The organism is Bacteroidota bacterium, from assembly GCA_016699695.1.
In the GTDB taxonomy this organism is placed as follows: domain Bacteria; phylum Bacteroidota; class Bacteroidia; order Bacteroidales; family UBA10428; genus UBA10428.
Genome location: CP065006.1, coordinates 3,402,612 through 3,460,282, shown reverse-complemented (window position 1 = coordinate 3,460,282; position 57,671 = coordinate 3,402,612). Strand labels below are relative to the sequence as shown.

Here is a 57,671-nt window from a genome sequence, read left to right as displayed (position 1 = left end):
GCGCCTGCACTTGGGAAATAGCAGCTATGCCGAGAGGAAAGAACTTGTCGGGCGTGTTTTATCCGATTTAAGGCTCACAGCTATTCAACACCTGGTAGTGGGAAGTATTGAGGAGAAAATACTTCAACCCGGACAGCGAAGGCTGGTGAATATCGCCCTTGAACTCATCAGACAACCCGAAATTCTGATTGTAGATAACGCCCGTTCCGGTCTGAGTATAAGCGATGCGACACTAGTCGTAGAGTGCTTGTCTTCACTCACTTTCCGCGGAATGCTAATAATAACCTCCATCACCCAAACATCACCGGAAGTATTTGTCAATTTCGACAGCCTCTTCGTTCTCGGAGATCAGGGATACCCTTTGTTTTATGGCCCACGGCATAAAACACTTGCTCATTTTGTAAAATACATTCCCAAAGGCATTCGTCCACGCTACAACCAAAAGTACCATTTTATCTCCAACGACATTCTGGAAGTAATTGAGCTGAGACAGCAAAAACTGAGGTCGGAATTAAACCTGGAGTTACCTGCAGAAAAAGTCATGTACGATGATTTTAAGAAAAATGAGCCCAAGGATATTTCTTTTCGAAAGCAAAAAAATATTTTACCTGCAATAAAATTTCCTACTGCAAGGCTCGAACAACAATACCGGTCTTATTCGTTGAGAATCTTCAAAATAAAACTTGCCCGTCGCAAGGAACTTGTATTTACCATACTTGCCGCGCCAATTCTTGCATTTTTCTATTCCATTCTTCTCCGCCAGGATTTTACCAGTGCCTATCAGTTTTCAGAAAACAAAAATATACCAGGCTATTTTTATCTGAGTATTCTTACTTGCCTCTTTCTTGGATTAATACAAACCGCCCTCGAGATTATTCAGGAACGAAAAATACTGATTAAAGAAGACCATTTAAATTTGAGCATGTTTTCTTACATCAATGCAAAATTGACTTATCACCTTCTGCTTATCTTGCTTCAGACTTTTCTTTTCACGGCATTGGGCAACAGCATTTTACAAATCAAAGGCATGCTTTTTTATCACTGGATGGTGTATTTCGGTGTGGCGGCATCGGGGGTGTTTGCAGGTTTATTTATTTCTGCCACGCATACTTCGACACGCTTTGTATTTTACAAGACAATACCCTTGTTTATCTTATTCTGCCTTTTACTTGGAGGGGGTTGGCTTCCCCTTGATAAAATTAAGCGGCAACAAAAGAAATATCCTCCTTTGGTTGCAGAACTTTCAGTTAGCAAATGGGCATATGAGGCAATTATGGTTCAACAGTTCGCAGCCAATCCATACGAGAAGCATTTTTTTAAAGCCGATAAAAACATACGAAACGGTGCCTTCCAGGCGCAACAAGTTTTACCTTATCTCGAAAGTAAGCTAAACTATGTGGGGCGTTACCCAAAACTAAAAACCGATACTATCCGACATATGCTTTTTGCAATACAAAATCAATTTGAATTTTACGAACAAACCGAAGATATTTTTCCGTTTGAATACACCCGCGAGTTAAACATGCAACCCACAAGCATGGTAATTCTGAGCGAAACCGCCGAATACCTCGACTACCTGGTATATCATTTTGCACGAACGTTTCAGAATGGAATCTTTCAAAAGCAAACAATTGCCGACAGTCTTCAAAACCTATTTGGAACCCAATATATTGAGCAACTTGAAAAAAAACATCAAAACAATAAAGTGAAAGAATCTGTTTTGAATAGCCATGCAGAAATTGCTTTCGAGGTGCAAAAGGGAATGCTTTACCAATATTCCGACCCGGTTTTTCAGAATCCCGGAAATAATTTCGGTAGAGCACAAATGTTTCAGGCCGAAAAAATGTTCAATGGACAGGTCATCTCTACCTTCGAATTTAACCTTTCGGTAATTTGGAGCCTGAACCTGTTTATTTACCTGCTGCTCATCACAAAAATTCCTACCCGGTTGGCGTGGAGCATGCAGTAATTTTAAAAACGGAAAGGCAACTTGTTTTTATATGGTTGAAAAATATATAATTTCAAACTGCGTTAATAGTAATGCAATAAAAATGTTACCCGAAAGAAAAATAACAAAGCTACCCGCGCTAAATTACAAGTTTTTGGAATAAGCCTATTTGAACATAACTTGATTTAGATTAGACCAGGCACTTTATATTACAATTAATTTACTATATTGATGTATAAATATTTATATTTGCACAGTTCAAATAAATCCCTAAAGTGGTATTTCACCTGCCGTATGAACCAAACATACAAATGGTTGGTGAATTTTTAATTTGAAGTAAATGAGTATCTCAGAAATAGCAATACGCCGACGAATTCTTATACTCCTGCACCGGGTGCGCAAAATCGCCTCCGAAAAAAACAGTCCCCGTTGGATAATTTTTTCGGCCGATGCTATTATCAGCCTGCTGGGTGTATTACTGGGGTATTTTATACGTTTTGGTTTCAGAATGCATGAAATAAACTACGAGAACGTCCTGTTTGCTGCCATTCTCATTGTATTTGTAAGGCTAGTCTTTTCAGTAGTTTTTAAGATTTATGCCCACATTATTCGATATACCAGCCTGCACGATATCAAACGGGTTTTTACAACCGTTTCAAGCGGCACACTCACCATTCTTGCAGCTGTATTTATCATGCGCCACTTTTCGTGGGGGTTTACAATACCACTTTCGGTAATAGTGATGGAATTTTTCTTTACCATGTTCCTCATGATTAACCTTCGGCTTTTCATACGGTACATCTATATACTCCTCACCAATATGGACCTCGACAGTAAATCGGTTATTATCATTGGCAGCAAAGAGCTGGCCCTGATGCTAAAAGAAACCATCGAGCTACACCCACGCGAGAAGTATAAAATTATTGCTTTTGCCGATTCCTTGGTGCCATCGAGAAAAAAACGGCTGGCTGGGTTAAATATTTACAACCTGGAAGAACTGAAATACCTGATTGAAAAATACGATGTATCGCATTTTGTCATTGCCAAACGTGAAATAAGCCGTGGCGAAAAAGAACTTGTGGGAAGCATTGCCAAGAAATACGGTATTACTATGCTCACAGCCCCCGATTTGTGGCACCTCGAAAATACCGGCAGTCTGCGCATCGAAGAAATTAAGATGGAAGAACTGCTGGAGCGCGAACCTATTCAGCTCGAAAAAGACCACATACGCAATTACCTCAACGGGAAAAATGTGTTGATAACCGGTGCTGCAGGTTCTATCGGAAGCGAGCTGGTCAGACAAATTGCAACCTACAATCCCAAAAACCTTATCCTGATCGACCAGGCAGAATCGCCCCTTTATGATATCGAGTTGGAAATACTCGAAAGCTTGGGTTTTAAAAACATTTCAGTCATACTAGCTGATATTCTTAATAAAAGTCGCATCGAAAAGGTATTCAGGACTTTTAAACCCGATGTGGTTTACCATGCAGCGGCCTATAAGCATGTGCCTATGATGGAAAACAACCCCATCGAAGCCTTTGAAAACAATGTAATGGGAAGCAGGATTCTTTCCGATCTGGCCCACCAGTACAAGGTAGACAAGTTTATTATGGTTTCGACCGACAAAGCCGTGAATCCTACCGGCATTATGGGAGCTACCAAAAGGATGTCCGAAATCTATATTCAGGCCCTGAACCAGCACAGCGATACTAATTTTATCACAACCCGCTTTGGAAATGTACTCAACTCCAATGGCTCGGTAATACCCCGCTTCTTAAAACAAATCAAAGAGGGTGGCCCTGTAACCGTTACCCACCCAGATATTACCCGCTTTTTTATGACCATACCCGAGGCCTGCCAATTGGTACTTGAAGCCAGTGTAATGGGTAAGGGAGGTGAGATATTCCTTTTCGACATGGGTAAAGCAGTGAGGATACTTGATCTGGCCAAGAACCTCATTAAATCGACCGGTTTTGTGCTTGGCCGCGACATTGAAATTAGTTTTACCGGACTGCGCCCTGGCGAAAAGCTTTATGAAGAATTGCTGATGGAAACAGAAAACAACAAACCTACCCACCATCCGAAAATAAAAATAGCCGAGGTGTGCGAACAGAATTTTGAAGAAGTAATGAACCACCTTGACAAATTCAATTTCCCGGTAGAATCTCAGAATATTAATGAAGTGGTGAAGCTGATGAAAGAGATGGTGCCTACCTACAAATCGAAAAATTCGGTATTCGAAAAACTAGACCAAGCCATCTGACAAGACCGTTTGCCAGTTTCGATTTTCAAAATTTTCCATGAAATAAAAACTAGCTCCCTACTTTTTTGTATTTTTGCGCCGAACCAAAATTACCCCTTATGGCCGACACAAAGAATGATGTGAAAGAGATTGACCTGCTTGAATTGTTTGCATCGATAGGAAAAGGAATAAAAAATATGATTTTGGGCTTGCTCAAAGGCATTGTATTTCTAATCTCATTTGGAATCAAACGGGCGCATTGGCTTGCACTTTTTGTAATTGCAGGAGCCCTCGTAGGTTTATTGGTTTACTCTACCACATCGCGCTATTATTCCTCTCACCTTATTGCCCAGCCCAATGGCATAAAGGCATATGACATGGTGGAATACATCAACGACTTGAACCGCTTCACCACACGCAAGAATATTCCAGCCCTGACCAATTCCCTTAATCTGGACGAAGCAACCGCCCAGAAGGTGAAAAACATCGAAGCCTTCTATTACCTCGATGTAAACAAAGATGGCATAGGCGACCTGGTGGACCTGAACAAAAGTTATAATCCCAGAGACACCAATATTGTACTAGACGATAAGCGCATATACGTGCAGGTAGAAGTGCTCGACAACCAGGTTTTTGCTGCTGTAAGCAAAGGTTTATTCGAATACATAGCAAAAAATCCTTACCTGATACAGCTTAACCAGATACGCAAAAAAGAACTAGAAGAAATGGTGTCCATGGTAAGCCTCGAAATAGCCAAACTCGACAGCCTGCAGAATGTCGATTATTTCAAATCGGACCAACGCCTGGAAAGTGGCAGGGACAGCCGCCTGATGTTTCTTTCGGAGAAAGACAAACAGATGTATTACAAAGACAAAGTAACCCTAACCAGGCAAAAGCAAAATTACCTGAAAGAACTGGAAATGGCTACCGAGCCTCTTACAGTAATTAAAGACTTTACAGCCTTGACAATGGAAGAGAACCCAAAGAGTGGGTATATTATAAAATTTGGATTTTGGTTTGGACTTATAGGTTATGTACTATTTTTACTAATGTTTTATAAAGCACATATTTCTGCTTTTCTAAGATATTAACTATTATTATGAATATAGGTTTTATCCCTTTAAGAAAAGGATCGAAAGGAATACCAGGAAAGAGCAAATGAAATAATATCTCTTAAATCATTATATATTAAAACAATATCTAAACAGCACAAAAGCGTTTTGAAGGAATGCATTAGATTTTGGTTTAACAGAGTTTTCGATAACTTATTTGTTGGATTGAAGAAAGTTACGATAAGTTGTGGTTTATAAATTATTTAATAATTAAAAAATGTAAGGTTGAAGCGTTTTAACAATCTGATTAACAAAAAAAATGTATTCTATGAAGCTGTAGATTATTTAAATCAGATATAAAAACCCTCAAACTATTGATAAGGAAATGCTTAATAATTCGAAAAAGAAAATTCAACAGCATAAAACAATAGTAAAGAATTTTTCATATCTAACATTATTAAGGTTTTTCAGCATTCTCCTACCACTAATTACCTATCCGTATTTAATAAAGGTACTTGGCACCAGCCTATATGGAAAGGTCATCTTTGTTCAGACAATAATCTCTTATTTTTCTATTATTATTCAGTTTGGATTTAATAATTCAGCAACAAAAGAAGTTGCAATAAATAGAGATGATATATCAAAACTAGATATTATTGTCTCATCTATTTTTCAAATTAAATTTATTCTGTGGGTATTAAGTCTATCTTTCTTAATATTATATATTTACATAGTACCAGGAGCAAAAAGTGATAAATGGCTATATCTATTTTCATTTGGAATTTGCTTTGATGAATTATTATTTCCTCAATGGTTTTTTCAAGGTCTTGAGAAAATGGGATATATAACTGCCATTAATCTATTTGCTAAACTTATTTTCGTTGGCTTAATTTTTTTTATTGTAAAAAACGAAAACGACTATTTATGGGTACCCATCCTGTATAGTATAGGTGCTTTGATGGGAGGCATACTATCTTTATATTTTGTTTTTAGAAAAGAGGGAATAAGGTTTATTTTCCAGCCTTATGGGAAATTAATATATTTTGTGAAGGAAAGTTTCTTGCTTTTTGTATCAAACATTTTTATCTCGGTGAAGGATAAATTCAACATAATTTTTTTGGGAATATTTCTTGGTATGGAAAGTGTAGCTATCTATGATTTAGGAATAAAAATAATGAATCTATTCTTACATCCAGTCATTTTAGTTAATGACGCTATCTTTCCAAAGGTTGCAAAAGAGAAGGATATGAGATTTGTCCTCAAAACAATAAAGCTCTTATTTATATTTACACTTATAATTACTGGCATATTCCAATTTGTGACGCCGTTAATTCTAAAATTTTTTATTGGCGAACAATATCTTAAGGCAGTTGCTATCTCGAGAATCTTACTTATTTCACCATTGCTTTTTTCGATCAGTTATTCTCTATCTAGAAATTGTTTAATCGTATTAGGTAAATATAATTATCTTTTATACAGCATTACTATTACATCCACCTTTTACCTTGCATTAATTGGGGTTGGTTATGTGTTTAATTTATTAAATAATACAATTATATTTGCGACAATTACCGTATTGGTATTTCTTTTCGAAATGACTTATAGAATTTATATTACGCTTAGATTGAAACTAATATAAAATTCAATTAGAATATTCGAATTGAATAATAATAGATCTAATGAGCCTAAGGTTACAAAATCAAATTGTAATAATAACTATAATATCTTTTGCTACAAGTCAAGTATTAAAACACTTCCTAAGTACAATAGGCTTTAATATTATTGGATTTGATTATATTATTTGGTTTTTTTATTTTGCAATTTTAGTGGTTATAGTATTGATAAATAATAAAATACTTATATCCCCTCTCTATTTTTTAGGCTTACTTTTCGTTATTTTCTTTTTAATAATTAATTACTTTACTTCTCCGTATACTTCCATTAAATCATACTTAATTGGGAGTTTTATTACATTAATTCCAATTCTAACCTTCATAATTAATTATAATATTACCCTATCAAAAGAAACCATATTCCTTTTACTCAAATATTTGCTCATCGCTATCTCAATAATTTTATTTATTTATAGTTTAGAGAATATTATTGCTGATAATAAAGGAATTAAAGTATCATCATCCATTATCTTGAAGACCGGCGGATTTGCTGGCACATTAGCAAATATTAATATATCTCTTGCTCTTTTTTTGTATCATTTAACAAGAAAAAGGAAGTATATTTTAGTGCTTATTTATTCAGTTATTGTTATTTTAATCTGTGTATTATTAAAATCAATGATATCTGCTCTTATAATATCATTAGTTTATCTTCAAATTTTTTCAAGATTTGGTCTAAAAAAAATCATAATTGTTTTAATGTTATTCCTATCAACCACAGTTATTCTAACTACAAACAAAAAAGTTAAAAATAAGATTGAATTATATAAACAATACTATTTAAATACTTCAGGAGATAATTTAACCCCAAGATTAGTGCTTTACCGAGAATCTTTAAATATTGCTAAGGACCATTTCCCATTCGGGAGCGGACAAGGTACCTTCGGTAGTTTTCCTGTTAAATTGTCGTACAATAAAGTATACTTTGATTATGAGATATATAATAAACAGGGGTTAGGACCAAAAAGCAAACCTTCCTTTATATTTGACTCACATTGGGCATCTGTAATTGGCGAAATGGGATTTATTTGTGCATTGATTTATATATTACTGTTTTTTTATCCTACTTTTCTCGCAATAAACTTTTTAAAAACTAAAAACGCAAAACCTTATTCTTTTCTTATAATTGTTAGCATTTTAGCAATTTTAATTGAAAGCTTTGCATTAGCAATTCCTTACCAAATATCATTTATTCTTATTTATGCAGGATTAAGTGGCATTCTTAGTCGGTTTTTGATAACCCTTAGAGATAGAACAGTTTTACATTAATATACTTTTTAATAAATATTTATAGTTAATGCCTAACAAATACAACCTTATGTAGATTTAATTAATTTTAGTTTCTATTCTTAAAACCTAATAAAGTAAAATATGCTATAAATAATTAATAATTTGAATGTCTTTCCTTTCAGCAAAGACAATATGCAACCTGCACCAAGCAGGAAGTACTATTCTATTTAAGTGCGAGAGATCATTAACATTACAATTTGGGTTAAAGTAATCTTGCAGCTGATTTTTGAAGAGAAAAATAAATACCTTACAAAATTTTTAATAAGATAATGAACCTTATTGAACACATAATAAATATTGCTTATAGACTGAAGTTTGGTGATAAAAGATACAAGTATTATAGACAGCTTCGAAGAAACCTCGGATTAAACAGAGAGAGTATAGTGAAATCTCAGGAACAGGCTATTAAAGAATTAATAAATCATGCATATTATAACACTGAATATTACAAGGAACTATTCGATTCATTAAAGCTTAAGCCGGAACAATTCAATAAGAAAGAAGACCTTAAACTTATTCCGATCCTCACCAAAACTATTATACAGAATAATCTTGATAAACTGAAGTCTAATGATAAATTTGGAAAAAATCTTATAAAAGTAACTTCTGGAGGTTCCACGGGAGTTCAGGCAATTGTGTATAAGTCAAAATTTACAGAGCAATTCTACAGGGCTGCATGGTTAAGAAATAATTCAATTACTGGATGGAAACCATCTGATAAAACAGCCTGGATTTGGGGATCGCCTATTGAACATTCAAAATTAATGTCGAGCATATTCTCAAGACTTGGCTATAAGATAAATCGGAGAATTATTTTTAATGCCTATAATTATTCAAAGACAGATTTTCCTAATTGGGTGAATGAGATTATTAGATTTAGGCCCAAAGTGATATATGGATATTCCAGCATAATCCTCGAATTTGCAAAATACCTAATTGAAAACAAAATAGTACTACCAACAATAGAAAGAGTTGTTTCTACTACAGAGAAATTAGTTCAAAGAGAAACCATTGAAACAGCTTTTCGATGTAAGGCATACGATCAATATGGCTGCAGGGAAATTATTGCAATTGGAGTTGAAAATGATCAAGGTGAAATGCTCCTCACTGACGATGTAGTTCTTTTAGATACAAATGATTCTAATGAATTTCTTCTAACTGCTTTATATTCTTTCGGTTTCCCTTTAATAAACTATAAGGTTGGAGATATAGGAACAGTTAAAAATGATGATTCAATTCAACAAAGAATTGGAAATATACCCTTTCCTATAATGAATCTTAAAATAGGACGCATAACAGACAATTTCATAAATAATAAAAATGAAACAATATCTACATCTGCATTATCAACTTATATGTCTACCTTAAATCTGGGTATTAAGGAACACCAAATAATTCAAAAAGATTTTAACTCTTTTAATATAAATTACGTTCCACTAAAAATTACTGATTCTGAAGTATATAAAGAAAAGATTACGAAATGTTTAGAGGAGTATTTTGGCAAAAAACTTACTATTCAAATTAATGAAGTAGATATTATTCCAAAAGAAAAGAGTGGAAAGAGGCTCATGTTTAAGCGTGATTTTATAATAGATCAAAAGGTTTGATTCGATATTATTGAATTTATGAGTTTCACTAAAGAATATAGTATTAGAGTATAAAATGAAAGTGCTCCATATAACAAATAATTACCCTACAAAAGAGTTTCCAATTTTTGGAATATTTGTGAAGGAGCAAATTGAATCGCTTTGTAATTTTGGAATAGAGAATACAGTGTTTTTTATAAACGGCAGAGAAAAAGGTAAGATAGAATACCTCAAGTCAATTTTTAGATTACGAAAACTATTAAAAAATAAACAGTTTGATGTTATTCATTGTCACCATATTTTAAGTGCGATTATTTTAATTCTAAGTAGAAGAATAAATAAAAATAAAATTGTCGTTTCTTTTCAAAACGATCCAAGTAAAGAACTTGGAAAATTGCTTTACAAGTTTGTTAATCGATATTCGTCCACCCGAATATTTAAAAATAATTCTACATTTCTTAAAACAGATAAAAACTCTTATTACCTGCCAAATGGGGTTAACCTTGATTTTTTTAAACCTATTAATAAAAAGCTAGCATGCGAAAGCCTTAATTTAAATCCACATAATACATATTTGCTATTTGTAAGTTCAAATTTTATTCGTAATCAAAAACGGTATGATCGTTTTTTGGAAGTTTTGCAAATCTTAAAAGAGAAATACCATTATAAAGACATTGTCAAGCTTGAATTGATAAATGAAACACGAAATTTGATTCCATTATATATGAATGCTGCTGATGTTCATTTACTTACTTCAGACTTTGAAGGATCACCAAATTCTGTGAAAGAATGCATGGCATGCAATACTTCCATTGTTTCAACTAATGTTGGGAATGTTCAAGAATTGTTAGAAAATGTGAATGGATGTCACGTGTCCAGCACTTTTGATAAATATGAATTAGCCGAATTAGTTGATAAATCTTTAAAAGAAAAAACCAATAATGCAAGGGATAAGTTAATTAGTATGAAACTAGATATTGAATCAGTGGCAATTAAACTTAAGAATATATATTTAAGAACTTAAAATCAACAGATGAAAAAAAGAATATACATTGCCGGATGTGGCGGAATGCTTGGTGAGGCCTTTTATGCTCAGTTTAAAGAAGAGTATGTATTAAAATGTACTGACAAGGATGTAAATGAAAACTGGCTTACTTTTCTCGACTTTAGAGATTTTGATGCCTATAAAAAAAGCGTGGAAGAGTTTAAGCCCGACTATTTATTCCATCTTGGTGCATATACCGATTTGGAGTTTTGCGAAAAGAATGCGGATGATACCTACAATACAAACACATTATCTGTTGAAAATGCGGTATACATTGCCAATGAACTAAAGATACCACTGCTTTATATTAGCACTGCAGGTATTTTCGATGGAAAAAAAGATTTATACGACGACTGGGACATTCCTAATCCATTGGGAGTTTATGCCCGATCAAAATACGTTGGAGAAAGATTTGTTGTAGAAAATGCTGAAAGATATCTGGTTTGTCGCGCCGGATGGATGATGGGAGGCGGACCCAAAAAGGATAAAAAGTTTATCCAAAAACTCATGAAGCAATTGAAGGATGGCAAAAATGAATTGTTTATAGTTGATGATAAAGATGGAACGCCTACTTATACTCATGATTTTGCTAATAACGTAAAACTGCTGATAGAAAAAGAGTTCTGGGGACTTTATAATTTAGTTTGTGGAGGAGAAACAAACCGGCTTGAAGTAGCAGAGGAACTACTCAAAGTTCTAGGATTATCCAATGCAATAAAATTAACTCCGGTAAAATCTGATTATTTCAAAGATTTTTATTTTGCTCAACGTCCACCAAACGAGAGACTAATAAACAAAAAATTGAATATTAGGAACCTAAACATAATGAGGGATTGGAAAGAAGCCTTACATATATATATTGATAAATATTATAAGGGATATTTGGACAAATAAGTTATGATAAAGAAGAAAGTAGCTATTGTAGGGACTAATGGATTACCTGCAATGTATGGTGGGTATGAGACTTTAGCAGAATATTTAACTAAATACTTAGCCGATAAATTTGATTTTACAGTTTATTGTAGTAAAACACAACCAAAACTATATGATATATACAATGGATCTAGATTGTTGTTTATTCCATTAAAAGCGAATGGTTGGCAGAGTATTATTTATGATATATGCACACTTTTTCATGCAGCTTATAATAGTGATATAATTCTGTATTTGGGGCCTGGGGCTGGCTATTTTATTCCTTTAATTAAATTATTTAGAAAGTCTATAATTGTAAATCATGGTGGACTAAATGAGTGGGAACGAGAGAAATACTCTAAATTTCAAAGGTTTATTGCTAAAATGGGGCATAAATATGCTGCAAAATATTCCACTTATAATATTGCTGATAATTTTCTTCTTAGAGATAGTATTCAAAAGGAGTTTGGTGTTGATTCACACGTTATTAGATATGGTGGTGATCATGCAATAAAAATTGATATTGATGATGACCTAGCCAGAAAATACCCTTTTCTTAATACTAATTATTATGTTAATGTTTCGAGAGCTCAAATAGATAACAACCTTCATCTGGTATTAGATGCTTTTAAAAATGCTCCGGAAAAGAAATTAGTAATGGTTTCTAATTGGTCTGTATCAAATTATGGTATTGAATTGAAAAAGCAGTTTAAAGACAATTTTTCTAATATTATTATCTTAGATGCTATTTATCAACCAAAAGAAATTAATGCCATTAGAGGAAATGCCGAAGCCTATATTCATAGCCACTCCTATTGCGGAACTTCTCCATCATTGGTTGAAGCCATGTCATTAGGACTACCAATACTTAGTTATGATGTACCAACAAACAGGGAAACTACAAAAGATAAAGCTCTTTTTTTCAAAAACAGCAAAGAATTGCTGGAAATAATACAATGTGAAACCAATAATAATTTGGTTAATATTGGAAAAGAAATGAAAAAAATTGCTGATATTGAGTACACTTGGTTTTTTATTAGTTCTCAATATGCTTCTCTTTTTCATTAATTTATATAAACTATGGATATTACTTTATGAAACAATTAGTTAGAAACGTGAAGATACTTGGAACAGGTTCTTATGTTCCAGAAACGATTTACACAAATGAGTATTTAGAAACCATTATTGATACTAATTCAAGCTGGATTTTCGAAAATCTTGGAATTAAAGAACGCCGAATAGCATCACCCAATCAATGTACAAGTGATTTAGCCTCAAAAGCAGCCCTTAAAGCAATTGAGAATGCCGGATTAACCAAAGATGATATTGATCTTATAATTGTTGCTACAGCCACACCAGATAGACTTGCTCCTTCGACAGCTGCTATAGTTCAGGATAAAATAGAAGCTTATAATTCAGTTGCCTTTGATATTTCGGCTGTTTGTAGTGGCTTTCTTTATGGAATGTCAGTAGCTTCTCAATATATTGCATCGGGCGTTTATGATAATGTATTAGTAATTGGAGCAGATACTTTTTCAAAAATAGTTGATTGGAAACGCAGGGATGCTGTGTTCTTTGGTGATGGAGCTGGTGCAGCCATATTTACACACGGAAATGTTAACGAAGGATTTTTAGCTTTCCGTCTTTATACAGATGGTCGAGGTAAATTTAATTATACGATCCCAGCTGGTGGTTCTGAAATGCCTGCCACAGAAGAAACAATAGCAAAAAGGCTACATTTCTTTCAAATGAATGGCCGTGCAGTTTATGAAACTGGAACGAAAGTATTACCGGAAGCAATTAATCAAGTTTTACAAGATACAGGACTTACTATATCAGACATTGATTACTTAATCCCACACCAACCAAGTATAAAAATACTTCAAAAAACTGCAGAAATAATTGGCCTTCCATGGAAAAAAGTGATGACAAATATGGACAAATATGCCAATACAAGTGGAGGGACAATACCTATTTTACTTGACGAAGTTAACCGCTCAAACAAATTAAAAAAAGGAAATACAATCCTATTTGCAGCCGTAGGTTCAGGGTGGACATATGGTGCATCAATTCTCCGGTGGTCATAATTAATTTCTAAAATTTCATTAGAAATCATCATTTAGTAACACAGTTTAGTATGATAATAATTACCGGTGCATCAAAAGGAATAGGTAAATACCTCTTCGATCAATTATTGTCAGAAGAAGCAAATATTATAGGTACCTATAACTCTACCACAATATCAGATCCACGATATTTTAAGATTAATACCAGTAACTTCGAAGAAGTGAATAACTGGATTGAAAAAATACAAACAGAATTGAATAGGGTAACATTGATAAATTGTGCCGGAATTACTTACAATTCTTTTGCCCACAAATCAGATCCTGTAAAATGGAAAGAGGTTATTAATGTTAATCTTATAGGCACTTATAATTGCATACGTGCACTTTTACCCATAATGCGCAAAGAAAAATTTGGAAGGATAATAAATTTCTCATCTGTTGTTGGTATTAAGGGTATTCCTGGAATTAGTGCTTATGCAGCTTCAAAATCTGCTTTATGGGGCATGACAAAATCTCTAGCTCAAGAAAATGGTTCATTAAATATTACAATTAATAATATTAATCTTGGATATTGTGAATTGGGTATGCGAGAGCAAGTTCCTGAAGCATTTATCGAAGTTATTAAAAAACAAATACCGTCCGGTAAACTTTGTAAAAATGAAGATATATTTAAAACAGTAAAGTATTTAATTGAATGTGAGTATACTAATGGAATATCAATTGATCTTAGTGGAGGGCTAATATAATGGAACTTGAGTTTAAACAATTTAATGGAGATCAAGAACTAGATAAACAAAGAGTATTATTCACTGAATGTTTTCCAGAAACAATTGGTGCTTCTATATCAACTAAAACCCATTACAATTGGAAATTTCATTCAACTTATAAAACATTTGAATACGGTGCTTACTCAGATAACGATATAATTGGTTATTATGCTGCAATACCATATAAATATAAATATTTCGATAAAAATATAACAGCTGCAATGGTCTGCGATGTAATGACAGGGGTAAAAGCTCGTGGAAAAGGAGTTTTCACTAAACTTGGTTATTATTCAAATCAAAAATTTAAAGAAGGGGGGCTTGATTTTTCTAGTGGGTTTCCAATAAGACCTGAAGTCATTCCTGGTCATTTAAAGGTTGGTTGGGAAATTTTATTTGATTTACCTTTATATACAAGGTTTATAAAATTTAATTCCTTTTTAAAAAACAAAAAAAAATCACTTTTAATTCCACTTTTCAATACAAGTGCTTTTTTCTATGGTTTCTTATTAAATATTTTTACCAAGAAAAATAAAGAAATCACTGTTCATAATTATTCTTCTATTAAAGATATTGATTTAGATGATGGTTTTTTTTCTCTTCTAAAGGAGAAACAGGATCAAATACCAATTTCTTTAATAAAAGATAAAGAGTTTATAATGTGGCGTTTAAATGCACCTAAAACTCAATACAACATTTCGGTTGTAAAGCATAATGAAAAATTGGTTGGATATGCTATTAGTAGATTTATTACTAAAGAAGGGGTACCATCAATAGGTATTCTGGATATTTCTTTACTAGACGGATTCTACCATCTTTCAAGATATTTACTTAAAGAAATTGACAGATTTGCTAAAAAGGAAAATGCCGAGTTTATTTTTATTATGATGAGCTCATATTGGTTCAAAAATTATGAACTATGGAAAAGCGGATATTTAAAATCTACATACAAGTTTAAATACATCTTCAAAAGGCTTAATTTGCCAAAAGATAATGTCAATCTAAATGATCCAATGAATTGGAATTTAATGTGGATAGATTCAGATGATTTATAATGAATATTCTAACATTCGACATAGAGGATTGGTTTCATATAAATTTTGAAAAAAGCTTTAATCGTGAAATACGATGGGATAGCTTTGAATCAAGAGTTGAAGAAAATACTGATATTATTCTTGAAATTCTTGAACAAAATGGCACAAAAGCAACTTTCTTTTGTCTTGGATGGATTGCTAGAAAACACCCCAATGTATTGAGAAAAATACTCGGTTTAGGCCACGATATTGCCAGTCATTCAGATATTCACAATTTAGCTTCAAATCTTACTGTTAGTGAATTTGAAATGGACTTAAAAAAATCAATTTATTCAATTGAAGATATTACAGGAAAAAAAATCTCAATGTATAGAGCTCCTGCCTTTTCTATTGGAAAAAATAATCTATGGGCGTTTGAGATCCTAGCACAAAATGGTATTGAAATTGATTGTTCGGTTTTTCCTGCGAAACATGACTTCGGAGGGTTTGCTGATATTGGAGAAACTACTCCTTTTCGGCTAAAATACAATCATTCGATTTTAAAGGAATTCCCTATGTCAACGGCTAATGTATTTGGTAAAAACATAGTAATTACCGGAGGTGGATTTTTTAGATTGTATCCATATTGGCTAATACGTAGACACATTTCAGATAAATCATACATAATGACCTACTTTCATCCCAGAGATATAGATAAGGAACAACCGATATTAAAAGGTCTAAGTCATATAAGAAAATTCAAATCATATTATGGCCTTAAATATTCCTTGAATAAATTTAGTCGGCTAATATCTGAATTCAATTTCTTAAGTATTTCTGAGGCAGATAAACTAATAACATGGAATGATATAAAACTAATTGATATTAACTAATTGTATGTCCCTCAGAAAAATCATTAAATAACATAGTATATTCCACTAGCGCGCGTTTAGCATTTGCATAACGTATCCTGAAAACTTCTGAAAGCTTCCCCTAATTAGTAGCATTTAAAATTAAACTTTTTAAATTAATGTTTATGTCCTGTTGAAATGTGGGAAACTTTGTTGGGCCTTGTGGGCGGTGAAGTTTTCCATATTTCAATAGGAATGATACCGGAGTGTGGTACATCAGCGAACTATGGGGTCGCTCATTATTGTAAGACCATAGCCATGCATTTGAGATTAGTTGTGCCTGTCGGATGTTTTCAAATAGGTAACTATCCAGAACTTCTTCACGATAGCTTCTGTTGAATCGCTCTACATAACCATTTCTATGCGGTTTTCCTTTGGGAATAAACTTGAGTTTTATATTCTTATCGTTTGCCCAGTCTTCCATAGCCTGGGCGATAAATTCCGGCCCATTATCAACCCTTATGTGTTCGGGTTTGCCTCTCCAGTCGATTAATCGTTCCAGTTCCCTGATTACCCGCAGACTTGTAATACTTGTACCTAAGGTGATAGTCAAAGCTTCCCGGTTAAAATCATCGATTACATTAAATGTCCTGAATTTAACTCCGTTATTAAGCACATCATGCATAAAATCCATGCTCCAGGTTAAGTTAGGTAATAGCGGCTGTAACAAGGACTCCTGCGGGCGCAATGGCAGCTTTCTTTTACATTTTCTTCTCAAGTTAAGCTTCATCTCGGTATAAACCCGATAAACTCTTTTATGGTTCCAGAAATGATTTAATTGCCGCAGGTGATAATGCATCATCCAAAATCCCCACCGGCGATGAACCTCTGCCAGTTCTGCCAGCTTGTCCTTAATTTCCTGATCATTCCCCGCAATGGGTTGATAATAATATACACTCTGGTATATATTAAATAGCACACAGGCCTGCCGAATGCTCAACGTGTGCCTTTGTTGAGCATAGGTTACCAATTCCCGTTTCTCTGCAGGCCTTAGAGCTTTTTTTCAATTACATCTTTTAAAACCGTGATATGCAACGCCTGTTCAGCTACAATCTTCTTGTATTGCGAAAGTTCTCGTTCCAGTTCCTTAAGTCTTTTCAACTGGGTTACCTCCATCCCTGAATACTTTGATTTCCACTGATAAAAAGTTGGTTGGCTTATACCATGCTCCCGGCAGATATCCGAAACACTCTTGCCTTGGTCCTGCTCTTTCAGAATCTTGATGATTTGACTCTCTGTAAATTTTGTTGTTTTCATTCTACCAAAGTTAACGATTAAACTATATTTTTAATCGCTACTGTTTTGGGGGAAGCTTTCAGTAGCTTTTTTGATCTAAGAATTCCTTATGTTTTTCATGCCAGTTGTATAAGTTGACAACCCAATTCCCCCATTGCTCTTTATTCTCAATTTTATGTAACTGGTTTATAATAGTTCTAAGTTCCATACCTGCAATACTCTTGGGGTTCATTGTAAGCCAGATACGACACATTCTTTGAACATGAATAATACACCGTTGAACGGTTACATGTTTACATACTTTACGAATCGCTTTAAGCAGTGATTTATGTCCATCGCATGTTATACTTTCTATTTGGACTCCAAGCTTTAATAGATTTTCCAGGTCTTCTTTCATTTCGTCATACCATTCCCCATCAGTTAATCGATACAACTGTGTGAATTTTATCGTGTTATCTCTGTAAAGAACCAAACAAAGATCTTTACTGAAGTAGGTTCCATCTATCAATAAATTAACCTTCTCTGATGGCTTAACTGCATATACAGGGGATTGTGAGAGATAATAAGAAAACATTCGCTTAAGCGTCCGCTCAGAGTATCCACTGGATTTGCTTATCTGTGGTATCGTTTGTCGTCCAATAACCCAATGCTGAAACCAAACTTTTTGATTTGTTTTCTTTGTAAATAGACTAGCATTAGTGAATAATATACCGCAAAATTGACATTTAAAACGTTGTTTTCCTTGCTGGGTTCCCCATTTGATTACATTCAAACTTTGACATGCCCAACAACGCTTTTTTTTGATGTTTTCATAAATATAAAAGAGTTAACTGAAACAACTTTCAATTAACTCTTTTGTATCTCAATAGTGACAAGGAATAAAAAACTTTTTACCAACTATTTTTGGCCTCTATATCTTGCTATTTTTTTGGTATTCTACGCCCAGAAGGGAAGTAGTTGCTGAAAACTACGCCCAGGTATCCCTACTACCAAGTAGGTATATAAAAATATATAGCCAGGGTATACTTTTGGGGCATGAGAAAGAACCAGAAGTATACACAGGAAGAGATGTACATGGCAATAGAGCTATGGAAAGAAAGCGGGATATCGCAGAAAAACTATTGTAATCAAAACCATCTTTCCTATAGTACCTTCAAGTACTGGTTTAATAAATACCAGAAGGATAGACATGGTAAAAAACCAGGATCAACAAAGTCATTTATACCTGTACATATACCTCAAACTATCACTACCCACCTGCCGGAATCCAATACCGGGATGATATCTATAAGCTATCCAAATGGGGTTGTTGTAAATTGCCCTACCACTACGAGCATCGAGCAATTACGGGGACTAATAAAGCTATAAGCAAATGTTTACCCTCTCATCCACCAATAAGTTCCACCTGTTCAGCCAGCCAGCCGATATGCGCAAGAGTTTTGATGGCCTGGCCGGACTGGTGCAAAACAACCTGGAAAACAACCCATGTAGTGGGGATGTTTTTATATTCATCAATAAGCAGCGAAATAAGATAAAGCTATTGCACTGGCAGGGCATTAGTTTTACACTTTATTACAAAAGGCTTGAGAAAGGCACATTCGAACTTCCAAGCTACGATGCCAACGTTGGCAGCATAACCATAGGCTATACCCAAATGGTAATGATAGTGGATGGGTTAAGTATAAAAAACATCCAACGAAGAAAGCAATACCAGCCAAGCCTGGTTTCCTGATATTTATTAACAAAGCCTTGAAACATAGTGAATAACAAAGGTGGGCAAAAACCTTTACTGCAAAGCTATTTGCATACTTTTGGGGCATGACTTTGACACCCGAAAATATAAGCTTTCAAGAGCTTGTTGAGATAAACAAAAAACAAGAATCTCAGATAAACCATTTGGAGTCACAAATCAGCCAAATGCAGTTCCAGATTGATCAGATGAACCGCTTGCTTTTCGGGGCAAAGAGAGAAAGGTTCATCCGCAACGCCGACGAAGCCCAACTTACCTTGCCCTTTGATGTGAAAGTGGAAGAAGCCCCTGAAAAAGAGCAGGAGGTTATCAGTTATGTACGGTCGAAAAATACCCACAGGGAACATCCGGGAAGGTTGCCCCTGCCATCACATTTACCAGTTGAAGAGATAGTTATAGAGCCTAAAGAAGATACAACAGGGTTAAAGTGCATTGGCAAAGAGGTAACCGACCAACTGGAACTTGTCCCGGCCAAACTGTACATCAAACGGTTTATCCGTCCAAGATACATAAAGCCAACCGATGAAACTGCTTTAAACCATGTAGGCATTATAGCCGACCTGCCAACCTTTCCTATCGAAAAAGGCATAGCAGGCCCTGGTTTACTGGCACAGATCATGGTTGATAAGTTTGTAGACCACCTGCCTATTTACAGGCAAATAGAACGGTTTAAAAGAGAAGGCATTCACATGCCATCCTCGACCCTTAATGGCTGGCAGGAATCGATATGTAATTTACTGGAACCACTTTATGATACCTTAAAACACAGGGTGCTCTCGCAAGGCTACTTACAGGTCGATGAAACCCCTATTCAGGTATTAGATAAAACGAAAAAGGGGAAAACACACCGTGGTTACCACTGGATATATTACAGCCCGCTTGAAAAGACTGTATTCTTCGACTATAACAATGGGCGCTCCCGGGAAGGACCAACAAGGCTCCTGAAAAACTTCAAAGGTTATTTGCAAACCGATGGCTATAACGTATATGACATTTTCGGGAAGAAAGAACATATTACCCTGCTAAATTGCATGGCGCATGCCCGGCGTGGGTTCGAAAAAGCATTGGATTATGATAAACCCAAGGCTGAATATGCAATGGACATGTTCCAAAAACTTTATACCATAGAACAAAAAGCCAGAGATGAAAACCTTACCCAGCAGCAAAGGCATGAACTCAGGCTTGACCAGTCGCTGCCCATACTCAACGAATTGGGCAAGTGGATAGTTGAAACATATAAAACCGAATTGCCAAAATCGGCCTTAGGCAAAGCACTGGCATATTGCATACCTCGTTGGGATAATTTATTGGCATACTTAAATGACGGTTCATTGGAAATAGACAATAACCTGGCTGAAAATGCTATTCGACCAATAGCCCTTGGCAGAAAGAATTACCTGTTTGCCGGTTCCGAAAGAGGAGCTGAAAGGGCTGCCATGTTCTATTCTTTCTTCGGCACCTGTAAAAAGAACAATATAAACCCTTTTGAATGGCTAAGAAAAGTATTGGAAGTTATACCCAACTATAAAGTAAACCAACTAACCGATTTGTTGCCGCAAAATTTTAAGCTGTAGTTACCCAAGCTAACACAAAGTAAACTTATCTGCAACATCTAACCATGACCTACTTGGTAGTAGGGATACACGCCCAGTGCAATTATTAAGCTAATTGCTATTTTTTTTGCATTCTACGCCCAGAAGGTGCCAGCAATAATAAAACGCTAGTTCGAGCTTGCAGCTCGGACTTCCTAAACTCATATTAAAATAAAAAACCAGCAGTTGTGCCAGTTTTTTAATAATATCTATGCTACACCGGCACGAGCTACAAGCTCGCGCCAGCTAGGGAATTAAAATTTTTCCATTTTCGCTCCATTCATAAAAAACTTTAACAATACCCTTAGAACTAGCACAATATAAATATAAAGGGGTATGAAAATTATTCATAATTATTAATTCATCATAACTAACTATTAAAAGCTGTATAAAGTCGTAATAAATATCATAAAAAACAGAATCTGTTGTAATCTTTCTATCAAAACACACAGCTTTGTATTGATTGTCTTTTATGATAAAGGTTGCCCATCGATTAAGAGATACCCTCTTTAAACCTTTTCTTTCAATTTCAGAATCAACTAATTTTTCCTTGTCTTTTAACGTAAGAATATGTACAAATCTCAATGATGAATCCTTTAATGAAACTTTGTTTCCTAAGCCAAAAGCGTTGTTTAACAATACATTACATTTTACTTGTCGTGAGTATTTGTTATTTATTTGTATAATTTTATTTTTGGAGACTTGAGAGTTTAAATTAATAGCATTTAAGAACAAGATTAAAATTAGCAATGTCCTCATCTATTTAAAATAATAATTTATGTTTACAAAATTAGTAGGACCATTTCTAAAAGCGCCAGCTGCAGGATCCATTACTGTTGTACTGATAATGCTAAGATCTCGAATCTGGTTTCCGAAAATTGAAATTTTATGCCCAACACTCATGTCTGTAATTACAGTCCAATGTTGATTTGAATTTGCTGCCACACCAGCAGAGCCATTGATGTAATCACCAATTGTGCAAAGATTATCAGAAATTTTAGGATAATTTCTATATTCTCTACTATTGTTAAAAAACCTTTCAGATTTCCAATTGCATTTTAAAAGTTGTGTTGGATCACCACCTTCTTCCCCATCTATGACAACTATATCATTCGGATATTCTGAGCTGTTTAAATATTTGGCTGTTGCCCTATAACAATATTTATCACCAGAAACACCAGTAGAAACAGGAGCATAACGAACTTTCGCATGAAAATCACTAACGTGAATAAATGCACGCCCTGTAATTTTATTAATCCTTATGTTATCACCATAATATTCCTCAATCATTTTAGCCTGTTTATAGCCGTTTATGGCTCCATAAGTTGCACCTGATATAGCTCCAGACTGATAACCGCTATTAAACCCTTGGGTAAAACCTGTTGAAAAGCTTTCTTTTCCAGAAATGGAGGCATTTAAGCCATTTAGAAGTCCTTGCGAAGCTCCTCCGATTAACGCTCCAGAAGCACCACCAATAAGAGCACCAGGAATTAAGCCAAGTGCTTTAGTAGCCCCTGCAATGGCACCGCCGGTTAAGGCTGATAATGCACCAGTAGCAGCACCAACAGCAAAGTAACCAAGTCCTTTCGCGTCGAATCGAGCTCCATTATGTAGCCAATTAACTGTTCCACCGATGGCTGCGCCGATAACAATTTGCCAGAACTCCCCACTTGGATCGGAATAAATGAGCGGGTTATTCAGGCAATAGGCATACCGGTTGTAATTATCCGGGTTGAAAGGATCCTGAATGTTATTATCAGGGCTTAGGAAACTGCACAAGATAGGATCGTACATGCGGCCGTTCATATTTATAAGGCCCATTTCGTCAAGATGCTCGTGCCCGGTGTATCCCCTTGTAAACCAAATATTTGTTGGCGCACCTGCATATGTGCCATTTGAAGAATTGGTTCTTCTACCCCAGGCATCGTAGGAATAGATGGTATAGGTCGTATTGATATCGTTGGTTTCGGCGTAGATAGTGCCCAGGTAATCGGTATGCATGTAGTGCATTTCGGTGCCGTTTTTCACGATTAAAAACAAGCCGCCAGGTGCAGAAAGATAGATATGGAGTTCCTCTACATTGTTTTCATTAATAATTAGTTCGCAGTTGCCCAAGGCATAATAGCGAGTCCATTTCCGAGTCGGATTCTCGGTATACTCTGTTTTTACACGTTCGAAATCTACCCCATAGTCTATTTCGAGCAGTTTCGAACCATCAAGGTAAGTTATGGAGTTTATTTTGTCGAATGCGGTATACGTGAGGTCTCTCTCCTGGCTTAAAATACCATTTACATCATCGACCGACTTTATTGCATGTTCCGGAAAGATATCAGAATAACTATAGTTTCCTATCTGCTTGTTGTAGGTAATACTTCCGTTTTGGTTGTTGTAATCGATATCAAAAAGCAAATTGCCATTTACAATTGAGCTTTCGAGCCGGTTATAACTATCGAAGGTGTGGTGGTAATTTCTTTGCATATTCCAATTACTCCCTGACGCATAGTAAAATTGCATATCGGTTAATTGTCTCCTGGTATCGTCCCATGTATAATCGGATTTAAATAGATTGGCTCCATTGCGCAACACTTTTACCTGATTGGGCAGGTTGTTGGTATATTGCCAGGTAGTGGTAGTATTATCGCCGTATTTTTTTTCAACGAGTCTATCCTTGGCATCAACATTATTGGCCTGCCAGATCATAGCATTGTTGCTTTTGTTTTTAATCTGGCTTAAATAGCCGCCAGTATAAATGTTCTCAATTCCAAAGCCATTATGATAAGTTTCGGTATGGATTTGACCTAATGTATTGTAGGTAAATGTTTTTTCGAACACCCTAGTTTCAATCGTTTCTTTTACTTTGCTTGGACGTGCTTTTGTATCGTAGGTGTATTCAACACTATTAATTGGAGTTGTTGAACCATCGGAATAAGAAGTTAACTTTTCTACACTGCCACGGGCGTTTGGCGCATCAAAATCGGTAACAACCTTAAATTTTTCTATAAAATTTGTGCTGCCGTTTGGATGAGTATACCAGCTTACAGTGGTTGGTCGTCCTAAGTCAGCGTACTCATACCTCAACTCGGAACCATCGGGTTTTATTTGCTTCTTTATTTCATCAAAGCCAGTGTATTCGTACTTTATCGTTCCGGCGTCGGGGTCGATTAGTTCTATTTTGCGGCCATTATTATCAGAATAGGCAATCACTCTGCTACCATCGGGCGAAATGCTTGTAGTTTTCATCGCTGGCTTTCCGTTACGATTTTCAATTGTCTTTGAAAAAGTTATCGTTTGCCCATTGTGTTTAGACTCATATACAAACCCTTCAGAATCGGTTTTAGTCTGTCGAGTAATTCCATGTTGAGTGCTTGTAACAGCATTGACATTGTAAGTATAGGTAATATCACCATTGCCGGGTATATCTAAAGACTGCAATCGACGATCGGGCAGATAGTTATAAACTGTCCACACAGGAGATCCAACATTTTTGTAATAGGGTTCAGATTGTTTTAATACTTGTCCCAGATGGTTATATTCGAAATCGCTAAAGACAATTCCACTAAAACCATTTGTAACTATTCTGAGTTTAAGTCCAGCTTTGTTAAAGTAAGTTTTTTGAAAGCTTCCATCGCTATGAGTTTCTTTTTGCAAGGTATGCGCCCCTATAGGAGCATCCGTATCACCGGCTACAACCCATTCGGTTGAATAATTGCTAAAGGTTCCATCAGGATAGATAGATTTTTTCAGTTGATAGAATCTATCGTATTCATAAAGCGTTGTGAGACTGTTTAAATCTACCTCACTCCTTATAGTACCATATATTTCGTCATAATTATACCTAGTCTTAAAATTGACGTCTTGGGTACTCGACTTTTCTATTAAGAACTGAGAATAGCTTGGATCATACACAAATCTTTCGCCCCTGCTTTCAACTTGTGATGAATAGTTTTTAGCCTGAGCAACCATCGTTTCAACTAGACCATTTGGATAATAGGTGTAAGTTTTCTTAACCTCCTCAGCTGTATTTTCATCTATTTTTGTATAATCCAATTGCCATTTTCTATCTGTTCGATAAACATGGCTTGTTGTTGATGACAATGACAAATTTACATTATCAGAAAAATAAAATGAGGAAGTTGCTTTCAGGGTTTTAATCAGGAACCGATATTGATTGCTTTCAACAAATTCAAATGTGTAATCCGTCTGTGCAATCTCGTATTTATCAATAGCATTTTTTGTTGTTCCCTGAATATTTTTATAGGTAGTTTGCTTTAATTTAGGAACAAAAAAGTAGTCATCAAAATCAAATAGATTGCGATCATCTAAAAAATAATTATCTGCCTCCTCAATTATAATATGATTTTTGCGATGGTCTGTTTTTGTACTTTTTTTCACGTAAGGCACAAAACGATGAACACTTATATTATCCGAGAAACCAAAACCATATTCATGATCCTCGGAATAAACCTCCACAGGTATATTAAAAATGTCATTTAATTCCGACACTGATTTTAGATAAGGGTGAAAGACAAATTGAGTAGGGTTATTATAAATGGAATAGCCATATTCTTTACGGGTATATATTGCGTTGGTATAGTCAGTTACATCAACATATTTAAAACCTAAGAATCCATACCCTGTTCGTTCAAATCTAGGTGAGTAATACGTATACTCTAACCTACTGGAACCACCAATGGCATCGGCTGTAGTTACAGATCCTACCATTTGAAGATTGCTTTTTATTGACATCATATTAGATTCATTGACAGGGAAAGTTTCTTTCACTCTCTCGTAGGTTTTAGTATAATCAATCCGCGTTACGTTATTTATGCCATCAATTATTCCGGTAAGTACCATTGGTAAATTGCCTTGAGGTGATTCATTTCTGAAAACTCCAATTCGAGCAGTAATTAATTCATCTGTCCCAATTGCACGACCTAGAAGATTCTCTAGTTCTTGTATTTTCTCAGCAAAACCTGTGGCATAGGTTAGAATCTGGCCATATCTTGCGTCTGATTTTTTAATTTGAAAACTGAATGAAACAAAAGCATCGCTAATGCCATCTGCATTATAATCGCCAATAGTCAAAGCATCTATGAAATTTGGTCTAAAAATATCGTATTGATCAAGATCCATTCTTGAATAACCAATATGGGCTTTGCCATCGCTAATATCTCTAAGAACGTATCTTGTGCTATTTGCAAACCTAAAGAGGTCTGATTTACCATCACCATTTGCTTCGGTGTAGGTTGGTCGATTGGCCCCTTCATCTATGCCAGAAAGATCACTTGCATTAAAATCCAGATCGGGTATTTTAAAAAGACTTACACCATCAGAAATGAATACAGAATGTGATTTGGTGTTATTTATTTTAACAATATCCGTAAGACCATCACCATTGAAATCAAGGGCGTGCAAAATATTGGCATTAGTAATTAAGGTTGATTGAAAAATGTCTCCATCACTAGTAATAGTATTGCCAATTGCATTGTATCGGGCTGCACCTCCTGAAGACACCATTAAGATGTCTGATTTCCCATCTCCATTAAAATCGCCGGAAATTGGTAAGGCATTGGTAGGCAGGTTGTTTACAGAAAAGTCGGGTTGGCTATTTTGAAATCCGTTTTTTTCCCCGAGAAATATCCAACCATAGCCAGTTGCATCATACAAGAAAATATCGGTGATTTTATCATCGTCATAATCTCCTAAATAAAAAGTCATGTTTTTACTAGTCATGGAACTGGCTGTCAAGCTAAGATTATCATAGTTAACAAGCGCACTGCCATTCCATTTATAGAACTTCAAAAGATCATTTTTTGCTATATTTGTAACTGAGATATAAGCCTGACCTTGATAATAAATTACCTTTTTCGCAGTTTCGGAACCTTTTATAAAGAGTATCTCATTTTCTCCATCTCCGTTAAAATCAGCAATATATGAATACTTATAATCATCTAGTCCAGGTAGTAAAGTATATGTTCCAGGATCATCTACATCAAGAAAGAGTTTCCATTTATTCTCTACAAATGCTTCCCTTTCATAATTAGCCAATAAATCATCTTTACCATCTCCGTTTATGTCGCCTGCTGCTGAAAAAATAGTATGAGGAATATCATTAAAATTTATTAAATCCATTGTCACATATTCTGATGAATTTGTATATGTTAAGGTTTCATCATATTGTAATGATAGAGCATTGTAACGGTTCCCATCTCCGTCGAATTCAATAACCTCTTTCAGATAAGCGTATAGATTTATATAATGGTACTTAAAAACATACTCCTTCACAATTGTACCTCGGTTTTTAATAATTACTGAACCTAGAATTAACTCATTGTCGTTAAGAGTTCCGATGTATCCAGTTTTTAAATTGTCAGGTCTTTTTTCATAAACAAAATCAATCCGGGCAAATGGTGAAGCTGAATTTGTGCCTGTGTATTCAATATAATCAATATAGATATCACCCTCATGTTTCTTATAAATATATTTAATGTAGTTCCCGTTTGCATCTTCCACCTTGGTCAGATAAGCTGCGATTAGATATTCATTGTTGTAGAGAATATCAGAATTTACATTATTGCCATCATTGCCATAGATTGCTTTTGAACCGTTCTGATCGTAAACCTCGAAATAATCGATAAAGTCGTCATTGGAACCGGATCGATTTCTAGATACAATAAAACTGTTTGGATTGTACTTTGTTTTATATTTACTCTGAACACTGTGGTAATTACCTTGATTTAATACATACATCAACTCACCATCAAGATAATATTTGTAAAAATCCCTTAGATCCTCATGGGAATCGAACTCAGCATCATAATTGGGGATTTGACCCATGGTAATGGCTGATAAACCATTCAGGTTCCATCCCATACCAAGTAGTCCATTTCCAGCCTGGCTGTTATAGGATATGGCAAGGTTGGGTTGAAGATTGTTGAGTCCAGCAGGTACATTAATAGGAATAGAGTAATTGGCACAACCAATTGCAGATACATTAAACATCCCATTCGTTGAACCAACTGGATAATTTAAATTTATCGGTCTATTCAGATCGGTTTGATTGGGATCTTTGATCATGGGATATTGCCCATTTTTATTGATATTAGCTACTAATGTTCTACCTGTGCCCACGCCATCAATGCTAAACCCGGGTAATAATTGTATATTTTCACGAGCAATCAATTCGTGTGAGGCCGAGAGCACACTATTCTGGGTTACAATAACGCCTTCCACCTTTACCTGTGAAAATAAATTAGGTAACAAGAATAATATCAGTATAAAGAAGTATATCGATTTTTTCATTATGGTTAATTTAGGGTATAAATGAAGAATGCTAGGATTTACTTTACTCTTTTATAACTTTCAACAGTTGTCTTTTGTTACCAAAATTTATGTCTATAAAGTAAAGCCCTACTGAAAAATCACTTAAATCCATTTCAATTCTATTGCTTTTAAATGATTCTGAGATCATTGTTTTGCCTTCGTTGTTAAATATATTAATCATGACTGGCACATATTCATTTACATCAAGATTTTGCAATTCAAGAATAAGTAGGCCTTTTGTTGGATTTGGATAAACAAGGACTTGCACCTCACCTTCAACCAGAAATTCTTCAAATTCATCATCTGATTTTAAGTATAAGACTCCGTTTTCAGCAGAGAAATTTACTCTTCTGGCAATTCTGTTTCCTGATAGATCGTAGGTATAGTCGACGCTTTTTTGCTGAGTTATGGCATATAATTCATTTAGTATTAAATATCCGCTGGCATGAGTGGCAGTAATTTTTATGTAACAGGCGTTAGCATTTATGATAAAGTCATTGGTTCCACTTATGGCTGATCCTGCCAACTTGTATATCACATTATCAAACGAAGTATAAACCTTGCAAGTATAATTAGCACCACTACCCACAATTAATCTTAGAGTTTTAATATAATTATCTTCGGTTAGTTTTACTACTATTTCACAATTTACTATTGTGCCGGTAAAGGTAGTTTGCGCTGTAGTGCCATCAATAAGGTTATGCGGAGTGGTAAAGCCTGTACTACTATATATACTCATTTGCTGAGAAAACAGACTGCTGTTTAATAGTAGCATGCCAACGATGAGACTCAGGTATATTTTTGTTTTCATCCGTATATAATTATTTAATAAGGTCGGATGGAACTCGCATGATGAATTTTCATCCTTTTGTTTTTGTTTAACGAATTATGCTCGTTTCATGGTATTAGAATTAATTCTTAATGAAAAATTGGAGTATGCAAATTGTTGGTATAATCCCCATTGTTTTGTCATTACACGGGTTTTTTATCAGTATTTCGTTTAATCTTCTAACAAGCCAGAATCCATTTAACTTGTTAAATATTAAGACTTATTCCATACCTATTTCCCTTCTAAAGTTTCAACCTTTTCTTGCAGCTGCTTAATAAGCTTTTGCTGCTCGATAATGTAAAGGGTAAGTTCTTCTACCTTGCGCAGCAGGATATCATCCATTTCGCCTACACTGTAGCCGTTTTCTTTAAAATCGGCAGCGCTAGGTACCTCGGGCAGGTGTTTGTTTTCTTTTACAAAGGCCTCTACCTCGCTAAGGCTGAGGAGATTGTAGTCTTCTTCGAACACGAAGTCGGAGGCTGGCACATTGCCAATCACGTCTATGCGTTCTGCTAAAATATTTCCATTTACAGTAAGAGTGGCTGTGGGGTTGGTGGTGCCAATTCCTACATTACCAGCAGCATTTATCGTAATATCAGCCATAAGATCACCACTTGAAAGATACATGCCACTATTTCCATCTGTTTGTGTCCAAATTCTGCCAAGTTGTGTCAGATTGCTTTTCTTGAAAACTAGATCACCGGCATCGTTGGCAGTTGCTTTAAGGCTAATATTTCCTCCGGCTGCAACTTCGAGTTTTTCGGATGGACTAGTGACTCCAATACCGATATTTCCTTGAAAATAGGCATGTCCATAATCTAAAGATATTGAGGCATTCACAGTGCCATTACTTGTATATACAATTTGATGCCCAAAGTTTGCAATGGGTTTTTTACTACCTGTACCAGCATTCGTGTGTGCATAGCCCATTCCATATAAGGTGCCAAAATCGTTAGTAGTAGTATTAATCAAATAAGTTGGTGAAATGGACCAGATTCCCTGTACCTGAGAAGCATTATAGGTTCCTCCTAATCCCCACCTTGAAACACCAACCATTCCTCGCACATCGAGCATTGTGTTTGATTGTGGACTATTCGTTCCAATACCAACTTTAGTGGTTGTTGGGTTAGCAAACAATAAACCTGTTCCTGGCGTCCAGGTTTGCGCGTGAAGATTGAAAACAAGTGCCGCTAATAAAGTTGTAAGTGCAAATAACTTTTTCATAATGGATTATTCTTAGGTTTAATATTTAGGTTCAAAGGGTATACAAATTTTATTCTGTATGCCTTTTTCAAAGCATACGAAAATTATTTTTATCGCTCATCTACCTGCTTTTCGGCAAGAGAATGGTTAATGCAATCAACTTAAAAACAGCAATCGGTAAAGAACAACCTCCAAATTTCTCTAACCTACATGCGGTAAGGGTAAATCCGCAAATAACCTGTGTTTTTTTTACCAAAATAGAGAACTTAAGGGTCAGCTAATGTTGTGTATTCTCTGTGTGCAAGTGTATAAAATTTCATGATAATTGTCAATAAACAGCAGCAATTTGAATTCTTTCTAAATTAGCTTTTAAGCAAGAATGTTGTTTTTTTTTGCTCGATTGCATCACAGAATTGCGACTACCCACGCACATTTTAAAATATTTGCAAATAGTGGAAGCAACAGATTTATTAGCACGCGTTACGCAAGCTAAACGCGCGCTAGTGAAGAGTGTTTAATTGCCCCTGGCTTAAGCCAGGGGCAATTAATGCCCGATTAGACACTTTGGCACCGATTTGCAATCGGTGCCTTGCTCATCGGCAAACTTTTGCTTTTTCAAAGAAAGGCACGGTTCGCAGACCCCCACCAGAATAATTTGAATGTATAGGGTCAAGTTATCAATAAGCTTTAAAATCACATCTATAATTGAAGAATGTTTATTTATCGATTATAGTTTCAATTATATTTGAATTAATTTATTTTTCGACAAATATTTAAATTATGATTGAAGATAAAACTATATTTGTGTCTAGCTTAAAATATAGATGAAATGACTGATTACATCGAAAGGCCCCTTTATATTGATAGATTAAAACCATTTATTGGTAAATCATTGATAAAGGTATTAACCGGGCAGCGCAGAGTTGGGAAGAGTTACCTATTAATGAATGTGAGAGACCTTATTAAAAAACAGAACCCTGATACTCAGATTATTTATATCAATAAAGAACTACATGAGTTCTCACAAATAAAAAATTCAGATGACCTGTTTCTCTATTTAAAAGAAAATATAAAGGAGAACGGCAAAGTAGCACTCTTTATTGATGAAATACAAGATATTGAATCATTTGAGATTACATTAAGAGACCTTGTTACGAGAGGGAACTACGATATCTATTGCACAGGAAGCAATGCTAATTTACTTTCGGGCGAACTCGCTACTTTTTTAAGCGGCAGATATGTTGAAATTAAAGTATTTGGCCTTAGCTATAATGAGTTTTTAGTATTTTATAATTTACAGGATTCAGTAGCTACATTTCAGAACTATCTTAAATTTGGTGGATTACCATACCTAATCAATCTGAATACGGAAATTCAAGTTGTATATGAGTACTTAACAAGTATATACAGCACCATAATGCTTAAAGATGTTGTTGCCCGATTTAAGGTTAGAAATGTAAAGTTCCTTGAAAATTTGATTGCTTTTTTAGCAAACAATATCGGCAGTATCGTTTCCTCAAAGAAAATCAGTGAATATCTAAAATCTCAAAAAATAAATATTTCAACCCAGGTTGTAATAGACTACCTTGGGTACCTTGAAACATCATTTTTGATTTTTAAAGTAAAGCGAACAGGAATCGAGGGTAAAAAAGTATTTGAAATAGGAGAAAAGTACTTTTTTGAAGATATTGGTATTCGTAATGCAATTGTTGGTTTTAAAACAAATGATATTCATAAAATCCTGGAAAACGTTGTTTATCTGCACTTGCGAATGGCAGGATATTCGGTAACTGTTGGTCAGGAGGGTAATAAAGAAATTGATTTTATCGCACAAAAGTCTGGAGAAAAAATTTATGTTCAGGTTGCTTACATGCTAACAAATGAGGGAACTATAAATCGGGAATACGGGAATTTACTTGAAATATCGGATAACTATCCAAAATATGTTGTGACAATGGATGAATTGACTGAAGTATCAACCTATAAGGGAATTAATCGCATGCATGTTAAAGACTTTTGTATAAAAATGGTGTGACAGATGTAATGTTTAAGTGAAATAGCCTCGATTTAATCTAAAAGTCTACTAGCGCGCGTTTAGCATTTGCGTAACGCATGTTCATTCCAGTATTTCAATTGTAAACAAACCATCGAACCAATACTGGCGCATCCGCTTGTGCCCTCAATTTTGCTCAACAGATTAATTCAATATCTATCAACCCTTTATTACCCCCTCTCTGGTTGCAGTTTGCAACTACAACCCTATATTTCATCTATTTCGATTAAACCTGTCATCCCCACTGACGCCGATTTGCAATCGGTGCCTTAACCATAGGCAAACTTTTGCTTTTTCAAAAAAAGGCACAGAACACAGACCTGCACCAAAGCTTAGCGCATACTGGTAATAATAGTTCGATCATACAAAAACAAATTGTTAGTAGGCATCCTGATTGTTTTTTTCTTTTTATTGTCATCAATTTTTCTCCCATCTTTGTGCCATGAAAACCTCTATGCCACGAATACTCATTACAGGTGCCAATAGCTTTATAGGAAAAAACTTCATTCAGCATTCCAAATTCACTTCAATTGATGAAGTGTGCCTTGTGAAAAACAGCCCTGCCAACATTGATTTTTCGAAATACGATGTGGTGTTGCATCTGGCTGCCATTGTGCATCAGTCGAAAAAAATTGCTAAGGAAACCTATTTTAGTATAAACCGCGATTTGCCCGTAGAGGTAGCAAAGCAGGCAAAAGCAAAAGGGGTTCAGCAGTTTATCTTTCTGAGCTCAATTAAAGTTTATGGAGAATATCCTAAAAGCGGTATTGCTTTCACCGAAACCTCCCCCTGTTTTCCGAACGATGCTTATGGAAAAAGTAAGCTGGCAGCGGAAAAGGAGTTGCTTGCACTCAACTCGCCTGAGTTTGTGGTTTCTATTATACGGCCTCCGCTTATTTACGGGCCGGGAGTAAAAGCAAACATGAAGAACATTGTTCGCTTGGTCGATAAGTTTCCTGTGCTTCCACTCGGAAAAATCGAAAACAAAAGAAGCATGTGCTCCGTGCAAAACCTGATACAATTAATCGACTGCGTTGCAGATAGAAAGAAATCGGGCGTATTTCTTGCCTCCGACAAACAACCTATCTCCACAACAGATTTGTGCCGGATCATTGCCAAACACCTGAACAAAAATTGCCTGCTGCTTTCTCTCCCCACTTTTCTGCGCCAATTATTAAAACACATGAGTCCTGGCCATTTCGAAAGGCTTTTTGGTTCCCTGGAAGTAAATAATAACTTTACACAAGAGGAGCTGGATTTCGATCCTCAACTAAGTACCGACCAGGGAATAGAAAAAATGGTTGAACATTATTTGGTACAAAAACGAAACCGGATTTAAAATACTTTTTACTTCTGATGCATGAATAATCTCGCTTTCTGGTTAGTCATTCTTTTAGCTTCGCTGGTTTTAACCTGGGTGGTTAAGGTACTTGCTGTCAGAAAAAATATAATCGATGTACCTAATGAGCGAAGCTCGCACAGCATTCCAACTCCGCGCGGTGGTGGCTTAGCCATTGTTATCTGCTGGTATGGGGCAATAACTTACCTCTATTTCATGAATCAATTAGAGGCAAAACTATTTTTTGCTTTCATTTCCGGTGGCTTGCTTGCGGTTATCGGTATACTGGATGATATTTTCTCCTTACCTCCCGGATTGCGGTTAATTGTCCAGGCCATTTCTGCCTCACTTGCTCTTTATTTTCTGGGTGGTTTTCACATTGATTTTATGGCATCTGAATTGCCAATGATGGCGACAGCCATTAATATTCTTATGGTAATAGGAATGGTTTGGTTTATAAACCTGTATAATTTCTTAGACGGAATTGATGCCTATGCTGCCATGGAAGCAATTTTCATTAGTCTGGTTTTCTTTCTTTTTACCGGTGCTTCTCTTTCACTTGTTATGCTCCTTGCCGTTTTGGGTTTTCTTTATTGGAACTGGCCTAAGGCCCAGATTTTCATGGGCGATGTGGGCAGTACACAACTGGGTTTTATTTTAATTGTATCAGGAATATATTTTCATAACACCCATCAATTTCATTTTACTTATTGGCTCATACTTACTGCACTTTTCTGGTTCGATGCCACTTACACCCTTTACAGGCGCTGGCGAAACAGCGAAAAACTCAGTAAAGCCCATCGTAAACATGCCTATCAACGAATTGTACAATCTGGCTTTTCGCACCTGAAAACGAATGTGTATGCGCTTATTGTAAATTTCTTGTTATTCTTACTCGTTTTCCTGTCCATTAAATTGTCAGGATACAAATTCCTTGCATTGTTAGCTTCAATTGGAATGTTATCATTTTCCATGGCTATTCTCAACAAAAAAGCCCCCTTTCGTAAGGATTAGTAAAGTCAAAGGAATGAATGAGTGAATGAGTGAATGAGTGAATGAGTGAATGAGTGAATGGATGAATGGTTGAATACAACTTAAATTTCGAATTGAACACAAGGATAATATTCGTAGAAATGACTAATAATTAAATGATTGATGTTTAAAAGCTTTCAAGTAAAATACCTGTTGCTGGGTTTAATCTATCTTCTCGTGCTGGCTATGCCCTTTGGTATACGATTTTTACCCTATTTACTTTCAACTACTTTTTTGGTATGGTTTATTGTAGTGATTACTGGAAAGTTTTATGCCTTAAAAGATTTTAGAAACACAACTCTTTACTTACTTCCAGTTCTTGCAATAATTAGTCTTGTATCACTTTTATACACCAGCAATGTATCGAATGGACTTAAAATGCTGGAGAGGTTAATCAGTTTTGTACTTCTACCTTTTGTATTTCTAATCGCAAAAAAAGAGTTAAAAATTAATATCCATGTTGTTTTTACTTTGCTCGGTATTTCGCTCCTGGTGGCCATTGCCCACCTCTTTATTTCGGTTTATGAAAAGGTTGGAATTGAAAAATTCAGGGAGTTTAGCTCCTTCCATGATATAATCGAGTATTTCAGGTATTATAGCATAATAAAAGGATTTACCATTCACCCCTCCTACCTTTCCTACATCTTATTAATTTACCTGCTTTACTTTTTTTTCCAGTCGAAAACAAAAAAGGCATTGTATGTATTGCATGTTCCCATAGCAATTTCGGCCCTTTTAACCCTGGCAACGCTGCAATCGAGGGCCGCCATACTTTGTTTGCTGTTTTTGATTTTATACGGCACCCTGGTTCAGGTTTATAAAAAAAGATGGCTTAGCCTTTCCCTTCTGCTCCTGATTCTGGTTTCAAGTTCGTATGGCATTTATAAATATTCGAGACTTGGAGAAACCCTGAAAGAAACTGCGGTGCTAAACGAGGAGACAAAAAAAATCGATCCTCGATTGGTCATCTGGAAAAATTCCATCGAAACGATAAAAAATGCGCCGTTAATGGGTTATGGTATTGGCGATGCACTTGATGAATTAATTAAAGAACATGAAAAAACAGAATTTAAAGCAGGTGTTTTTTATAGTTTCGACGCCCACAACCATTTCCTTGAAACCTGGCTTCAATCTGGTATTTTTGGGCTTATCTCGTTGCTTCTGGTATTTGCTATCCCGCTTTACCAATCTATAAAGAAAAAACAGGAACTATTATTCCTGTTTTTGATGATATCTTTTATACAGCTCCAATTCGAGTCGATGTTTGTAAGGCTTGCAGGGGTTGTATATTTTGCATTTTTCTATTGCTACTTTTATTATGTCTATTATGCCGAGGGCGGTGAATGGGAAAGAACCAGACAGAAAACTAATTCAGGATACGATACCAAGCTTAATGCTGCGGATAATAATCCTGAAACCATTTCACAAAAGCCTTAACCCCCCGGTCAATCGGTGTTGAAGGTTGGTAATTCAGTTCGTTTTTCAGGTCATTCACATCGGCCCAGGTTGCAGGCACATCCCCTTGTTTGATAGGCATTAATTGTTTTTTTGCCTTTTTACCTGTATACTTCTCAATGGCTGTAATAAAATCCATCAACTTAACCGGATTGCTGTTTCCGATATTAAAAATCTTATAGGGTGCCGGCGAACTGGCCGGATCAGGATTTAGCCCTTTCCATTCAGGATTTCCGGATGGCGGGGTATCAATAACCCTCACAATGCCTTCAACGATATCGTCAATATAAGTGAAATCGCGCATCATATTGCCATGGTTATAAACCTCAATGGGTTCATTGTGGAGTATTGCTTTGGTAAACAGAAATAAAGCCATATCCGGTCTACCCCAGGGGCCATATACGGTAAAGAACCGAAGACCGGTGGTAGGCAAATTAAAAAGATGACTATAAGTATGCGCCATTAACTCGTTGCTTTTCTTGGTGGCTGCATACAAGCTGATGGGATGATCGACATTGTCGTGCGTAGAAAAGGGCATCGATTGGTTAAGTCCGTATACACTTGATGAACTGGCATACACCAGATGTTTTACGCCAGTGTGCCTGCAGGCTTCTAAAACATGACTAAACCCTATAATGTTACTGCTAATGTATGCCGAAGGGTTTTCGATACTATATCGTACACCTGCCTGCGCTGCCAGGTTGCATACAACATCAAATTTCTGTTCCCTAAACAGTTGGTCGATAGCGGCCTTGTCCTCCAATGTGAGGGGCATAAATTGGTAGGCAGCATATTTCTTTGAGCCGATTGCTTTATTGTACGTTAACAAGTTTTTATCGATCCCAGCTTCGGCCAGGCGTGCATATTTCAGGTTCACATCGTAGTAATCGTTCATGCTGTCGATACCCCAGACTTCGTCTCCTCGTTCGAGCAGTCTGTTTGCCAGATGAAATCCTATAAAGCCTGCTGTTCCAGTTACCAATACCTTCATGCCTCAATGCTCTAGTCTGTGAATGAATTCTTTATGCTTAAAAATTGGTCATTTTCGCCAATTTTGGTTTCAAAGATACATTAAATGGTGCAAAATGCCATTTGGCCATAAAGTAAAACCTTAACAAGTAATTACTTGATTATAATTGGTAGTTGCTTTGGGTATTCGCATGAATTGATTAAATAGAGCAAATATGCTTTTTACCTTATATACTCGCATAAGGTTATACAGTCTTTCGTGCATTCAAAGAAATATGTCCAGAATAAATACCATATATTTAAAAGAACTTAAATTATTATTTATTAATTCATTCACTGATTTAATAAAAAAATAATACTTTCAATTGAATAACAATTCAAAAAAATATTAAACTTGCACCCGGAAAGTATTTTGAGTGCCAACGCAAATACTTTGTAATGGTTTAGATATTTATCTGCCAGTTCTTTTATCTGAAGAGACCTATGTTAGCGGAAATGTTGTTTCTGTTTAAGGTGGCAGAAAAGTTACTTTACAAAAAGTATTCATAAAGAAAATATTTTAGGGTTGATATCCGTTGTATAATTATTCGATATTCCCTTAAGAGTCTGAGTATTTTTTTAAGCATTTCTGCTTAAAACTATCTCAAGCTTGCTGCTAATCATATTTTGATTACAGTATTGCCGAAAGGTAAACTACAATCGGTTACTACCAGTTTAATTGCTGAGGCGGAAGAAGAACACGTACTCTGCCTTGGGAACGCTTTGTCGAATAAACAATCCTATTTCATTCATTATCAATACTTTAACCTATTTTTAAGAGAATTAAAAAACATCCTCTTTTAGTTAACGAATCCAACAAACTTCCATTCGAAACATTATTGAAGCATTGTTTTTATCTCTTGCACCGATTTCGAATTTCTGTTAATTCGAAATCGGTCTGACCTAAGCATCATTATCTTACCTAAACCACCAAATTAATGACAAACCGACCCTATTGGCATGTATTATATACCATGCCGAATGCTGAAAAAGAGTAGCAGCCAAACTTCAGGAATTGTCGTTTAGCTACTATCTGCCTTTAGTAAAAAAGGTAAAGGAATTTAAAAGCCAGAAAAGAAAAGTAGAACAAGCCTTGTTCCCGTGTTATGTTTTTGTACTTATTAAACCCGGCTTCCGCCATCATATAACCGAGATCAAGGGGGTTTTATGCTTCGTTCGGTTTAATGATACTTATGCCCGTATCAGAGACCAGGAAATCAATAGTTTAAAAATACTTGTTGAAAATACCGGCGAATCGAAAAAACTCACAGTCGAAGATTTAAAAAAGAACGGGAATATGTGCCGTATCGAGCATGGGCCATTAAAGGGATTCGAAGGAAAAATTGTGGGAAATAATGGCAACAAGAAACTAAAAATTGAGATTCCCAGCCTAAACAAAATGATTGTGCTCCAGGCAGATGATATTGTTATACAATCAACAAGTTGTTGCGAACAGGCAAACTAAAAAACATAAATAATTCAAATCAATAAATAAAAATCATATGGAACAAACAATTGAAAAAATCAATGAAGTACTTACTGAAATCATCCTTTCAAAAGGTAACAATCCAAATGAAATTCCTATTCAAACCGGTACACATTTAGCAAACGACCTCGGATTTACATCCTTAGATCTGGCGCAAATGATTGTCGAACTTCAGGAAAAATTCAGCTATGATCCCCTGAGCAATGGTGTCTTGCTTTCAGATATTTCGGCTGTTGGTGATCTGTATAAGATATTTCACCTGGGCTCAATCATTCATATCACAAACAACTAAAGTAACCAACAATTAAGAAAAACACTTCTAACTAAAACAACCCCCATGAAAAATAACCTTTGGATATTAGAAAGAATAAAAAATCATGCCGACGGAAAATGCCTGATATGCGACAATGTCCACATCAGCTATGCCGATCTGCATGAAATGATACTAAGCTGGAACAACAAAATCAGTGAGGAAAATATCAGGGCAGGCGAGATTGTATCGTTCGTGGCCGAGAACAAACCCGAGGTACTGGCGCTAATCTTTGCACTTATACTTAACAACAACATTTTGGTTCCTTTATCGAAAGATAACAGAGAAAGCCATGATGAGCTTATTAAAATTGCCGAAGTAAACGGAATCTGGGAAGAAGGCCACGATTGGGTGTACAGAAGGACGGGCATTGTCAGTGGACATGATTTCTTTCAAAAACTGCCAATTGGGGAAGAACCGGGATTGATTTTATTCACTTCGGGATCGACCGGTAGTCCAAAAGCAGCTCTGCACAGCCTAAACAGGTTAATGATGAGATACAGAGACAATAAAAAAGAATTGAATGTGAAAACATTGCTTTTCTTAAAACTGTTCCATATAGGAGGTATACATACCTTGTTCTCGTTTGTGCTAAATGGCGGAACAATAATACTAACCGAAGAAAGAACCCCGGAAGGAATATGCCGTGTGGTTGAAAGATATGGCATAGAATTGCTACCCACAACACCGACATTTCTTAACATGCTCATTCTTTCAAGAATTTATGAAAAGTACAATTTATCGACCCTTAAAACCATCACCTATGGCGCCGAACCAATGCCAAACACAACACTCTCGGCAATGGTGAGAATATTTCCAAACATTACTTTAAAACAAACCTATGGTTTTACCGAATTGGGAATTCTGTCCACCAAATCAAAATCGTCCGATTCACTCTGGATACAGATTAACAACAAATCGGCTGATATAAAAATAGTAGACAATATATTGTTCGTCCGAAACAATACTTCCATGATCGGCTATCTGAATGCACCATCACCAATTGATGCGGATGGATGGTTCAATACCGGTGACCTGGTAGAGGTAGAGGGTGAGTTTATAAAAATTCTAGGCCGAAAGAATGAAATTATAAATGTGGGTGGAGAAAAAGTATTCCCTGCACATGTAGAAAATGTATTGTTACAAATGCCTGAAATAGCTGAAGTAGTGGTATCGGGTAAAAAGAATCCGATTACCGGCAACCTGGTAACCGCTGCTGTTACACTAAATTACGATATGGATAAAATTGACCTTGTTAAGAAGATAAGGGAATTTTGCAAAGATCGTCTCGAAGAATTTGAAATACCCAGGGTTGTGCACATTACAAACGAAGAATTAATAGGGATATCGCTTAAGAAAAAAAGAATTGTCAATACAGAAATAAATTGTTAGAGTTTCATGCTTGCAAATAAAGTTGTATTAGTCACCGGTGGAAGCCGCGGATTAGGAAAAGCAATTATTGAGAATCTTTTAAAAAACGATTGTCAGGTGGCTACATTTAGCCGAAACAAACCGGAAATAGCAGGAATTGATGACATACGGAATGACCGTCCAAGATTACTTTTTCGATCGGTCGATATTCGCGACACCCAGGCTGTTCAGGCGTTTATCTCTGAAGTAAATAAAACATATGGTAAAATTGATGCTTTAATAAACAATGCAGCAGTAAACCATATTGGACTGTTTTCGCTTATGCCCGAAAAGAGGATCGATGAGCTATTCGAAATCAACGTACTGGCCACCATCAAAATTACACGAATGGTGGTGCAACTTATGATGAAGAAGAATAATGGAGTAATTGTAAATATAAGTTCGATTATGGCCCAGGGCGGTTATAAGGGTTCAGTTGTTTATGGTGCTTCAAAAGCCGCCATCGATGGGCTTACCCGAGGTCTGGCAAGGGAATTGGGAGAAAAAAACATCCGTGTTAACTCAATTGTTCCAGGGTATATCGAAACCGATATGACCAAGGAAGTTACTCTCGCCAACAGAGAAAAAATACTTCATCGTACACCTTTAAAAAGGCTTGGAAATACCAACGATCTTATGGGGCTCATAGATTTTCTTCTGGGAGATTCTTCCAGGCATATTACAGGACAAAGCTTTGTAGTGGATGGCGGACTTACTTGCTAAGGATAAAATTTATCGCACCTCTTTTTTCTCAATATTAAAACCGCTTTGACACCGTTGTTTCCGAAAGTGAATGGTAATCACCACTATCTACCGCTAACGGCTATGAATATGGCATTTAGTGTGGCATTAATAATTTTTATTGTATGTTCTAATTGAACCCAGGATAACAGTTTCCATCATTTTTTAAAATTATTGAAATGAATACCCAAGCTTTAAATATCAAGTACATAGTCGGAAAACAATTTTCTGAGTTTGCCAGTAATAAAAAGACAGTTGTATTAACCGACGACCTATCTTCATTGCTTCAGAATGATCAAAATGAAGCTGACAATGTAAAATACATTGTGGGACAAGGAAATTCGGTATCGAAGATTAATGAAATTCTGAAAAATTTAAAAGACGAGAACAAGAAGATTGCCCTGGACGGATCTGCATTTGAAATTGCCGACCGATCGTTAACACATAAGCACAGCGAGAAAAACATATTGGTTTCGGCTCCGCGTAAATTAGATACAGACAACTATTCGGCCAACCTACTGATTGATTCACCTGCAGAGCTTGAAGATCATGTAACAGGTCAGCATGTTCCTGGTATGCTGCTGGTAGAAGCATCGAGGCAGATGTTTATTGCGGTAATGGAAAAATTCTTTCTTAAAAAAGAGTCGCCGGACAAGCAGTTTTATTTTGTGCTTAACTCCATAAACTCTGAGTTTATCAACTATTGTTTTCCAATTCCAGCCAAGATGATTTTAAACATACAAAGCTTTGAAACCATAAAGCCTGATATGTTTTTATCGAAATGCAAAATTTCAGTTTTTCAAATACCAGGCAGATGCTGTTGCAACATTTTTATGGAATTCAGAATTATTAACCACAAAATATTAGCCTTTCTCGAAAAGAGCAAAGCCTTTGAAGCACTTGAATTAATTCTACTTTAACAGATTAAACAAAACCCTTGTAAACATTGATATTTCAAGGAAATTCAGTATCTTCAATGCACAGAAAAACAGGCTTATCGTTCCGAAAAATGTTTAATACAACGTAAAAATAATAATCGATATGGAAAAACACTGACCTCTGTAATAGAGCGAGTTAGTGTTCACCTTAATGATTATCAGCATGTATTTTGTAATTCAACAAAGAAGTTCTTTGACAAAGCACAGCAATATTCATTAGGAATAATACAAAGTCAGATGCGCAATATTGAAAGAATAAGCGAAGATTTGGGAGCTAACTACCATCAAATGCAGCACTTTATAACTGAGTCTAACTGGGATCATCGAGTTTTGATAAATCAAGTAGCCCAGGAAGTAAGCCAGGTTTTACCCAAAAGAAAACTTACAGGATTGATTATTGATGAAAGTGGTTGGGTAAAAAAAGGCGACCATAGCGTAGGCGTTGGACATCAATATTGTGGGAATGTAGGGAAACTATCAAATAGTCAGGTTGCGGTATTTGCTTGTTTAAGTAATGGGGATTTTGCATCAATGGTTGATGCCCGACTATACCTTCCCAAGGCTTGGTGTGACGACAAGACAAGATGCGAAAAAGCAGGCGTTCCTGTAAAGCACCGAACATTTAAAACTAAGCTCGAACTGGCATTAGAAATTATTCGCCAGCAAGTAACCAATGGCATCATCTTCGATTTTATTGGAGGCGATGGTTATTATGGTAACGATGTGGATTTTGCCAGCAGCATAGATTTGCTTGGTTATCTGTACATGCTGGATATCCATAAAGACCAAAAAATATATTTGGAACGTCCTGACTTGGCTATTCCCGAGCGAAAAAGCAATAAGGGTCGTGAACCCAAGAAATTAAAAGCAACTACAGACGAATTAAGTGTATCAAAATATTTACAGACTTTAAATGACGAAAATTGGCAGCGTATTAGTGTTCGTAATACAGCCAAAGGAGTTCTTGTAGCTGACTATCATTTTATAAAGCTTTGGATAATCAATAACAGTAAAATGCAAGTAGAGCAAAGGTTACTGGTTATCCGTAAAACGAAAACCAAAGAAGGCAAGGACGAAATAAAATATTCTTTTACCAATGCTAATCTTGAACAATACACTAAGAAAGCTATAGCCTATATGCAAGCACAACGGTACTTTGTAGAACATTGCATAAAAGAATCAAAACAGATACTCGGGCTAGACCAGTTTCAGACACGAAAATGGCTTGCATGGCAACACCAGGTTGCATTAAACTTTTTGGTCTCGTCATTTATTTTAAAAGAAAAATTGCATTGCTTTGATGATTTACCTTTACTATCGGCTCGTGATATTAAAGAATTTATCACTTTTAAACTTTATAAACAGATGACCGAAGAACAAATGATTGATAGAATTTATGACCGGCATTTAAAACGACAGCGTGATATAAATTACTCATATTCAAAATTGTAAATCTGTTAAAGTAGAATTAAATAGGTAACCGAAACAAAGCTTTCATCCTTTTCTTCCGGCAATATTCAGCCTATACCCTAATACTTAGCATGTATGAATGAACTAACAAACAAGAATATTCTATTATTAAAATTTCAGGTTAAGCCAGAGAATACAGAAGAGGTTCAAAACTTTATGGACGAACCTTATACCACCGATGCTGTTTTTAACAGACTTTACCAGATTGACAAAACCAAGGGATACGAAATAACATTCTTTCACTCTGCTCACCAATTAAAGCATCTTTTGAACACAGCGGAAAAGCAACATATTACGGAATTGATATCTAAGTACCTTGAGGGTGAGCCTGTCTTTGAATCTTACTTTCTCAATAAAACCCTCTATCATAATCCGGAAGTAGTGGGCGAAATAAATTCATTTACATTCATTACCTCTCAGGTTGAATTAAAAGATGAGACGCTGAACACTGAAGGCAATAAGCTTGCAGCCATAAACCTTTATAAAAGCGAGATGGGCAATGAAATTACGATATCGTTCTTTTGCAACTAACCATAGAAATAAACTAAAAAACATAAGCAATGAGATACGCATTTTTTGACGTCGATAACACTGTGCTGAATTTTAAAAGCATGTTCAAATTCCAGGATTTTTTTTACGCCAACACCTCAATGTACAATAACGAAGAAAGGCTGCTTGAAAAAGAAAAGTTCGATAAAGAATTCCGCGAATATTTTGCAACCAACAAACCTCGCTTGTTTATAAATAAACGATACTACGAATATTTCAAAGGCCGGAACAAGGCTGAAGTTGAAAAATTGGCCGAAATGTGGTACAACCATGAAAAACAGAATCTTAGCAATTCAGAATTTTGGATTCAGCCCGTAGTAAACAGGCTAAAAAGTCACCAGGAAATGGGCGATAAAGTAGTGTTGATTTCCGGTTCGTGTTACGAAATATTGTTGCCATTGCTAAGAGAATTAAATGTAGCAGATTGTATCTCTACTCAATTGGAGGTTATAGATGGTGTGTATTCGGGCAAAATAATCGGTCGTCAGATTATTGGCGATAACAAAGGAGAATCGATAAAAGAACTGGCCGAAAAAAACAAGATCAACCTTAAAGAGTGCTTTGCCTTTGGAGATCATATATCCGATCTAAGTATGCATAAAATAGTTGGATTCCCTATTGTTGTGGAAGGTGATAAAGAGCTCGAAGAAATTGCCAGAGAAAACTCCTGGGAAATAATCAGCAACTCCAATCAAAATAGTTAAACAAATAGTCATTCCCTCCTTTGTTTAACTAAAATAACTATTGCAGCATTTTCTCTGAATGCCTTGTCATTCACTGGTTTTTCTGAGACCAACACTCGATGAGTTTCTAATATTTACACTTCTTTATAACCAACCAAAATATGAGTTTAATTGATGTTCAGCCTATTGCATCAAAATGCAGTCATTTTGCTATGTGCAAAATAGATTTTTTAGGAACCGGCATTTGCCATTCGGCCGTTAAGAAACCCTTTGTAGCTTACTTTCCACAAGGCCGAATGGAAATTACAAACGCAATAAATAAAAACCTTCTCACCGTAACAAAGGCACTTGTCGATATAGCCGAAACCTGCGATTTATGCGGAATATGCGATAAACAATGCTATTTCATCAATGAACTTCGACCTTTTCAGGTTGCTAAAGAATTGAAAGCGTATGTAAAAAGTTATATTGACCAAGGGAACTCGGTACCTGAAGAAGAAACAGACGAGGTCCTTAGCGAAATAAGAACAGTTGTCGGAACACCCTGGGCTACAAATGACCTGGCGATACGTATTGCCTACTCAAGAGATGGCGGCCCGTTTAGCGAAAGAAATATACCTCGATACGTGGTGATGGTAAAAACGAAACAGGAACTTGCTGCTATTGTTAAAATTGCAAATAAATACAATATTCCTATTAGTCCACGTTCAAGTGGCTCTTCGGGAGTAGGTCTGGCACTTGGCAAGGGAATTATCATCGATTTTTACAGGATGAAAAAAATAGAAGTAGACCCATCCAGAATGCTTGTAAAGGCAGAGCCAGGCGTAACCGGGTTTGAATTACAAAAGGAGGTAGTAAAATATGGCTATAAAATAAATGTAGGCGAAACCTCGGCTGGTGTTTGTTCAAATATTATCACAACGCGCATTAACTCATTGTACACGCACGAGTATGGAAATGGACTTGATCTGGTAATAGATGGGGAATTTATCGATGCAAAAGGTAATTCATTTACATTATCAGAAGATCCGTATGCTCTAAAAGAGTTCAATCCGCATGGAATTGAAAAACCACCCCTATGCACAGAAATGACACTTAAGATATTTCCAAAATTCGACGATGAGGCAGCCCTTCTCCTGCCCTTTCATAGTTTTTCTGAATGTCTTACTCTGATGCATGAGCTTTCTGTTAAGCGAGTGGGTATAGGTTTAGGTGTTTTATCGGCCGAATCCGCAGCTATTTTTATCGCACCAACCAAGAAAACCGAAAACGAACTCAAAGTTGTGTTAAAGGAAAAACTGGGTATTCACTATTTCATTTTAATTATCGGAGAAACACATGCTATCGATAACGTTAAAAGAATAACCCAGGTATCTATCGATCAGGAAATGTTCCGGAATATCATCTACAGCATACCAAAACTCTGTGGACATGAAGGAATTGATATGCTGGCTGATATACCTTCGAACAAACAGCCTTATGAAGTACTGTTTAAAAGAGGCATGGAAAACCTTGTGGAAGTAGCACTCGACCCCGATATAGAAAACTACTACAAAGCAGTAGCCCCGGACATGCAGGAATACTATAAAACATTGTATTCCGATCCGAACCTTACCGATGTTTTGTGGCTCAATTTATTCAGGCTAACCACTCCTCGCCTGAGTAGAGAAACTCAGTATTGTGCAGTTTTGCTGCACCTTGCTATCAATGAGATGGTTTTAATTCCGGAGCTCACTGAAAAACTGGACAAAGTAGGCATAAAATATGGGTTGAAAAGCTTTTTCAGCAATCTATCGCCTCTTTTTCAGAGCCGGTGGATAATGTTTGAATATGATTTCTTTCACGATCAAACAAATGAACAGGAGCGGGAAAAAGCCAGAAAAGCCATTAACGAGTCATACGAACTTCTGCTGGATTATATAGCCACAGAAAAAATAAAGAACGGATTTCTTTCGATGATAACACGCTGGCAGGGATTAGCCAGGTACGAATCAATTATACAAAGCTTATAACTAAACTAAACTACAATAATATGAAAATCAGAAATGAGGAAATTTCCGCGAAAAGACAGAAAAAGGAAAACGTAATACTTTTTGCCGGAGCCACCAGCTTCCTGGGAAGCCGACTGGCTATTCAGTATTTAAAGAATGGACAACATGTCATTTTTTTGGTCAGGTCGAAAGATAATGAATCACCCAGAGAAAGATTGGATAAACTGTTCCGGGTTTGGGACTATGACCAATTAGATTCTGCCAGAGTAACCATACTCGAATCGCAACTAGACGAACCAAAGCTTGGACTTAGCGATGAAGATTACCGCTATGTAGTGGAACAAACAGATGAAATAATTCATGGCGCTGCCAATACAGCCATGGAGGAAGAAAAGCGTTACGAAGTACAACACTTCAATATTGAAGGAACAAAAAACCTGCTACAGGTAGCTATCGAGGGGAAAGCCTACTTTTTTCATTTCATGAGTACCTGTTATTCTTGCGGAACAAGAGGTGGAACTATCTATGAAGATTATGTACCTCATACTGATTTTTATAATCCATATGAAGAAAGTAAGCATATAGCAGAGAAAAATATCATCGAACAATGCTCTAAATATGGAATAAGGTATCATATCATCAGGCCATCGATTGTTTTTGGCGATTCGAAAACAGGTAAAGCTACAAGGTTTAATGCCTTCTACTATTTTGTCAGAACGCTTGATTATCTTAAAAATATCTATGAAAAGGATTATGATAAAAACGGCATCCGATCGAAAGAAATTGGAATTTACCGAACCCCTGAGGGTAAATTGTATATCCCTTTAAGAATTGAAATCAAAAAAGGCAGTTTCTTCAACATTATACCCATCGATTATTTTATAAAAGCCAGTAATGCCATCATGGACGATTCGCTGAACGGGGGAATATTCCATGTGACTAACCCCACTCCTACCTACCTTCAAAAAACCCTTGAAAACTTTTGTAAACTGCACAACATAGAAGGCTTGCAGGCAATTACCGAAGAAGAATTTAAACAAAAAGAACCCAATGTCATTGAGAAGCTATATCAGGAATATATGGATATCTATCGGCCCTATTTCAGAGATACCCGAATATTTAATATAGATAACACTCTAAGCTATACCTCTCCGAAAGGAATTGAAATCGGACAACTCTCAAATGAAGAAGTATTTAACCGTTGTGTGGAATTTGCAACGAAAGTAAAATATGGAAAACTCCTGGATAGTTATGTTGAAAAATCGCAATTAATCTAAACCTACACAAATGAAAGAAGCCAATCTGCTTTTCAACGATAAAGGCAAGCCGGAGAGCATCACGAAAGCATGTAAATTGTATGCTGAATTTCTAAGTACTCATGAAAACAATTTCGAAGCTTGCTGGAAATTGTCGCGGGCTATCTCCTTTTTAGGTGAATTCTACCCCGAACACGCTTGGAAAGATATGTATAGCAGTCCTTTAAAATATGCTGAAAAATCTGTGCAAATTGAACCATTGCGACCAGAAGGTCACCTCTGGTTAGGAATAATGCTTGGACGCGACGGACAAGACAAAGGTATCATGAAAAGCCTGAAGAATCTGAGCAGAATGAAGATTGCCCTTCAGATCTCAATCGATATTGATAAAACCCTGGAAAATGGATTAGCCTTACGTGCAATGGGAAGGCTGTACTTTACTTTGCCTAAAATTGTGGGTGGAAACTATGAAATTAGTCTGAGGTATTTATACCAATCGCTTGAAATAGTTAAGAACCCAATAACAATTTACTATCTGTCCGATACATACCAGGCAATGGGCCATCATGCAAAATCGAACGAATACCTGGAAGATTTGATAAACCTGGACAATTCGACGAATTTGCCATTTGAAACCAATTATTACAAAGAAAAAGCCCGGAAAAAAATCAGTGAACTAAATCTTGCAAACTGATTTTAAACACAATAACTAAAAACGAAATAAAACAGATAATATGTTGACTAGTCAGTCTAATATTCTATATTTGCAGGATGAATGAAAAATACGATAGAATTATAAAAACTGCGCTGCACCTTTTTATTAAGTTGGGCTTTCAGAATACACCAACCGCCCTAATTGCAAAGGAAGCAGGAGTGGCAAATGGCACCTTGTTTCATTATTTTAAGAATAAAGATATTCTCATCAATTCTGTTTTTCTTTCCTGCAAAGATTCGATGGTAATAACCTTAAAATCGAACATTAGCGCTGAAATGAATATTCCGGCAGTAGCGAGAATATTGTTTACAAATGCCATAAACTGGTGCATGACGAATTCTGAAATGTTTCTCTTTTTTCAAACATACAATAACTCCCCTTTTATTACAAAAGGTACAAAAGACGATTATATTGAGAAATTTCATTTCATCGTTCAATTAATAGAGGTAGGTAAGAGAGAAGGTTATTTAAAGAATATCTCAACCGACCTGTTGTATAGTACCATAAATGGGCTCATGTTTCAAATGATGAACTTCTTCTATGAGAAAAAAGAAAACATCAATAATTCGCAAGAAATAGACGAAGCTTTCATTATCCTTTGGGATGCGATAAAGAAATAAAAAATTTAATCAAAAAATAGACTGTCTAGTCAATCTAATCTACCTAATCTAAATCATCATGAAATCAACTGTTAACAATTGGTTTGGCAACCTCGGAATGAATGTGCTTTTAAAGTATAAGTACATGGCTTTTATTCTATACCTGGTGGTACTTCTTGTGGGTATTATGGGAATGAAGCGTCTTGTAATGGATAATTCCTATAAATCGATGCTTAGCAAGAACGATTCGATAAGTAAGAATAACGAAATATTTAGTGAGTTATTCGGTAATTCCGACTACGTGTTCCTCATGGTTGAAGCGCAAGATATTATCGACCACGATGTGTTGAAGTATATGCAGAATCTGGGCAAAGATATTGAACAAAACTTGCCCTTTGTAAAAGATTATATGGGCATTACCAAGGTAGAGTATGTAAGGGTAGAAGGCGATGAACTAATTGTCGAAGACCTCATTGGCAACGAAATTCCATCGGACCTGGAGGCCATCAAAGTGCTGAAAGAAAAAGTATTATCTAAAGAAATTTATAGCAACAGGCTCATAAGCGGCGATGGGAAAGAAGCAGGCCTATTTATAAGGTTTAATGTAATACCAGATACTGCCTATGTATTAAAAGAAATACCTGAGGGACAACCCAAAGGGGTGTATTTCTCACACCAAATTTTTAGTAAGAATGAGATCGATGACCTTTCGAAATACAATACGTTAAAAGATGCGCGAAGATTGATAACGCCTTCATTAGAATATTTAATGGAGAAAAATAAAGGCGAGTTCAAAACAACTGCAACCGGAATACCAATTTCAAACTACTATGTAATGAAAACTTTGCAGACAGAGACTGGCCGAACATTTATGATAACTCTGGTGCTTGCAATTTTATTATTAGCTTTTCTTTTCAGGTCGTTTGCAGGGGTAACATCACCAATTTTGGTTATTATCAGCGCAATCATTATCACCTTCGGAACCATAGGATGGTTTGGTATCGTTGTCTCTACTTTTGCACTGGTGGTGGCACTTTTAATTCTTGTTTCTTCTATTGGATATGCCATACATCTTCTTAACCATTTTCAGGCCCATTACAGGAAAACAGGAAATCGACGCGAAGCGCTCAGATACATGTACGAGAATTCGGGTTGGCCCTGTTTTATTGCCGCAGCCACCACAACAATTGGTTTAGTTTCCTTTGTGATGGTAGATATGGTTCCGGTGCGAAATATGGGTATTACCGGTGCCATAGGAGTATTTGTTACTTTTGTACTAACCATATTCCTAATTCCAGCCTTTTTATCGTTTGGAAAAAGCAAGCTAGCCAATACAAGAATAACCGAGCGAATCACCGAATACCACGAAAGCAATTTTATGCGTTGGTGGGCAGGATATACAGTTAAAAATTTTAAAATCATTGGCATTGTTACAGCGGCATTTATTCTGCTTTGCGCATTTTATGTGACCAGGATCACAGCCGACACCAATTACATTAACCTTTTCGGCGAAAAAAACAAATTCGTCAGAGATGCTATGCATTCGACTGAAAAAATAGGGTCGCTTTACTCTTACGAAATTCTTATTGAATTGCCAGAGGAGGGAATGGCAAAAGATCCTGCAGTATTAAAATCGTTTGAAGACCTCGACACACTAATAAATTCTTTCCGTACCACAAAAATTATTAATTCGGTTAATGAACTATTAAAAGACATTAATAAAACAATGCATGACAATGATCCGGAGTATTACAAAGTACCTGAATCCAAAGAGCTGATTGCGCAATACCTTTTATTGTATGAAATGTCGGGGGGAGAAGAGTTGGCAAACTGGGTTGATTTCAGTTATCAGAATCTCCGTAAATCGGTAAGGGTAAAAGAATCAACCACCGATTTAATCTATGGCTTTGACGAGATAAAGGAATATGTGCAAGGTCATTTTCCTGCAGGTACAAAGGTAAAAATTGCAGGCGATATGGCCATCATGCTGCGTGCTGTAGCATCGATGGTAGAAGGCCAGATTTTGTCAATTCTGTTTGCCTTTATAGGCATTTCTATTATGATGATTATTACTCTGCGTTCATTTGTAGCCGGACTATTGTCCATGATACCGAATGTGATTCCACTTTTCTTTATCATGGGTTACATGGGTTTTGCCGGAATTACTCTTAATATCCAATCGATGGTTGTTGCCCCCCTGATTCTGGGAATTGCAGTGGATGATACCGTACACTTTTTCCTTCATTTTAAGCAAGAATTCGAGAAGACAAAGTCATATAAAAAAGCGAATGCCGATACCATGGCAAAAATCGGATGGTCATTAGTCCATACATCAATCATAATTATGGTGGGGTTTCTGCCCTATGCATTCTCCATAGTAACCAGTTTAAAACAACTGGCCATCTTAACCATTTTGGGAGTATTTATTGCTTTAGTGGCCGATTTGCTAATCACACCCGGCTTGTTTGTTCTCCTCAAACCCTTTGGAAAACCAACGGAAGAGGATAATAATGATGAATTAAATAAGTATGAACCTATTAAAAAGGAAATGTATGCCTAACAGAAATTTAATTTTGGCAGTGTTAGCTGCTATGCTTGTTTCAATGCCTGTTACTTTCGCACAATCCGGACTGGAAGTAATGAAAAAGAACGATGAGCAAATATCGTCCAACGATGAAAAGGTAAAAATAACCATGACCCTTATCAATGATAAAGGAAAAACAAGGGTTAGACAGGTTGAACGCTTCAGGATTACCGATAAAAACAACAACAGGTCGAGCCTGATCCGGTTTTTATATCCGGCAGATGTTAAAGATACAGGATTTCTCGAGATTGAACATTCTGATAAGCCAGACGACAGCTGGCTGTATTTACCAGCCTTGAACAAAAGCCGCAGGATATCTGCAGCCAATGAAACAGATAATTTCATGAGTTCGGAGTTTACTTATGAAGACCTTGGCAGTGAAAAGCTCGATCAGTTTAAGTATACCCTAAAAGGCTCGGAAAAAATCAACAATGCAGAATGCTTTGTAATACTTGCCGAACCCGCTTCCGATATTATTCTCAAGCAAAGTGGTTATAGTAAACGAATACTTTACATTTCTAAAGATCACTATGTTACCATGCGAATCGACTATTATGATAAAGAGGGTAAACTTCACAAACAGCTTTCATCGGAAAACATAAAACAAATTGAGGGTACGGATAAATGGCGTGCCGGTAAACTAAGCATGAAAAACCTACAAACAAATTATTCAACCCTGCTTGAATTCGAAAGTTTTACCATTAATAAAGGTATCAGTCCAGATGTTTTCACGCTTAGAAACCTTGAAACCGGTAACTAAAAAATGATTTTTACAAATTTTTATTACTTCAACCATGATAGCTAAAAGGTTTTTCCTCCCTATTTTTTTACTATTTGCCATGAATGTATTTGGGCAAAGCGACTTAAAAAATTTGGGACTTGGCGGTTTTGCTGAACTCGACCATATTTCTTACTTTAAAAATATAGAAGGAAAAATAAACGGAAGGAACCAGGCGATTCTTCAGCTCGAATTGGACAAATCAGTGAATAAATCGGTGAGTTTATTTTCGGCTGTCGAATTCAGGGAAGATTTTTCTGATTCCTCGCGTAGCAGAACATACCTCGATGAAGCCAGTATAAAAATAAATTATGGATTTTTCGATCTCGATATCGGAAAACAAATTATTACATGGGGCAAGGCCGATCAGATTAACCCTACCGACAACCTTAACCCTGTTGATTACAGCGATGTACTGGACACTGAAGATGAAACCATTGGAATACTGGCAATAAATTCAAGATTTTATATAAACGACTGGAAATTGCAAGGAGTATTTGTTCCTTTGTTTACTACATCGGTTTTACCCTATAAATCAAATTCGCGCTGGTTTAATGGATTAGATGTTCCCGAAATGCCATTTCCATATGTGTTGCATATGCAGGAAAAGAAACCAAAAAACGATCTGTCAAGCTGTCAATATGCATTTGCACTATACAAAACATTCAGCAACTGGGATATTTCAACCAACTATTATAAGGGTTATAGTCATGAGCCTGCTTTCGAAGTGAGCCAGCATTTTGTCAGTATAGATACCATATCCATTGATATTACCCATAACTTCTACAAACAACAAATAATTGGTTTTGACTTTTCTACAAGCCTTCAGCAAATCGGGCTTCGAGGCGAAGCTGCTTATTATATGCCCGAAGGCACAAAAACCAACGTGTCGTATTTACAATATGTGGTTGGTATAGACCATAACTTTAGCAATGTTATCGGGAACAACAATTTATTTGTGATGGTGCAATGGATACAGGAACTTGCCGAAGGAGGATTTGAATTTCCTAATCAGGATCTTAATCACCTTTTTCAGAAGTCGGTTATGACCCGTTTGGATTTCGAATTAGGGGCTTCAGGTTCAATATTGCTGCAAGGCATCTATAACCTGAAAACCAGCGATTATTATTTTCAACCTGCCATCGAATACAGCCTGTTCGACGGGCTTAATCTCGAAATGATGTGTGATATTTTAGGGGGTGAAGAAGGTGGTTTTTTTGCCTCTTATAAAGACAATAATAGAATTCACCTTAGACTAAAATATAACTTCTAAAACCTAATTAAATGAAACTTTATTTAATTCTTGTGAAAGTTATGTTACTGACCCAGGTTCAATCGGGTTTGCTGCAGGCTCAATGGAAACTTGAAAAGAAAGAAGGTGGTATTGAGGTATATACCCGGCCGGTAGAAGGTTCAGAATATAAAGAATTCAAAGCGGAAATGGTTCTTGATTGTTCCATGGATGCCATTTTAGAACTATTAAAAGATGCCGACAATTTTTACAAATGGTTACATAATTGTAAAAGTTCCAAATTGCTTAAACGAATTGACCACACACTTCAATACAACTACACAGTTACTGAACTTCCATTTCCTTTCGATAACAGGGATATGATATTCAAGGCGCAATTCTCGGTTAGCAATGGTATTCACAAAATATCTCTGGAAGGCACTCCAAACTATATTCAGGAGCAGACAAACCTGGTAAGAATGAAAGACGCAAAGGGCAGCTGGATATTTACACCTTTGGACGATAGCAAAATAAAAGTAAGTTATCAATTATGGGTTGATCCGGGGGGAGCCATACCTGCCTGGCTTTCCAATCTGAAAGTTGTAGAAATTCCTTATGAATCGTTAAATAACATGCGGATGCAACTCGCAAAATAAAACAAATCCTGTTGAATGTCTTTAAAAGCAATAAATACGCTATTTATAGGTTTCATTTTTATAGCTCCTATTACCATGATTGGAATCCACCCGCGACTGAAAGAATACTGCTTTCCGGCAAATTATGTAATGATCGATAGTAATACCTACTTTGTCAGGGGTGGTGGCAGCAATTCAACCGTTTTGATTTCCAACGATCGAAAAAAAATCGTTGTAATCGATACAAAATCGATTCGTTCGAAAGAATTATACAAGTTTGTATACTCCATAAACCGCAATGCCGAAATAATCATTATCCTTACACATTATCATAGCGACCATACAAAAGGCTTAAAGTATTATAAGAATGCCTATACCATAGCTGGAAATTACAGCGATGCGGACTGGAAAATGCATGCAGGCATTCCACTGCCAGACGAAAGGATAAAAATTAATCAATCTAAAACGATAGAGTTGGATGATGAAACCATCTGCATCGAAAATATTGGTGCAGCTCACACAAGAAACGATCTGGTGGTATTTCTTAAAAAGAAAAAGATTCTGATAACCGGCGATCTGGTGTACATAGGATTTCATCCTGTAATGAACCACAAATATGGCACCGATATCAACCATTGGATCGATAGGTTAAAGATTATCGACAAGGCATTCGATTACAGAATTGTTATTCCAGGGCATGGCGAACTTTCGAATCGTGATTGCATTATTACCATGCAGAATTACCTTAAAGATATTCAACTTGCTACTAACGATGAATCCAGACTTAAGGATATACAAACCAAATACAAAAGCTACCTGACGGTTCCATTTTTGATTGGTTTAAAGAGAAATCTGCGTTTTGTGAAGGAAGAGAAAAAACAGGATGAGTTTTAATGGACTCCACATTTCTCATAAATCCAGTAGAAAAATTGTCGAGGCAAACTACTTCATAACCCTTCGCTAACAAGGCTTTGCAAAATCAATCAACTGACTTTTCATCCTGCACAAAAAAACCCAACTCCGACGGATGATCCTGCACCCATTGCCCTTTCTTAACTTTGCGCAGCATCCAGATTGCTAAAATGTCGCCACCTGCAGCAATGGTATAAAAAAAACCAAAAAACCATACAGCAAAGCTACCATTGAAATAACTGATGGCTACAGGGGCCAATCCTAAAACCAGCAAAGGCAATGCTGCACCGATTATAAATGGTATACGCTGCAGCGGCACGGTGCAATGGCAGTAAGGGGTCAAATATTCCCATTTCACACCAAATCGAATGCTTCGCCAGCCATTTCTGGTAAAAAACACCCATCCCAGAGCGTGCAGCAGTTCGTGTACAAAAATTCCAGCCGTTACTGCAGCAAAAAAGCCCAGCCAGCCAAACAACACATGCTCGCCGGAAAGGGAGCGAAAATTGATGGCTTCGAAACCATGTAATAACCAAAATGGAACAATGAGCAAAAAGCCAATGGGCACAATAAAAGCAAATGCCAGGGCATTGGCTTTGGCAATTGAAAGGACATATTCCTGTTTTTCCTGCATGAGATCAATAAATTAATTTTGCGATGCCAGTCACAAACATAGAAAATCTAATACAGTTCTTAAACAAAAGTTCCTAATTTGCAGTTATACGGGTTATTAGTTACTTAAAAGCTCTCTTATGCAACCTACCGAACTAGTATCGCAAATCCTGCAAGCCTTATCTGATGCACAAAAGGAAACTGCGATCAACAACTTATTGATGTCATCGCCTGCTCCTTCTGCAGAGAATGAATTTCTGTTTTTTATCAAACCCGAATTGACTCTGGCCAACACTGGTATAAACCATCGTGAGGTATTTCAAATGATTCTTAATAGCATCGATCGCTTTGGGTTGCAAATTACGAGTATAAGGTTAATCAATGCTGCCTACCTGAAGCAACACAAGATAATTAGCATGCATTACGGAGTTATTAACCAGCTTTCGGCTGCGGCAAAAACTTCACTCAGCACAGAGGCCATTACCAGATTCGAATCGCTTTACCACGAAACTGTTGCTTCTGCCAACCTATTGGGCAGCCTTGAATTTCTGGAACAATATCCCTTCTTTAGTCCTACAGCCCTCTCCTTTTTATGGCAAAACTCACCAACAGAAAAGCTGGCAGGTGGCACCTATGTGCAAAAGTTAAGCATCGATGGCAAAACCACTTACCTTATCAATGGATTTCATCCCAGGCAGTTGGAGCACTTCATAGCTCCAGGCCGTTGCATTGTGGCGATGAGCCTATCTGGTAAAACTGATTGGACAACCGCACGTAACCTGCTGATCGGAAAAACAAACCCAAAAGAGGCTGCGAAAGACAGCATCAGAAATACTCTTTTCAAAAACGCCAAAATCTATGGTCTGCAAGAAATTTCGTCGAGCTGGAACGGAGTGCACCTTTCGGCCGGACCGGTGGAAGCTTTGGTTGAATTAATGCGTTTCACATCCGGCTACCAAAATGGAATGTATAGCCAACCGGAGAATTTTATTTTTGGAAGAAAAATGATTGCGGAATTCGGAAAGAAAAAAACAGACTATTTTCTGAATAATCCAACTATTCAGTTCTCAGGAAGAAAAATGCCGGTATTCGATTTAACCGAAGAAAAAAATCCTGTGGAGTGTATCGAACTGTTGAAAGATGCTTAGTAGCCGATGATTTCGAAAGGTACATCGATGTTCTCCATGAACTCCTCGCCTGAGTCGAGCATGTCTTCATCTTCTTCTTCGTAAAACCACATTACCTGAACATTGTGACCAGATTGAAAAATTTCCTCGAGTTTGATAAGAATATCCTGAATTAGTTTGGAAGTGGCCGTATTGAAATAGATGTATCTGAATACAAATTCGGTCGAATCGAGGGGTTCAAGCTTATAATCTTCAAGCCATTCAAGCACAGGCTGGTAAAACCTCACCACATCTTCGGGCAAGGATCTTCCCGATATCT

General features: G+C 36.3%; 46 protein-coding genes and 1 pseudogene (2 of these 47 cut by a window edge). 38 read left to right on the top strand and 9 right to left on the bottom strand.

All coding sequences use genetic code 11. The features are described from left to right. The 13 genes from IPM71_14405 to IPM71_14345 all read left to right on the top strand — a co-directional run. Positions 1-1,969: the 3' portion of an ATP-binding cassette domain-containing protein gene (locus IPM71_14405; GenBank protein ID QQS50761.1), read on the top strand. The gene continues 935 nt to the left of window position 1, outside the view; the window shows 1,969 of its 2,904 coding nt (coding positions 936-2,904); the start codon falls outside the window, past its left edge; the stop codon is at positions 1,967-1,969. A 319-nt stretch (positions 1,970-2,288) separates the two neighbouring features. Then, complete coding sequence (locus tag IPM71_14400) at positions 2,289-4,214, top strand: polysaccharide biosynthesis protein (GenBank protein ID QQS50760.1); 1,926 nt, start codon at positions 2,289-2,291, stop codon at positions 4,212-4,214. A gap of 98 nt (positions 4,215-4,312) precedes the next feature. Then, positions 4,313-5,284: a hypothetical protein gene (locus tag IPM71_14395; GenBank protein ID QQS50759.1), complete on the top strand. Its 972-nt coding sequence runs from the start codon at positions 4,313-4,315 to the stop codon at positions 5,282-5,284. 346 nt (positions 5,285-5,630) lie between these two features. Then, on the top strand, positions 5,631-6,884 hold the full coding sequence (locus tag IPM71_14390; protein QQS50758.1) for an oligosaccharide flippase family protein: 1,254 nt from the start codon (positions 5,631-5,633) through the stop codon (positions 6,882-6,884). A gap of 40 nt (positions 6,885-6,924) precedes the next feature. Continuing rightward, on the top strand, positions 6,925-8,187 hold the full coding sequence (locus IPM71_14385; protein QQS50757.1) for a hypothetical protein: 1,263 nt from the start codon (positions 6,925-6,927) through the stop codon (positions 8,185-8,187). Positions 8,188-8,477: 290 nt separating this feature from the next. Beyond that, a complete protein-coding gene (locus IPM71_14380; protein QQS50756.1) occupies positions 8,478-9,815 on the top strand; it encodes a phenylacetate--CoA ligase family protein in 1,338 nt (445 codons plus the stop codon). A 55-nt stretch (positions 9,816-9,870) separates the two neighbouring features. Next, positions 9,871-10,818: a glycosyltransferase family 4 protein gene (locus IPM71_14375; protein ID QQS50755.1), complete on the top strand. Its 948-nt coding sequence runs from the start codon at positions 9,871-9,873 to the stop codon at positions 10,816-10,818. Between the two features lie 9 nt (positions 10,819-10,827). After that, positions 10,828-11,733 (top strand): NAD(P)-dependent oxidoreductase, encoded by a 906-nt coding sequence (locus tag IPM71_14370; protein ID QQS50754.1) that lies wholly within the window; start codon positions 10,828-10,830, stop codon positions 11,731-11,733. A gap of 3 nt (positions 11,734-11,736) precedes the next feature. Then, a complete protein-coding gene (locus IPM71_14365; GenBank protein ID QQS50753.1) occupies positions 11,737-12,819 on the top strand; it encodes a DUF1972 domain-containing protein in 1,083 nt (360 codons plus the stop codon). A 26-nt stretch (positions 12,820-12,845) separates the two neighbouring features. Then, positions 12,846-13,838: a ketoacyl-ACP synthase III gene (locus IPM71_14360; protein QQS50752.1), complete on the top strand. Its 993-nt coding sequence runs from the start codon at positions 12,846-12,848 to the stop codon at positions 13,836-13,838. A gap of 50 nt (positions 13,839-13,888) precedes the next feature. Continuing rightward, a complete protein-coding gene (locus IPM71_14355; protein ID QQS50751.1) occupies positions 13,889-14,563 on the top strand; it encodes an SDR family NAD(P)-dependent oxidoreductase in 675 nt (224 codons plus the stop codon). After that, a complete protein-coding gene (locus IPM71_14350; GenBank protein ID QQS50750.1) occupies positions 14,563-15,636 on the top strand; it encodes a GNAT family N-acetyltransferase in 1,074 nt (357 codons plus the stop codon). Before IPM71_14355 ends, IPM71_14350 begins: the two co-directional genes overlap by 1 nt. Then, positions 15,636-16,487 carry a polysaccharide deacetylase family protein gene (locus IPM71_14345; GenBank protein QQS50749.1) on the top strand — a complete coding sequence of 284 codons (852 nt, stop codon included), beginning with the start codon at positions 15,636-15,638 and terminating at the stop codon, positions 16,485-16,487. Before IPM71_14350 ends, IPM71_14345 begins: the two co-directional genes overlap by 1 nt. Before the next feature lie 202 nt (positions 16,488-16,689). Here IPM71_14345 and IPM71_14340 read toward each other — a convergent pair. Next, a pseudogene (locus IPM71_14340) lies at positions 16,690-17,762 on the bottom strand (IS3 family transposase). 58 nt (positions 17,763-17,820) lie between these two features. Then, positions 17,821-18,513, bottom strand: a complete 693-nt coding sequence (locus tag IPM71_14335) for a transposase (protein ID QQS50748.1) — start codon at positions 18,511-18,513, stop codon at positions 17,821-17,823. Between the two features lie 263 nt (positions 18,514-18,776). Here IPM71_14335 and IPM71_14330 point away from each other — a divergent pair, with 263 nt between their 5' ends. The 3 genes from IPM71_14330 to IPM71_14320 all read left to right on the top strand — a co-directional run bounded on the left by IPM71_14330 (position 18,777) and on the right by IPM71_14320 (position 21,065). Beyond that, positions 18,777-19,109, top strand: a complete 333-nt coding sequence (locus IPM71_14330) for a hypothetical protein (GenBank protein ID QQS50747.1) — start codon at positions 18,777-18,779, stop codon at positions 19,107-19,109. Positions 19,110-19,113: 4 nt separating this feature from the next. After that, complete coding sequence (gene tnpB, locus IPM71_14325) at positions 19,114-19,473, top strand: IS66 family insertion sequence element accessory protein TnpB (GenBank protein ID QQS50746.1); 360 nt, start codon at positions 19,114-19,116, stop codon at positions 19,471-19,473. A gap of 86 nt (positions 19,474-19,559) precedes the next feature. Further along, entirely contained in the window at positions 19,560-21,065 is a 1,506-nt protein-coding gene (locus IPM71_14320; protein ID QQS50745.1) for an IS66 family transposase, read from the top strand. Positions 21,066-21,329: 264 nt separating this feature from the next. On the opposite strand, the gene IPM71_14315 is transcribed toward IPM71_14320, so the two are convergent. The 4 genes from IPM71_14315 to IPM71_14300 all read right to left on the bottom strand — a co-directional run bounded on the left by IPM71_14315 (position 21,330) and on the right by IPM71_14300 (position 30,459). Further along, positions 21,330-21,842 carry a hypothetical protein gene (locus IPM71_14315; GenBank protein QQS50744.1) on the bottom strand — a complete coding sequence of 171 codons (513 nt, stop codon included), beginning with the start codon at positions 21,840-21,842 and terminating at the stop codon, positions 21,330-21,332. Continuing rightward, a complete protein-coding gene (locus tag IPM71_14310; GenBank protein ID QQS50743.1) occupies positions 21,843-28,385 on the bottom strand; it encodes a hypothetical protein in 6,543 nt (2,180 codons plus the stop codon). 43 nt (positions 28,386-28,428) lie between these two features. Then, positions 28,429-29,217: a T9SS type A sorting domain-containing protein gene (locus tag IPM71_14305; protein QQS50742.1), complete on the bottom strand. Its 789-nt coding sequence runs from the start codon at positions 29,215-29,217 to the stop codon at positions 28,429-28,431. Between the two features lie 249 nt (positions 29,218-29,466). Continuing rightward, positions 29,467-30,459, bottom strand: a complete 993-nt coding sequence (locus IPM71_14300) for a hypothetical protein (protein ID QQS50741.1) — start codon at positions 30,457-30,459, stop codon at positions 29,467-29,469. An 808-nt stretch (positions 30,460-31,267) separates the two neighbouring features. On the opposite strand from IPM71_14300, the gene IPM71_14295 reads away from it, so the two are divergent. The 4 genes from IPM71_14295 to IPM71_14280 all read left to right on the top strand — a co-directional run bounded on the left by IPM71_14295 (position 31,268) and on the right by IPM71_14280 (position 36,299). Further along, entirely contained in the window at positions 31,268-32,473 is a 1,206-nt protein-coding gene (locus IPM71_14295) for an ATP-binding protein (GenBank protein ID QQS50740.1), read from the top strand. Between the two features lie 472 nt (positions 32,474-32,945). Then, the gene (locus IPM71_14290; protein ID QQS50739.1) at positions 32,946-33,830 is read left to right on the top strand and encodes an NAD-dependent epimerase/dehydratase family protein; all 885 of its coding nucleotides are present in this window, start codon (positions 32,946-32,948) and stop codon (positions 33,828-33,830) included. A 21-nt stretch (positions 33,831-33,851) separates the two neighbouring features. Then, on the top strand, positions 33,852-34,844 hold the full coding sequence (locus IPM71_14285) for a glycosyltransferase family 4 protein (GenBank protein ID QQS50738.1): 993 nt from the start codon (positions 33,852-33,854) through the stop codon (positions 34,842-34,844). 141 nt (positions 34,845-34,985) lie between these two features. Beyond that, positions 34,986-36,299 (top strand): O-antigen ligase family protein, encoded by a 1,314-nt coding sequence (locus tag IPM71_14280; GenBank protein QQS50737.1) that lies wholly within the window; start codon positions 34,986-34,988, stop codon positions 36,297-36,299. Here IPM71_14280 and IPM71_14275 read toward each other — a convergent pair. Next, a complete protein-coding gene (locus IPM71_14275; protein ID QQS50736.1) occupies positions 36,253-37,308 on the bottom strand; it encodes an NAD-dependent epimerase in 1,056 nt (351 codons plus the stop codon). The two genes, IPM71_14280 and IPM71_14275, sit on opposite strands and share 47 nt — an antisense overlap. Positions 37,309-38,340: 1,032 nt before the next feature. Here IPM71_14275 and IPM71_14270 point away from each other — a divergent pair. From IPM71_14270 to IPM71_14190, 17 genes are all read left to right on the top strand, one after another. After that, positions 38,341-38,790, top strand: a complete 450-nt coding sequence (locus IPM71_14270) for a hypothetical protein (protein ID QQS50735.1) — start codon at positions 38,341-38,343, stop codon at positions 38,788-38,790. 37 nt (positions 38,791-38,827) lie between these two features. Further along, positions 38,828-39,103 carry an acyl carrier protein gene (locus tag IPM71_14265; protein ID QQS50734.1) on the top strand — a complete coding sequence of 92 codons (276 nt, stop codon included), beginning with the start codon at positions 38,828-38,830 and terminating at the stop codon, positions 39,101-39,103. 45 nt (positions 39,104-39,148) lie between these two features. Beyond that, positions 39,149-40,513, top strand: coding sequence for an AMP-binding protein (locus tag IPM71_14260; protein ID QQS50733.1), 1,365 nt, complete (start codon positions 39,149-39,151; stop codon positions 40,511-40,513). 6 nt (positions 40,514-40,519) lie between these two features. Continuing rightward, positions 40,520-41,254, top strand: coding sequence for an SDR family oxidoreductase (locus tag IPM71_14255; GenBank protein QQS50732.1), 735 nt, complete (start codon positions 40,520-40,522; stop codon positions 41,252-41,254). 197 nt (positions 41,255-41,451) lie between these two features. Then, positions 41,452-42,192 carry a hypothetical protein gene (locus IPM71_14250; protein QQS50731.1) on the top strand — a complete coding sequence of 247 codons (741 nt, stop codon included), beginning with the start codon at positions 41,452-41,454 and terminating at the stop codon, positions 42,190-42,192. 255 nt (positions 42,193-42,447) lie between these two features. Beyond that, positions 42,448-43,662: an IS701 family transposase gene (locus tag IPM71_14245; GenBank protein ID QQS52846.1), complete on the top strand. Its 1,215-nt coding sequence runs from the start codon at positions 42,448-42,450 to the stop codon at positions 43,660-43,662. Between the two features lie 93 nt (positions 43,663-43,755). Further along, a complete protein-coding gene (locus tag IPM71_14240; protein ID QQS50730.1) occupies positions 43,756-44,211 on the top strand; it encodes a hypothetical protein in 456 nt (151 codons plus the stop codon). Positions 44,212-44,240: 29 nt separating this feature from the next. Further along, positions 44,241-44,933: an HAD-IB family hydrolase gene (locus IPM71_14235; GenBank protein QQS50729.1), complete on the top strand. Its 693-nt coding sequence runs from the start codon at positions 44,241-44,243 to the stop codon at positions 44,931-44,933. A 140-nt stretch (positions 44,934-45,073) separates the two neighbouring features. After that, complete coding sequence (locus IPM71_14230; GenBank protein ID QQS50728.1) at positions 45,074-46,924, top strand: FAD-dependent oxidoreductase; 1,851 nt, start codon at positions 45,074-45,076, stop codon at positions 46,922-46,924. 20 nt (positions 46,925-46,944) lie between these two features. After that, positions 46,945-48,180, top strand: coding sequence for an SDR family oxidoreductase (locus IPM71_14225; GenBank protein QQS50727.1), 1,236 nt, complete (start codon positions 46,945-46,947; stop codon positions 48,178-48,180). Between the two features lie 10 nt (positions 48,181-48,190). Next, a complete protein-coding gene (locus IPM71_14220; GenBank protein QQS50726.1) occupies positions 48,191-48,853 on the top strand; it encodes a hypothetical protein in 663 nt (220 codons plus the stop codon). Positions 48,854-48,930: 77 nt separating this feature from the next. Further along, entirely contained in the window at positions 48,931-49,494 is a 564-nt protein-coding gene (locus IPM71_14215; GenBank protein QQS50725.1) for a TetR/AcrR family transcriptional regulator, read from the top strand. Positions 49,495-49,552: 58 nt separating this feature from the next. After that, a complete protein-coding gene (locus IPM71_14210) occupies positions 49,553-52,033 on the top strand; it encodes an MMPL family transporter (GenBank protein ID QQS50724.1) in 2,481 nt (826 codons plus the stop codon). Then, on the top strand, positions 52,026-52,817 hold the full coding sequence (locus IPM71_14205; GenBank protein ID QQS50723.1) for an outer membrane lipoprotein-sorting protein: 792 nt from the start codon (positions 52,026-52,028) through the stop codon (positions 52,815-52,817). The genes IPM71_14210 and IPM71_14205 overlap by 8 nt, the downstream gene beginning before the upstream one ends. Before the next feature lie 34 nt (positions 52,818-52,851). Continuing rightward, positions 52,852-54,108, top strand: a complete 1,257-nt coding sequence (locus IPM71_14200; protein ID QQS50722.1) for a hypothetical protein — start codon at positions 52,852-52,854, stop codon at positions 54,106-54,108. Positions 54,109-54,119: 11 nt separating this feature from the next. Beyond that, positions 54,120-54,722 carry an START domain-containing protein gene (locus IPM71_14195; protein ID QQS50721.1) on the top strand — a complete coding sequence of 201 codons (603 nt, stop codon included), beginning with the start codon at positions 54,120-54,122 and terminating at the stop codon, positions 54,720-54,722. A gap of 15 nt (positions 54,723-54,737) precedes the next feature. Next, a complete protein-coding gene (locus IPM71_14190; protein ID QQS50720.1) occupies positions 54,738-55,595 on the top strand; it encodes an MBL fold metallo-hydrolase in 858 nt (285 codons plus the stop codon). Between the two features lie 85 nt (positions 55,596-55,680). On the opposite strand, the gene IPM71_14185 is transcribed toward IPM71_14190, so the two are convergent. Further along, positions 55,681-56,247 carry a DUF3267 domain-containing protein gene (locus IPM71_14185; GenBank protein QQS50719.1) on the bottom strand — a complete coding sequence of 189 codons (567 nt, stop codon included), beginning with the start codon at positions 56,245-56,247 and terminating at the stop codon, positions 55,681-55,683. 118 nt (positions 56,248-56,365) lie between these two features. Here IPM71_14185 and IPM71_14180 point away from each other — a divergent pair, with 118 nt between their 5' ends. Beyond that, complete coding sequence (locus tag IPM71_14180) at positions 56,366-57,373, top strand: hypothetical protein (protein ID QQS50718.1); 1,008 nt, start codon at positions 56,366-56,368, stop codon at positions 57,371-57,373. On the opposite strand, the gene IPM71_14175 is transcribed toward IPM71_14180, so the two are convergent. Further along, on the bottom strand, positions 57,370-57,671 hold the 3' portion of the coding sequence (locus tag IPM71_14175; protein QQS50717.1) for a DUF1987 domain-containing protein. It continues 73 nt past the right edge of the window; only the last 302 of its 375 coding nucleotides appear in the window; its start codon lies beyond the right edge, outside the window; its stop codon occupies positions 57,370-57,372. The two genes, IPM71_14180 and IPM71_14175, sit on opposite strands and share 4 nt — an antisense overlap.

Coding starts and splice junctions, on each gene's coding strand:
- IPM71_14400 (QQS50760.1), top strand. CDS start 2,289: ATGAGTATCTCAGAAATAGCAATACGCCGACGAATTCTTATACTCCTG.
- IPM71_14395 (QQS50759.1), top strand. CDS start 4,313: ATGGCCGACACAAAGAATGATGTGAAAGAGATTGACCTGCTTGAATTG.
- IPM71_14390 (QQS50758.1), top strand. CDS start 5,631: ATGCTTAATAATTCGAAAAAGAAAATTCAACAGCATAAAACAATAGTA.
- IPM71_14385 (QQS50757.1), top strand. CDS start 6,925: ATGAGCCTAAGGTTACAAAATCAAATTGTAATAATAACTATAATATCT.
- IPM71_14380 (QQS50756.1), top strand. CDS start 8,478: ATGAACCTTATTGAACACATAATAAATATTGCTTATAGACTGAAGTTT.
- IPM71_14375 (QQS50755.1), top strand. CDS start 9,871: ATGAAAGTGCTCCATATAACAAATAATTACCCTACAAAAGAGTTTCCA.
- IPM71_14370 (QQS50754.1), top strand. CDS start 10,828: ATGAAAAAAAGAATATACATTGCCGGATGTGGCGGAATGCTTGGTGAG.
- IPM71_14365 (QQS50753.1), top strand. CDS start 11,737: ATGATAAAGAAGAAAGTAGCTATTGTAGGGACTAATGGATTACCTGCA.
- IPM71_14360 (QQS50752.1), top strand. CDS start 12,846: ATGAAACAATTAGTTAGAAACGTGAAGATACTTGGAACAGGTTCTTAT.
- IPM71_14355 (QQS50751.1), top strand. CDS start 13,889: ATGATAATAATTACCGGTGCATCAAAAGGAATAGGTAAATACCTCTTC.
- IPM71_14350 (QQS50750.1), top strand. CDS start 14,563: ATGGAACTTGAGTTTAAACAATTTAATGGAGATCAAGAACTAGATAAA.
- IPM71_14345 (QQS50749.1), top strand. CDS start 15,636: ATGAATATTCTAACATTCGACATAGAGGATTGGTTTCATATAAATTTT.
- IPM71_14330 (QQS50747.1), top strand. CDS start 18,777: ATGAGAAAGAACCAGAAGTATACACAGGAAGAGATGTACATGGCAATA.
- tnpB (QQS50746.1), top strand. CDS start 19,114: ATGTTTACCCTCTCATCCACCAATAAGTTCCACCTGTTCAGCCAGCCA.
- IPM71_14320 (QQS50745.1), top strand. CDS start 19,560: ATGACTTTGACACCCGAAAATATAAGCTTTCAAGAGCTTGTTGAGATA.
- IPM71_14315 (QQS50744.1), bottom strand. CDS start 21,842: ATGAGGACATTGCTAATTTTAATCTTGTTCTTAAATGCTATTAATTTA.
- IPM71_14310 (QQS50743.1), bottom strand. CDS start 28,385: ATGAAAAAATCGATATACTTCTTTATACTGATATTATTCTTGTTACCT.
- IPM71_14305 (QQS50742.1), bottom strand. CDS start 29,217: ATGAAAACAAAAATATACCTGAGTCTCATCGTTGGCATGCTACTATTA.
- IPM71_14300 (QQS50741.1), bottom strand. CDS start 30,459: ATGAAAAAGTTATTTGCACTTACAACTTTATTAGCGGCACTTGTTTTC.
- IPM71_14295 (QQS50740.1), top strand. CDS start 31,268: ATGACTGATTACATCGAAAGGCCCCTTTATATTGATAGATTAAAACCA.
- IPM71_14290 (QQS50739.1), top strand. CDS start 32,946: ATGCCACGAATACTCATTACAGGTGCCAATAGCTTTATAGGAAAAAAC.
- IPM71_14285 (QQS50738.1), top strand. CDS start 33,852: ATGAATAATCTCGCTTTCTGGTTAGTCATTCTTTTAGCTTCGCTGGTT.
- IPM71_14280 (QQS50737.1), top strand. CDS start 34,986: ATGTTTAAAAGCTTTCAAGTAAAATACCTGTTGCTGGGTTTAATCTAT.
- IPM71_14275 (QQS50736.1), bottom strand. CDS start 37,308: ATGAAGGTATTGGTAACTGGAACAGCAGGCTTTATAGGATTTCATCTG.
- IPM71_14265 (QQS50734.1), top strand. CDS start 38,828: ATGGAACAAACAATTGAAAAAATCAATGAAGTACTTACTGAAATCATC.
- IPM71_14260 (QQS50733.1), top strand. CDS start 39,149: ATGAAAAATAACCTTTGGATATTAGAAAGAATAAAAAATCATGCCGAC.
- IPM71_14255 (QQS50732.1), top strand. CDS start 40,520: ATGCTTGCAAATAAAGTTGTATTAGTCACCGGTGGAAGCCGCGGATTA.
- IPM71_14250 (QQS50731.1), top strand. CDS start 41,452: ATGAATACCCAAGCTTTAAATATCAAGTACATAGTCGGAAAACAATTT.
- IPM71_14245 (QQS52846.1), top strand. CDS start 42,448: ATGCGCAATATTGAAAGAATAAGCGAAGATTTGGGAGCTAACTACCAT.
- IPM71_14240 (QQS50730.1), top strand. CDS start 43,756: ATGAATGAACTAACAAACAAGAATATTCTATTATTAAAATTTCAGGTT.
- IPM71_14235 (QQS50729.1), top strand. CDS start 44,241: ATGAGATACGCATTTTTTGACGTCGATAACACTGTGCTGAATTTTAAA.
- IPM71_14230 (QQS50728.1), top strand. CDS start 45,074: ATGAGTTTAATTGATGTTCAGCCTATTGCATCAAAATGCAGTCATTTT.
- IPM71_14225 (QQS50727.1), top strand. CDS start 46,945: ATGAAAATCAGAAATGAGGAAATTTCCGCGAAAAGACAGAAAAAGGAA.
- IPM71_14220 (QQS50726.1), top strand. CDS start 48,191: ATGAAAGAAGCCAATCTGCTTTTCAACGATAAAGGCAAGCCGGAGAGC.
- IPM71_14215 (QQS50725.1), top strand. CDS start 48,931: ATGAATGAAAAATACGATAGAATTATAAAAACTGCGCTGCACCTTTTT.
- IPM71_14210 (QQS50724.1), top strand. CDS start 49,553: ATGAAATCAACTGTTAACAATTGGTTTGGCAACCTCGGAATGAATGTG.
- IPM71_14205 (QQS50723.1), top strand. CDS start 52,026: ATGCCTAACAGAAATTTAATTTTGGCAGTGTTAGCTGCTATGCTTGTT.
- IPM71_14200 (QQS50722.1), top strand. CDS start 52,852: ATGATAGCTAAAAGGTTTTTCCTCCCTATTTTTTTACTATTTGCCATG.
- IPM71_14195 (QQS50721.1), top strand. CDS start 54,120: ATGAAACTTTATTTAATTCTTGTGAAAGTTATGTTACTGACCCAGGTT.
- IPM71_14190 (QQS50720.1), top strand. CDS start 54,738: ATGTCTTTAAAAGCAATAAATACGCTATTTATAGGTTTCATTTTTATA.
- IPM71_14185 (QQS50719.1), bottom strand. CDS start 56,247: ATGCAGGAAAAACAGGAATATGTCCTTTCAATTGCCAAAGCCAATGCC.
- IPM71_14180 (QQS50718.1), top strand. CDS start 56,366: ATGCAACCTACCGAACTAGTATCGCAAATCCTGCAAGCCTTATCTGAT.